Source organism: Streptococcus equinus, from assembly GCF_900104225.1.
Lineage (GTDB): Bacteria > Bacillota > Bacilli > Lactobacillales > Streptococcaceae > Streptococcus > Streptococcus equinus_D.
Map to the genome: position 1 here is coordinate 1 of NZ_FNJK01000007.1, position 55,970 is coordinate 55,970.

The 55,970-nt window shown below is 36.9% G+C and carries 51 protein-coding genes, 3 tRNA genes and 2 rRNA genes; 50 read left to right on the top strand and 6 right to left on the bottom strand.

All coding sequences use genetic code 11. The features are described from left to right. Window positions 1-19: 19 nt before the first annotated feature. The 17 genes from rrf (at window position 20) to BLP98_RS08135 (ending at window position 13,609) form a co-directional block, all read left to right on the top strand. A 5S ribosomal RNA gene (rrf, locus tag BLP98_RS08055) occupies window positions 20-135 on the top strand. A gap of 5 nt (window positions 136-140) precedes the next feature. Further along, window positions 141-214 (top strand) — tRNA-Asn (locus BLP98_RS08060). A 149-nt stretch (window positions 215-363) separates the two neighbouring features. Beyond that, on the top strand, window positions 364-840 hold the full coding sequence (locus BLP98_RS08065) for a competence protein ComX (RefSeq protein WP_074482606.1): 477 nt from the start codon (window positions 364-366) through the stop codon (window positions 838-840). Between the two features lie 225 nt (window positions 841-1,065). Continuing rightward, window positions 1,066-1,332 carry an ACT domain-containing protein gene (locus BLP98_RS08070; protein WP_021141631.1) on the top strand — a complete coding sequence of 89 codons (267 nt, stop codon included), beginning with the start codon at window positions 1,066-1,068 and terminating at the stop codon, window positions 1,330-1,332. A gap of 11 nt (window positions 1,333-1,343) precedes the next feature. Then, window positions 1,344-2,681, top strand: a complete 1,338-nt coding sequence (locus BLP98_RS08075; RefSeq protein ID WP_074482787.1) for a PFL family protein — start codon at window positions 1,344-1,346, stop codon at window positions 2,679-2,681. 219 nt (window positions 2,682-2,900) lie between these two features. After that, window positions 2,901-3,605, top strand: coding sequence for a histidine phosphatase family protein (locus BLP98_RS08080; protein WP_074482789.1), 705 nt, complete (start codon window positions 2,901-2,903; stop codon window positions 3,603-3,605). Continuing rightward, window positions 3,589-4,359, top strand: a complete 771-nt coding sequence (locus tag BLP98_RS08085) for a M15 family metallopeptidase (protein WP_074482791.1) — start codon at window positions 3,589-3,591, stop codon at window positions 4,357-4,359. The genes BLP98_RS08080 and BLP98_RS08085 overlap by 17 nt, the downstream gene beginning before the upstream one ends. Next, on the top strand, window positions 4,356-4,946 hold the full coding sequence (locus BLP98_RS08090) for a glycoside hydrolase family 73 protein (RefSeq protein ID WP_074482793.1): 591 nt from the start codon (window positions 4,356-4,358) through the stop codon (window positions 4,944-4,946). Before BLP98_RS08085 ends, BLP98_RS08090 begins: the two co-directional genes overlap by 4 nt. 134 nt (window positions 4,947-5,080) lie before the next feature. Beyond that, window positions 5,081-6,115 carry a heat-inducible transcriptional repressor HrcA gene (hrcA, locus tag BLP98_RS08095; protein WP_074482795.1) on the top strand — a complete coding sequence of 345 codons (1,035 nt, stop codon included), beginning with the start codon at window positions 5,081-5,083 and terminating at the stop codon, window positions 6,113-6,115. Between the two features lie 40 nt (window positions 6,116-6,155). Further along, a complete protein-coding gene (gene grpE, locus BLP98_RS08100; protein ID WP_074482797.1) occupies window positions 6,156-6,695 on the top strand; it encodes a nucleotide exchange factor GrpE in 540 nt (179 codons plus the stop codon). Window positions 6,696-6,784: 89 nt separating this feature from the next. Next, the gene (dnaK, locus tag BLP98_RS08105; RefSeq protein WP_074482799.1) at window positions 6,785-8,614 is read left to right on the top strand and encodes a molecular chaperone DnaK; all 1,830 of its coding nucleotides are present in this window, start codon (window positions 6,785-6,787) and stop codon (window positions 8,612-8,614) included. 365 nt (window positions 8,615-8,979) lie between these two features. Next, the gene (gene dnaJ, locus BLP98_RS08110) at window positions 8,980-10,122 is read left to right on the top strand and encodes a molecular chaperone DnaJ (protein ID WP_074482801.1); all 1,143 of its coding nucleotides are present in this window, start codon (window positions 8,980-8,982) and stop codon (window positions 10,120-10,122) included. A gap of 59 nt (window positions 10,123-10,181) precedes the next feature. Next, window positions 10,182-10,952, top strand: coding sequence for an alpha/beta fold hydrolase (locus BLP98_RS08115; protein ID WP_074482803.1), 771 nt, complete (start codon window positions 10,182-10,184; stop codon window positions 10,950-10,952). 114 nt (window positions 10,953-11,066) lie between these two features. After that, a complete protein-coding gene (gene truA / locus BLP98_RS08120; protein ID WP_074482805.1) occupies window positions 11,067-11,816 on the top strand; it encodes a tRNA pseudouridine(38-40) synthase TruA in 750 nt (249 codons plus the stop codon). Continuing rightward, window positions 11,806-12,573, top strand: a complete 768-nt coding sequence (locus BLP98_RS08125; protein WP_074482807.1) for a bifunctional hydroxymethylpyrimidine kinase/phosphomethylpyrimidine kinase — start codon at window positions 11,806-11,808, stop codon at window positions 12,571-12,573. The genes truA and BLP98_RS08125 overlap by 11 nt, the downstream gene beginning before the upstream one ends. Then, the gene (locus BLP98_RS08130; protein ID WP_074482808.1) at window positions 12,560-13,027 is read left to right on the top strand and encodes an ECF transporter S component; all 468 of its coding nucleotides are present in this window, start codon (window positions 12,560-12,562) and stop codon (window positions 13,025-13,027) included. Before BLP98_RS08125 ends, BLP98_RS08130 begins: the two co-directional genes overlap by 14 nt. A gap of 18 nt (window positions 13,028-13,045) precedes the next feature. After that, window positions 13,046-13,609, top strand: a complete 564-nt coding sequence (locus tag BLP98_RS08135) for a TIGR01440 family protein (protein WP_074482809.1) — start codon at window positions 13,046-13,048, stop codon at window positions 13,607-13,609. A 49-nt stretch (window positions 13,610-13,658) separates the two neighbouring features. Here BLP98_RS08135 and BLP98_RS08140 read toward each other — a convergent pair whose 3' ends face one another. Continuing rightward, the gene (locus BLP98_RS08140) at window positions 13,659-14,501 is read right to left on the bottom strand and encodes a mechanosensitive ion channel family protein (protein ID WP_074482810.1); all 843 of its coding nucleotides are present in this window, start codon (window positions 14,499-14,501) and stop codon (window positions 13,659-13,661) included. Window positions 14,502-14,674: 173 nt separating this feature from the next. On the opposite strand from BLP98_RS08140, the gene tig reads away from it, so the two are divergent. The 12 genes from tig to BLP98_RS08200 all read left to right on the top strand — a co-directional run bounded on the left by tig (window position 14,675) and on the right by BLP98_RS08200 (window position 26,578). Then, entirely contained in the window at window positions 14,675-15,958 is a 1,284-nt protein-coding gene (gene tig, locus BLP98_RS08145; protein ID WP_074482811.1) for a trigger factor, read from the top strand. A 194-nt stretch (window positions 15,959-16,152) separates the two neighbouring features. Then, window positions 16,153-16,725 carry a DNA-directed RNA polymerase subunit delta gene (rpoE, locus tag BLP98_RS08150; RefSeq protein WP_074482812.1) on the top strand — a complete coding sequence of 191 codons (573 nt, stop codon included), beginning with the start codon at window positions 16,153-16,155 and terminating at the stop codon, window positions 16,723-16,725. 279 nt (window positions 16,726-17,004) lie between these two features. Beyond that, the gene (locus tag BLP98_RS08155) at window positions 17,005-18,615 is read left to right on the top strand and encodes a CTP synthase (protein WP_074482813.1); all 1,611 of its coding nucleotides are present in this window, start codon (window positions 17,005-17,007) and stop codon (window positions 18,613-18,615) included. A gap of 117 nt (window positions 18,616-18,732) precedes the next feature. Then, complete coding sequence (locus BLP98_RS08160) at window positions 18,733-19,662, top strand: alpha/beta hydrolase (protein WP_074482851.1); 930 nt, start codon at window positions 18,733-18,735, stop codon at window positions 19,660-19,662. Between the two features lie 59 nt (window positions 19,663-19,721). Continuing rightward, window positions 19,722-19,807 (top strand) — tRNA-Leu (locus BLP98_RS08165). 224 nt (window positions 19,808-20,031) lie between these two features. Then, complete coding sequence (locus BLP98_RS08170; RefSeq protein WP_074482814.1) at window positions 20,032-20,913, top strand: class II fructose-bisphosphate aldolase; 882 nt, start codon at window positions 20,032-20,034, stop codon at window positions 20,911-20,913. 141 nt (window positions 20,914-21,054) lie between these two features. Then, complete coding sequence (locus tag BLP98_RS08175; RefSeq protein ID WP_081341181.1) at window positions 21,055-22,263, top strand: FRG domain-containing protein; 1,209 nt, start codon at window positions 21,055-21,057, stop codon at window positions 22,261-22,263. Window positions 22,264-22,451: 188 nt separating this feature from the next. Further along, window positions 22,452-22,524, top strand: a tRNA-Thr gene (locus BLP98_RS08180). Window positions 22,525-22,725: 201 nt separating this feature from the next. Continuing rightward, on the top strand, window positions 22,726-22,914 hold the full coding sequence (gene rpmB / locus BLP98_RS08185; protein WP_021141651.1) for a 50S ribosomal protein L28: 189 nt from the start codon (window positions 22,726-22,728) through the stop codon (window positions 22,912-22,914). Window positions 22,915-23,029: 115 nt separating this feature from the next. Then, window positions 23,030-23,395, top strand: coding sequence for an Asp23/Gls24 family envelope stress response protein (locus BLP98_RS08190; protein WP_003063261.1), 366 nt, complete (start codon window positions 23,030-23,032; stop codon window positions 23,393-23,395). Beyond that, window positions 23,395-25,059, top strand: a complete 1,665-nt coding sequence (locus BLP98_RS08195; protein WP_074482816.1) for a DAK2 domain-containing protein — start codon at window positions 23,395-23,397, stop codon at window positions 25,057-25,059. Before BLP98_RS08190 ends, BLP98_RS08195 begins: the two co-directional genes overlap by 1 nt. A gap of 298 nt (window positions 25,060-25,357) precedes the next feature. Beyond that, window positions 25,358-26,578, top strand: a complete 1,221-nt coding sequence (locus BLP98_RS08200) for an MFS transporter (RefSeq protein WP_074482818.1) — start codon at window positions 25,358-25,360, stop codon at window positions 26,576-26,578. A gap of 4 nt (window positions 26,579-26,582) precedes the next feature. On the opposite strand, the gene BLP98_RS08205 is transcribed toward BLP98_RS08200, so the two are convergent. Then, on the bottom strand, window positions 26,583-27,455 hold the full coding sequence (locus BLP98_RS08205; protein ID WP_074482820.1) for an Rgg/GadR/MutR family transcriptional regulator: 873 nt from the start codon (window positions 27,453-27,455) through the stop codon (window positions 26,583-26,585). A gap of 196 nt (window positions 27,456-27,651) precedes the next feature. Here BLP98_RS08205 and ilvD point away from each other — a divergent pair, with 196 nt between their 5' ends. The 6 genes from ilvD to BLP98_RS08235 all read left to right on the top strand — a co-directional run bounded on the left by ilvD (window position 27,652) and on the right by BLP98_RS08235 (window position 35,278). After that, window positions 27,652-29,373 (top strand): dihydroxy-acid dehydratase, encoded by a 1,722-nt coding sequence (gene ilvD, locus BLP98_RS08210; protein ID WP_074482822.1) that lies wholly within the window; start codon window positions 27,652-27,654, stop codon window positions 29,371-29,373. 130 nt (window positions 29,374-29,503) lie between these two features. Then, window positions 29,504-31,207 carry an acetolactate synthase large subunit gene (locus BLP98_RS08215; RefSeq protein ID WP_074482824.1) on the top strand — a complete coding sequence of 568 codons (1,704 nt, stop codon included), beginning with the start codon at window positions 29,504-29,506 and terminating at the stop codon, window positions 31,205-31,207. After that, window positions 31,200-31,685: an acetolactate synthase small subunit gene (gene ilvN, locus BLP98_RS08220; RefSeq protein WP_074482825.1), complete on the top strand. Its 486-nt coding sequence runs from the start codon at window positions 31,200-31,202 to the stop codon at window positions 31,683-31,685. Before BLP98_RS08215 ends, ilvN begins: the two co-directional genes overlap by 8 nt. A 69-nt stretch (window positions 31,686-31,754) precedes the next feature. Further along, entirely contained in the window at window positions 31,755-32,777 is a 1,023-nt protein-coding gene (gene ilvC / locus BLP98_RS08225) for a ketol-acid reductoisomerase (RefSeq protein ID WP_074482827.1), read from the top strand. A gap of 107 nt (window positions 32,778-32,884) precedes the next feature. Then, a complete protein-coding gene (gene ilvA, locus BLP98_RS08230) occupies window positions 32,885-34,135 on the top strand; it encodes a threonine ammonia-lyase IlvA (RefSeq protein WP_074482829.1) in 1,251 nt (416 codons plus the stop codon). A gap of 258 nt (window positions 34,136-34,393) precedes the next feature. After that, window positions 34,394-35,278, top strand: coding sequence for an SPFH domain-containing protein (locus BLP98_RS08235; protein WP_142349364.1), 885 nt, complete (start codon window positions 34,394-34,396; stop codon window positions 35,276-35,278). A gap of 79 nt (window positions 35,279-35,357) precedes the next feature. Here BLP98_RS08235 and BLP98_RS09370 read toward each other — a convergent pair whose 3' ends face one another. The 3 genes from BLP98_RS09370 to BLP98_RS08245 all read right to left on the bottom strand — a co-directional run bounded on the left by BLP98_RS09370 (window position 35,358) and on the right by BLP98_RS08245 (window position 37,964). Beyond that, window positions 35,358-35,477, bottom strand: coding sequence for a putative metal homeostasis protein (locus tag BLP98_RS09370; protein WP_142349365.1), 120 nt, complete (start codon window positions 35,475-35,477; stop codon window positions 35,358-35,360). A 175-nt stretch (window positions 35,478-35,652) separates the two neighbouring features. Further along, a complete protein-coding gene (locus tag BLP98_RS08240; protein ID WP_074482831.1) occupies window positions 35,653-36,393 on the bottom strand; it encodes an amino acid ABC transporter ATP-binding protein in 741 nt (246 codons plus the stop codon). Beyond that, a complete protein-coding gene (locus BLP98_RS08245; protein ID WP_074482832.1) occupies window positions 36,393-37,964 on the bottom strand; it encodes an ABC transporter permease subunit in 1,572 nt (523 codons plus the stop codon). The genes BLP98_RS08240 and BLP98_RS08245 overlap by 1 nt, the downstream gene beginning before the upstream one ends. A gap of 136 nt (window positions 37,965-38,100) precedes the next feature. Here BLP98_RS08245 and BLP98_RS08250 point away from each other — a divergent pair, with 136 nt between their 5' ends. The 9 genes from BLP98_RS08250 to sufB all read left to right on the top strand — a co-directional run bounded on the left by BLP98_RS08250 (window position 38,101) and on the right by sufB (window position 48,223). Then, on the top strand, window positions 38,101-39,993 hold the full coding sequence (locus tag BLP98_RS08250) for a DUF2207 domain-containing protein (RefSeq protein ID WP_074482834.1): 1,893 nt from the start codon (window positions 38,101-38,103) through the stop codon (window positions 39,991-39,993). Window positions 39,994-40,044: 51 nt separating this feature from the next. Then, a complete protein-coding gene (locus tag BLP98_RS08255; RefSeq protein WP_074482835.1) occupies window positions 40,045-40,884 on the top strand; it encodes an undecaprenyl-diphosphate phosphatase in 840 nt (279 codons plus the stop codon). A gap of 102 nt (window positions 40,885-40,986) precedes the next feature. Further along, complete coding sequence (mecA, locus tag BLP98_RS08260; RefSeq protein ID WP_074482837.1) at window positions 40,987-41,748, top strand: adaptor protein MecA; 762 nt, start codon at window positions 40,987-40,989, stop codon at window positions 41,746-41,748. Window position 41,749: 1 nt separating this feature from the next. Further along, window positions 41,750-42,913, top strand: a complete 1,164-nt coding sequence (locus tag BLP98_RS08265; RefSeq protein ID WP_074482838.1) for a glycosyltransferase family 4 protein — start codon at window positions 41,750-41,752, stop codon at window positions 42,911-42,913. Between the two features lie 112 nt (window positions 42,914-43,025). Then, window positions 43,026-43,796 (top strand): Fe-S cluster assembly ATPase SufC, encoded by a 771-nt coding sequence (gene sufC / locus BLP98_RS08270; protein WP_074482839.1) that lies wholly within the window; start codon window positions 43,026-43,028, stop codon window positions 43,794-43,796. A 74-nt stretch (window positions 43,797-43,870) separates the two neighbouring features. Next, a complete protein-coding gene (sufD, locus tag BLP98_RS08275) occupies window positions 43,871-45,133 on the top strand; it encodes a Fe-S cluster assembly protein SufD (RefSeq protein ID WP_074482840.1) in 1,263 nt (420 codons plus the stop codon). A gap of 1 nt (window position 45,134) precedes the next feature. Beyond that, on the top strand, window positions 45,135-46,367 hold the full coding sequence (locus BLP98_RS08280) for a cysteine desulfurase (protein ID WP_074482841.1): 1,233 nt from the start codon (window positions 45,135-45,137) through the stop codon (window positions 46,365-46,367). Next, the gene (gene sufU, locus BLP98_RS08285; RefSeq protein WP_074482842.1) at window positions 46,354-46,800 is read left to right on the top strand and encodes a Fe-S cluster assembly sulfur transfer protein SufU; all 447 of its coding nucleotides are present in this window, start codon (window positions 46,354-46,356) and stop codon (window positions 46,798-46,800) included. The genes BLP98_RS08280 and sufU overlap by 14 nt, the downstream gene beginning before the upstream one ends. Before the next feature lie 4 nt (window positions 46,801-46,804). Then, window positions 46,805-48,223 carry a Fe-S cluster assembly protein SufB gene (sufB, locus tag BLP98_RS08290; protein WP_074482843.1) on the top strand — a complete coding sequence of 473 codons (1,419 nt, stop codon included), beginning with the start codon at window positions 46,805-46,807 and terminating at the stop codon, window positions 48,221-48,223. Between the two features lie 69 nt (window positions 48,224-48,292). Here sufB and pbp3 read toward each other — a convergent pair whose 3' ends face one another. Next, window positions 48,293-49,525: a D-alanyl-D-alanine carboxypeptidase PBP3 gene (gene pbp3, locus BLP98_RS08295; protein ID WP_074482844.1), complete on the bottom strand. Its 1,233-nt coding sequence runs from the start codon at window positions 49,523-49,525 to the stop codon at window positions 48,293-48,295. 199 nt (window positions 49,526-49,724) lie between these two features. Here pbp3 and BLP98_RS08300 point away from each other — a divergent pair, with 199 nt between their 5' ends. From BLP98_RS08300 to BLP98_RS08325, 6 genes are all read left to right on the top strand, one after another. Continuing rightward, window positions 49,725-51,380: a peptide ABC transporter substrate-binding protein gene (locus tag BLP98_RS08300; RefSeq protein ID WP_074482845.1), complete on the top strand. Its 1,656-nt coding sequence runs from the start codon at window positions 49,725-49,727 to the stop codon at window positions 51,378-51,380. 111 nt (window positions 51,381-51,491) lie between these two features. Continuing rightward, complete coding sequence (locus BLP98_RS08305) at window positions 51,492-52,406, top strand: ABC transporter permease (protein WP_006530948.1); 915 nt, start codon at window positions 51,492-51,494, stop codon at window positions 52,404-52,406. An 11-nt stretch (window positions 52,407-52,417) separates the two neighbouring features. Then, window positions 52,418-53,449, top strand: coding sequence for an ABC transporter permease (locus BLP98_RS08310; protein ID WP_074482846.1), 1,032 nt, complete (start codon window positions 52,418-52,420; stop codon window positions 53,447-53,449). Between the two features lie 11 nt (window positions 53,450-53,460). After that, complete coding sequence (locus tag BLP98_RS08315; RefSeq protein WP_074482848.1) at window positions 53,461-54,507, top strand: ABC transporter ATP-binding protein; 1,047 nt, start codon at window positions 53,461-53,463, stop codon at window positions 54,505-54,507. Then, entirely contained in the window at window positions 54,507-55,439 is a 933-nt protein-coding gene (locus BLP98_RS08320; RefSeq protein ID WP_074482849.1) for an ABC transporter ATP-binding protein, read from the top strand. The genes BLP98_RS08315 and BLP98_RS08320 overlap by 1 nt, the downstream gene beginning before the upstream one ends. A gap of 429 nt (window positions 55,440-55,868) precedes the next feature. Further along, window positions 55,869-55,970, top strand: a 16S ribosomal RNA gene (locus BLP98_RS08325); the annotation flags it as partial.

A 55,970-nucleotide genomic window follows, 5' to 3' on the forward strand; every position in this document is an offset into this window, starting at 1 on the left:
ATTGGATAATCAATCATAGTTAAGTGACGATAGCCTAGGAGATACACCTGTTCCCATGCCGAACACAGAAGTTAAGCCCTAGCACGCCTGATGTAGTTGGGGGTTGCCCCCTGTTAGATATGGTAGTCGCTTAGCATTTATCCGCCATAGCTCAGTTGGTAGTAGCGCATGACTGTTAATCATGATGTCGTAGGTTCGAGTCCTACTGGCGGAGTTTTAAAGCGGTAGACGTAGAGAGCAACCTTCGGGTTGCTTTTTTTCTGTCTTAAAGTATGATTTGGACATTTTTGTCATGTTCCTTTTTGATTTCCACTTTTATAATAAAAGTACCTTTAAGGGAATAATAAAAGGAGAAATGAATCAATGGATTTTGAAGCATACTTTCAAACGGTTGTTCCAATCATCTTAAAACTAAGACGTCATTATTTTGTGAAACTGTGGGATTATGAGGACTGGGTTCAAGAGGGACGAATTGTCTTCTTTCAACTCTTAGAGGCCCATCCCGATCTTCTAATCAATGAAGGAAAACGATACACTTACTTTAAAACAAAATTTTCAAATCATGTTAAGGATACTATTAGACATCAGGAATCCTTTAAGCGTAAGTTTAATCGCATGCCCTATGAGGAAATTGGTGAGGTTAGTCATGCGGTGCCACAAGTGTCTTTCTTTGAAGTCGTAGATTATGTGGCTTATCAAGATAGTTTAACCCGTTTGCGCGCAAGCTTAGGAGAAGAAGCGAAAGAAAAATTAGCTAAGGTTATTCGAGGAGAACGCTTTGAAGGAAAGAAAGCTTTCTTAAAAGAAATTGCCCCTTATTTTGAGGATTTTAGAGCATAAAAAGGGATCAGAGATTTCTGATCCTTTTCTTTATTTATTCTGCTCGGAAAAATGCTTGATAGAGTGCGCGTACGGCTCCTTTTAGATAGATTTATCAACAAAAACAGAATATTTGTCTAAAAATATCAAAAATAATTCGCTTTTAGCGAATTATTTTGCTAATTAAATGGAATTTTTCAGAAAATTGTGGTAAAATTGAACAAATATTAGTTTTGGAGGCTTCTCATGAAAGCAATTATTACTGTTGTCGGAAAAGATAAAGCAGGTATTGTAGCAGGTGTTTCAGCTAAAATTGCTGAATTTGGTTTGAATATTGATGATATTTCTCAGACTGTTTTAGATGATTTCTTTACAATGATGGCTGTTGTTTCATCTGATGAAAAACAAGATTTTACAAAATTACGTTCTGAATTTGAAGCTTATGGAGAAACTTTGAACGTCAAAATTAACATTCAAAGTGCAGCGATTTTTGACGCCATGTACAATATTTAAGGAGGCTAATTGTGGATATTAGACAAGTTACTGAAACAATTGCAATGATTGAAGAGCAAAATTTTGATGTTCGTACGATTACTATGGGAATTTCTCTTCTTGATTGTATTGACCCTGATATTAACAAAGCTGCTGATAAAATTTATAAAAAAGTTGTCGAAAAAGCTGGTTCACTTGTAAAAGTTGGTGATGAAATCGCCGCCGAACTTGGTATTCCGATTGTAAATAAACGTGTTTCTGTAACACCAATCTCAATTATTGGTGCTGCAACTGATGCGACAGATTATCTTCCTCTTGCCCATGCTTTGGATAAAGCTGCACATGAAATTGGTATTGATTTCATTGGTGGATTTTCTGCTTTGGTTCAAAAAGGTTACCAAAAAGGTGATGAAATTTTAATTAATTCTATTCCTCGTGCACTTGCTGAGACAGAAAAAGTATGTTCATCAGTCAATATTGGTTCAACAAAATCAGGTATTAATATGACAGCAGTTGCTGATATGGGACGTATCATTAAAGAAACAGCTGAGCTTTCTGATTTGGGTGCTGCAAAATTGGTTGTTTTTGCTAATGCGGTTGAAGATAATCCATTCATGGCTGGAGCTTTCCACGGTGTTGGTGAAGCAGATGTTGTTATCAATGTTGGAGTTTCAGGACCTGGTGTTGTTAAACGTGCTCTTGAAAAAGTTCGTGGTGAGAGCTTTGATGTTGTTGCTGAAACTGTTAAGAAAACAGCCTTTAAGATTACTCGTATCGGTCAATTGGTTGGTCAAATGGCTAGTGAACGTTTAGGTGTTAAATTTGGTATTGTTGACCTTTCACTTGCTCCTACACCAGCTGTCGGTGATTCAGTAGCTCGAGTTCTTGAAGAAATGGGCCTTGAGGCTGTTGGTACTCATGGTACAACAGCAGCACTTGCTCTTTTGAATGACCAAGTTAAAAAAGGTGGTATCATGGCTTGTAACCAAGTCGGTGGTCTATCTGGTGCCTTCATTCCTGTTTCTGAAGATGAAGGAATGATTGCTGCTGTTCAAAACGGTTCACTTAATTTAGAAAAACTTGAAGCGATGACTGCCATTTGTTCTGTAGGTTTGGATATGATTGCTATTCCTGAGGACACACCACATGAAACGATTGCGGCTATGATTGCTGATGAAGCGGCAATTGGTGTGATTAACCAAAAAACAACAGCTGTGCGTATTATTCCAAAAGGTAAAGAAGGCGATATGATTGAATTTGGAGGCCTTCTTGGTGTGGCGCCTGTTATGCGTGTTAATCACAATTCTTCTGCTGATTTCATTCACCGTGGTGGACAAATTCCTGCGCCGGTTCATAGCTTTAAAAACTAACTTGTTAATTATTTTCAGTCATATAATATCTAGGGTAGAAGGATTTGCTACCCTAGTTTTTTGTCTCAAAAATTCCTCCTATTTTCCTAATCAAGATTGTGTTTTGAAGAAAGAGGCAATGCAAAAATATGATATAATAAAATGGCATTGAAGTCTTAAAATTAATGCTTATTTTGTTATAGCTGTCTCTGTTTGTTTCTAGTTTTTAGGAGGAAGCCAATGGTAAAAACAAGATTGTATATTGCTCGTCATGGTAAGACAATGTTTAACACAATCGGTCGTGCACAAGGGTGGAGTGATACTCCATTAACTGCGGAAGGTGAACGTGGAATTCAGGAACTTGGGGTTGGATTAAATGCTGCCGGTTTAACGTTCAAAGAAGCATTTTCGAGTGATAGTGGACGAACTTTGCAGACCATGGAAATTATTTTACGAGAGTGTCATCAAGAAGACATTCCTTATACGCGCGACAAACGAATTCGTGAGTGGTGTTTTGGAAGCCTTGATGGTGGTTACGATGGTGAATTGTTTAATGGTGTTCTCCCTCGTGTCTTTGATAAGGATATGACTAAGCTCACTTATGAAGAATTAGCAGAAGGTATTTATAAAGTTGATACTGCTGGTTGGGCTGAAACTTGGGAAGTATTGAGCAATCGGATTTTAGATGGTTTTACTGCTATTGCTAAAAAGATTGAAGCATCAGGTGGTGGTAATGCTATTGTAGTTAGTCATGGTATGACTATTGGTACTTTTTTGTGGCTAATAGATCCTACAATCCCACGAAGTTTAGGAATAGACAATGGTAGCATAACAGTTGTTAGTTTTGAGAATGGAAAATTTATTATCGAATCGATTGGAGATGTCAGTTATCGTCTCAGAGGTCGACAATTATTAGAAGAAAGAAAAGATGAGAAAAAAGCGTAGTTTACCAACCTTAATTTTAGGGTTATTAATTATTATCATTTTTATTGTTGGAATTTTTGTTTTTGTTCAAGGTCATCAAGTGACATTGGATGGTAATGCCAAGGAATCTTCTGTAAGTTCAACAACTTCTACGAAGTCTTCTTCGGTAGCTACTAAAACCAAAACATCAAACTTACCTGATGTTTCAAGTGATGACTGGGAGTTAGTTTTGGTTAATCGTAATCACATTACCCCAGAGATGAATCCAGATTTAACACAAATTGACAACATTACTGTTGATTCACGTATTGCTGACAATGTTCGTAGTTTCTTAGCTGCAGCGCAAGCAATTGATGCAAATGAGCACTTAATTTCTGGTTATCGCAGTGTTGCTTATCAAGAAGAGTTGTTTAATTCATATGTTTCACAAGAAATGTCCGCTAATCCAAGCTTGACACAATCTGCTGCGGAAGATTTGGTTAAAACTTATTCTCAACCTGCAGGTGCTAGCGAACATCAGACAGGTCTTGCTGTTGACATGAGCACAGTAAATTCTTTAAATGAAAGTAATGCTGATGTTGTTGAAAAAGTCAAAGCTATTGCACCTGATTATGGATTTGTCCTTCGTTTTCCAAAGGGAAAAAGTGAGTCAACTGGTGTTGATTACGAAGATTGGCATTTTCGTTATGTCGGCAAAGAGTCAGCAAAATACATGACAGAAAATAATCTTAGTCTTGAAGAATATGTTGCTTTGTTGAAGGAGAATAACCGATGAAATCTCGATTTTCCTTTGTCCAATTTTTAGTGTTTTTAGCTGTTTTGGTTTTGGTAATTTTTTCTCCACTTTATGCTCACCGAGCAACACCTAATGCAGATCAGAAGGAAAAAGTTTCCTATAATAAAGCAGAATTTTTTGCTAGTATTGCTCCGACAGTTCAAGAAGTGGCAGAAGCTTATGGTGTTCGTCCTTCTTTGGTGATGGCTCAAGCTGCTTTGGAATCTGACTATGGTCAAGATTTATTAGCTGTAAAATATCATAATTTGTTTGCTGTTGCTGCACAACCAGGTGATAAGCTAATCACGCTTAAGTATAAGCGTTACTTTGTCAATGAGTGGCAAACTGAAATTGGTAATTTTGCGGTTTATAAATCTTGGAATGATGCCATTTATAACTATTTTGCATTATTAAAATCTGGTAAAATTCGCAATAGCGAGGGCGCTTATGATATCATGGTTTCTAATAAAGGATATAAGAAACCTGCACAAGCATTACAGGATATGAACTTTAGTACAGACCCTAACTATGCTAGTAAATTGATTAATATTATTGAAGAAAACGACTTAACGACATATGATAAATAACAGATTAGCACTCTATCAAAAAGAGTGCTAATTTTTTATGCTTTTTCCTTGACACTCTTATTTAAAGGAGTATAATAAAATTATAAATTAGCAGTCGAGGTAAATGAGTGCTAAAAGTGGAAAGGGGCGAGGTTATGATTACACAACGTCAAAGTGATATTTTGAATTTAATCGTCGAATTATTTACACAGACGCATGAACCTATCGGCTCTAAAACTTTACAAGCAACCATTGATTCAAGTAGTGCTACGATTCGTAATGATATGGCTAAACTTGAGAAGCTGGGTTTGCTTGAGAAAGCTCATACGTCTAGTGGACGAATGCCGAGTGCTGCTGGATTTAAGTACTTTGTTGAGCATTCATTGAGTCTTGATAGTATTGATGAACGTGATATTTATCAAGTGGTTAAAGCTTTTGATTTTGAAGCTTTCAAACTTGATGATATTTTACAAAAAGCTAGTCAGGTTTTGGCTGATATGACTGGTTATACATCAGTAATTTTGGATGTTGAACCGGCTCGTCAAAAACTAACGGCTTTTGATATTGTTCAACTATCAAGTCATGACGCTTTAGCTGTTTTGACCTTAGATGAATCTAAACCAGCAACCATTCAATTTGCCATTCCAAAGAACTTTATGTTAAAGGATTTGGTAACCTTGAAAGAAATCGTTGATGAACGTTTGCTAGGTCGCACGGTTATGGATATTCATTATAAGTTACGAACAGAAATTCCACAGGTTTTGCAAAAATACTTTACAGTCACGGATAATGTTTTAGATTTGTTTGACTATATTTTTGCAGAATTGTTCAGGGAATTAGTTTTTGTAGCTGGTAAGGTTAATTCGCTTGATTATGCCGATTTAGAAACTTATCGTTTCTTGGATGATGATCAAAGAGTTGCAGTTGCTCTTCGTTCTTCAATGAAAGAAGATGAAATTGCTAACGTTCAGGTTGCGGATAGTCAAGAACCAGCTCTAGCTAATGTGACTGTTTTAACACATAAGTTTCTGATTCCTTATCGTGGATTTGGGCTTCTTAGCTTAATTGGTCCTATTGATATGGATTATCGCCGAAGCGTTAGCTTGGTCAACGTTATCGGGCGTGTTTTAGCGATGAAACTTGGTGATTACTACAGGTATTTGAATAGTAATCACTATGAGGTCAACTAAGTTTAGTAATTAAATTGATAAAAAGATAGGGAGGGACACAGTGTCAGAAGAAATCAAAAATGAAGAACTTCAAGATGAAGTTGAAGCCACTGATGTTGTGACTGAAGAGAAAACAGAAGAGCAGCCTCAAGAAGATGCTCAAAACGAAGAATTGCAAAAAGCACTTGAGCGTGCTGAAGATTTTGAAAACAAATATCTTCGTGCTCATGCTGAAATGCAAAATATTCAACGCCGCGCTAATGAAGAACGTCAACAATTGCAAAAATACCGTTCACAAGATTTAGCTAAAGCAATCTTGCCAAGTTTGGATAATTTGGAACGAGCACTTGCTGTTGAAGGTTTGACTGACGATGTTAAAAAAGGTCTTGAGATGACGCGTGACAGCTTGGTTCGTGCACTTAACGAAGAAGGTGTCGAAGAAGTGGTTGTTGAAAACTTTGATCACAACTTACACATGGCAGTTCAAACACTCCCAGCGGATGATGAACATCCGGTGGACAGTATTGCTCAAGTTCTTCAAAAAGGTTATAAACTTCACGAACGCCTATTGCGTCCGGCTATGGTTGTTGTTTACAACTAATTATTAGTAACAACGACTTGACCGCAATGTCGTTAAACTATAACTGAAAGCATAAAACGATAAATTCATAATAAAAAGAGGGATAGAACATGTCTAAAATTATTGGTATTGACTTAGGTACAACAAACTCAGCTGTTGCAGTTCTTGAAGGAACTGAATCAAAAATTATCGCAAACCCAGAAGGTAACCGTACAACTCCATCAGTTGTTTCATTCAAAAATGGTGAAATCATTGTTGGTGATGCTGCAAAACGTCAAGCAGTAACTAACCCAGATACAGTAATCTCTATCAAATCTAAAATGGGTACTTCTGAAAAAGTATCTGCAAATGGTAAAGAATACACTCCACAAGAAATCTCAGCAATGATTCTTCAATACCTTAAAGGTTACGCTGAAGATTACCTTGGTGAAAAAGTAACAAAAGCTGTTATCACAGTTCCTGCATACTTCAACGATGCTCAACGTCAAGCAACTAAAGACGCTGGTAAAATCGCTGGTCTTGAAGTAGAACGTATCGTTAACGAACCAACTGCAGCTGCACTTGCATATGGTCTTGATAAAACTGATAAAGATGAAAAAATCTTGGTATTTGACCTTGGTGGTGGTACATTCGACGTATCTATTCTTGAACTTGGTGATGGTGTCTTTGACGTACTTGCTACAGCAGGTGATAACAAACTTGGTGGTGACGACTTCGACCAAAAAATTATTGATTGGTTAGTTGCTGACTTCAAGAACGAAAACGGAATTGACCTTAGCCAAGATAAAATGGCTCTTCAACGTTTGAAAGATGCTGCTGAAAAAGCTAAAAAAGATCTTTCAGGTGTTACTCAAACACAAATCTCACTTCCATTCATTACTGCTGGTGCTGCTGGACCTCTTCACTTGGAAACAAGCCTTTCACGTGCTAAATTTGATGATTTGACTCGTGACCTTGTAGAACGTACTAAAACTCCAGTTCGTCAAGCACTTTCAGATGCAGGCCTTTCAATCTCTGAAATCGATGAAGTTATCCTTGTTGGTGGTTCAACACGTATCCCTGCCGTTGTTGAAGCAGTTAAAGCTGAAACTGGTAAAGAACCAAATAAATCAGTTAACCCTGATGAAGTAGTTGCTATGGGTGCTGCTATCCAAGGTGGTGTTATCACTGGTGATGTTAAAGACGTCGTTCTTCTTGATGTAACTCCATTGTCACTTGGTATCGAAACTATGGGTGGTGTCTTCACAAAACTTATTGACCGTAACACTACAATCCCAACTTCAAAATCACAAGTCTTCTCAACTGCTGCTGATAACCAACCAGCTGTAGATATCCACGTTCTTCAAGGTGAACGTCCAATGGCTGCTGATAACAAAACTCTTGGTCGTTTCCAATTGACTGATATCCCAGCTGCACCTCGTGGTATCCCTCAAATCGAAGTAACATTTGATATTGATAAAAACGGTATCGTGTCTGTTAAAGCTAAAGACCTTGGTACCCAAAAAGAACAACACATCGTTATCCAATCTAACTCAGGTTTGACTGATGAAGAAATTGAAAAAATGATGAAAGATGCAGAAGCTAACGCAGAAGCTGATGCTAAACGTAAAGAAGAAGTTGATCTTCGTAACGAAGTTGACCAAGCTATCTTTGCAACAGAAAAAACAATCAAAGAAACTGAAGGTAAAGGCTTCGATACAGAACGCGATGCTGCACAATCAGCTCTTGATGAATTGAAAGCTGCTCAAGAAGCTAACAATCTTGAAGATATGAAAGCTAAACTTGAAGCTCTTAACGAAAAAGCTCAAGCTCTTGCAGTTAAAATGTACGAACAAGCTGCTGCAGCACAACAAGCAGCACAAGGTGCTGAAGGTGCACAATCAACTGATTCATCAAACAATGGCGATGACGTTGTAGACGGCGAATTCACTGAAAAATAATTCATTTAAGAGATGTTACGAGTGAGTTTCCAAACTTACTCTAACAATCTTTAGTGACTTACTGGCTGGATGAGGCTGGTATGCCTCATTTCTCGGTAGGTTATAAAAATTCAGAGGTTGCAAAACATCAACCTCTGTTTTTGGATAAATAGAGAAGCTATTGAATTATTTTGAATAACCTTTTTAATGATGAAGAAAGGAAAAGTGTTCAGAAATGAACACGGGCTGAAAAGGCGTAAAAGTTATTTTATATATTTGAATACGCCTACGACTCTATGAAAAAAGATAAACTTTACCTAGATGCAAGCATCGTCGGACAGTTTCCTATTTTTCTTTGAGTCGCTTAACAGCTTAATATCATAATTATGAACAATACAGAATTTTACGATCGTTTGGGTGTATCTAAGGATGCTTCGCAAGCTGAAATTAAAAAAGCTTATCGAAAAATGTCTAAAAAATATCACCCAGATATTAATAGAGAACCTGGCGCAGAAGAAAAATATAAAGAAGTTCAAGAAGCTTACGAGACTCTAGGTGATGAACAAAAACGTGCTGCTTATGACCAATATGGTCCTGCTGGAGCTAATGGTGGCTTCGGTGGTGGAGCAGGCGGTGGCTTTGGTGGCTTTGATGGCGGTGGTTTCGGTGGCTTTGAAGACATCTTCTCAAGTTTCTTTGGCGGAGGCGGCGGTATGCGAAACCCAAATGCGCCTCGCCAAGGTGATGACCTTCAATACCGTGTTAATTTGACATTTGAAGAAGCTGTTTTTGGTGTTGAAAAAGAAGTAACTTACAACCGTGAATCAACATGTTCAACATGTCACGGTTCAGGTGCAAAACCAGGAACTAGCCCTGTGACATGTAGTCGCTGTCATGGTTCAGGTGTTATTAACGTTGATACACAAACACCGCTTGGTATGATGCGTCGTCAAGTAACCTGTGATGTCTGTCATGGTACTGGTAAAGAGATTAAAGAACCATGTCCAACATGTCATGGTACTGGTCATGAAAAGAAAACACACAAAGTGTCTGTTAAAATCCCAGCAGGTGTTGAAACTGGTCAACAAATTCGCTTGCAAGGACAAGGTGAAGCTGGCTTTAACGGCGGTCCTTATGGTGACCTCTTTGTTATCATCAATGTCTTACCAAGTAAGCAATTTGAACGAAATGGTTCAACTATTTACTACAACATGAACATCAGTTTTGTTCAAGCGGCACTTGGTGATACAGTAGAAGTACCAACCGTGCATGGTGATGTTGAAATGACTATTCCAGCTGGTACACAAACTGGTAAAACATTCCGACTTCGCGGTAAAGGTGCACCAAAATTACGTGGTGGTGGTCAAGGTGACCAACACGTTACTGTTAATATCGTAACACCAACTAAGCTTAACGATGATCAAGTTGAAGCTCTTAGGAAATTTGCTGCAGCTGGTGGAGACAAAGTTGGTAATCCGAAGAAAAAAGGCTTCTTTAATAAAGTAAAAGATGCTTTTGATGGTGAATAATTGAAATTAGAATAGAGGTTGGAAATGTTCCAATCTCTTTTTTGATAAAAGGGGAGGTTATGAAAGAATACTTTATTGAGGATCAGAATGCTTATATGCGTTATCAAGATTTTCCAGGTGAAGGTGACCCGATTTTATTTATACATGGTTTAGGCTGTGCTGGTTCTTTTGATTATGGGGAAGTTGTTTCTCAGGAATATTTAAAAAATCATCGTTGTTTGCTTATTGATTTATTGGGAGCAGGTTACAGCGATAAGCAAGAAAGCTTTGACTATCGTGTCAGTTCTCATGCTGCTTATTTGAAAACTTTTATTGAGTCATTGGATTTAATGAATCTTACGATTTTTGGACATAGCTTAGGTGGGCCAATTGCTATTGAGTTAGCTAATCTTTGTTTAGATAGAGTCGAGAAGTTAATTCTAAGTGAACCTAATCTAGATGCGAGCGTTTCTGGAAGTTCAAGTTTTGAAATTGCGACATATTCTGAGAAAGATTTTATTGATTTTGGATTTTCTAAGGTGTTAGAAGATAGTCAAATATCTGGAAATAATATGTGGGCAGCAACCTTAGCACAGTGGGCACCTTATGCTGTTCATCGACTATCAGTTAATGCTGTGCAAGGTGGAGAGCAATCTTGGCGTCAGTTATTGTATGGGATGAAATTACCAAAGACAGTTATTTTTGGAAGAAATTCTTTACCAGATGCTGATTATGCTAGCTTATCTGAGGCTAATATTCCCTTGGAAATTGTTGAAGAAGCAGGGCATTCAATGGCTTGGGAAAATCCTTCAGGACTTGCTAGAAGCATTGCTGCTTGTTTACAGGCTTAAAAAATTGAGACTGGACTCTGTTTTCCAACCTCTTTTTTTATGTTAAAATCTGTACGGGGACAGTCTGTTCTAAATTTTCTGGAAAGTCTCCTAGGAAGATGATAAAATACACACATGGTAAGATATAAAGCAACAATTTCTTATGACGGTAGACTTTTTGCTGGTTTTCAGCGTCAGCCGAGTGAACGTTCAGTTCAAGAAGAACTTGAAAAAACGTTACAAAGATTAAATAGCGGCAATCCTGTTAAAGTACATGGTGCCGGCCGTACGGATTCTGGTGTTCATGCTTATGGGCAAGTGGTTCATTTTGATTTACCACAATTGCGAGATGTGGAAAAATTACGTTTTGGTTTAGACACACAATCTCCAGAAGATATTGATGTTGTAAAAATTGAACAAGTCAGTGATGAGTTTCATTCTCGCTATAACAAGCACAGTAAAACTTATGAATTTTTAGTCGATGCTGGTCGTCCCAAAAATCCCATGATGCGTCACTATGCGACGCACTATCCATATCCTTTGGATTTGTCTTTGATGCAGGAAGCGATAAAGGATTTAGTTGGGACTCATGACTTTACGGGGTTTACAGCTTCAGGGACTTCTGTAGAAAATAAAGTTCGTACGATTACGCGCGCAACGGTTACGATTGATGAAAAAACTGGCTTCTTTGTCTTTACTTTCAGTGGAAATGGCTTCCTTTATAAGCAGGTTCGTAATATGGTTGGAACTTTGCTGAAAATTGGGAATGGCCGTATGCCAGTTAGTCAGATTAGAACTGTTCTAGAGTCTAAAAATCGTGATTTAGCTGGTCCTACGGCAGCAGGAAATGGTCTTTATTTGAAGGAGATTATTTATGACGAATAAGTACGTTTTAGCGATTTCTGGGAATGATATTTTTAGTGGTGGTGGACTTTATGCTGATTTGGCAACTTACACTACTAATCATTTACATGGTTTTTTAGCTGTCACTTGTTTAACAGCTTTAACTGATAAAGGGTTTGAGGTCTTTGCGACAGATGAGGCAATCTTTTCTCATCAATTAAATAGTCTCAAAGATGTTCCTTTTTCAGGGATTAAACTAGGTTTGCTACCAAACGTTAAAGTTGCTGATTTAGCGCTTGATTTTGTTAAAAAGCACGCAGAAATTCCAGTGGTTTTAGACCCTGTTTTGGTTTGTAAAGAAAAACATGATGTTGAGGTTTCAGCTTTGCGTGATGAACTTTTGAAGTTTTTTCCTTATATCACAATTGTTACACCAAATTTGGTGGAAGCTGAGCTATTGACCCGAATGTCAATCAAATCGTTAGATGATATGAAAGCTGCTGCTAAACACTTACATGAGTTAGGCGCCAAGAATGTTGTCATCAAAGGTGGCAATCGTTTGAGTGAGGAAAGGGCGATTGATGTCTTTTATGATGGTAAAGAAATTTCTGTTTTTGAAACGCCTGTTCTTGATACGAATAATATTGGTGCTGGTTGTACTTTCGCATCAAGTATTGCAAGTCAAATTGTTCTAGGAAAATCTCCGAAAGAAGCTGTGGCATTGTCTAAGGACTTTGTTTTCCAAGCAATTCGTCATTCAGATCAATATGGGGTGAAACAAAATTATGAAGAAGACTAAGACACAAACATTAACTCTCTTGGCTGTTTTGACTGCTTTAAGTGTGGTTCTAGCTTATATTCATATTCCAACACCGACAGGTTATTTAACACTTCTTGACGTTGGGATTTATTTCACGGCTTACTACTTAGGGGCAAAGTCTGGTGCTGTTGTTGGCGGTTTATCAGGATTTTTGATTGATCTATTGCTAGGTTATCCTCAATATATGCTTCATAGCTTGATTGCTCATGGCACTCAAGGTTATTTTGCGGGGTGGACTGGCAAAAAACGTTTTTTGGGACTTGTCTTAGCTAGTATCACTATGGTGGGTTGGTATTTCTTGGCAGCTCTACTTTTAGGTTATGGTTGGGGTGCAGCTTGGGCTAGCATTCCAGGGAATCTTTTACAAAACTTCTTTGGTATGTTAGTCGGTTATTTGGTTTATTACTTGGCTTATCGACGTTTTGAAAAGTAATTAAATTGGAGGCTTGAAATGAACTTAGAAGCATTAGCAAAACAAACACGAGCAATTGTTGTTGATATTATTGAACGATCTGCGATTAAAAAAGGACAAATTTTTGTGCTTGGTTTATCTTCTAGCGAGGTAGCAGGTGGTTTAATTGGTAAAAATAGCAGCGCTGAAATTGGTGAAGTGATTGTTAAAACAATTCTTGAAGAATTGAATGCGCGAGGAATTTACCTAGCTGTTCAGGGGTGTGAACATTTAAATCGTGCTTTAACGGTTGAACGTGAGCTGGCTGAAAATAAAGATTTAGAGATTGTTAATGTTATCCCTAATTTACATGCTGGTGGTAGTGGCCAAGTAGCTGCTTTTAAATTTATGCAAGACCCAGTTGAAGTTGAAGAAATTGTGGCACATGCTGGTTTAGATATTGGAGATACTTTTATTGGTATGCATGTGAAGCGCGTGCAAGTTCCTCTAATTCCTGTCCAACGTGAATTAGGCGGTGCTCATGTTACGGCGCTTGCTAGTCGACCAAAATTAATCGGTGGAGCACGTGCAACTTATACGGCAGATCCTATTCGAAAATTTTAAAAAAGAAAAGGTTGAAGTCAATTGACTTCAACCTTATTTGATACTTAGATTATTTTGTAAGAGTTGGGTTAGCGTACATTGTTGGCAAATGAATGTCATTTGCCAAGAGAGCTTCTTGATAAAGACGGTAAAAGTTTGAGTAGATGTAACTTTGTTTGCCATTTTGAACGAAAATATCAATGCGGAACACCAACTGGCCGGTACTGTTAGTACGTGGCCCAAGAATTGTTGGACTACCAACGACTTCAGGGTAATTTTCCAATTGTTCTTGATTAATTGTTTTAATAATATCTGACATTTTTTCTAAGTCGGTATGAGCGTAGATTGGAATATCAATTTGTACACGCATGTTGCCACGTGATTTATTTGAAACGACTGTAATATTACGGTTTGGAATGAAGTGTAAAGTCCCATCAAAACCACGAACCTGTGTGGTACGGATACCGACGCTTGAGATATTTCCTTCGACAGAACCGATGACCACTGAATCTCCAACTTCAAATTGATTTTCCAAAAGAATGAAAAATCCATTGACAAGGTCAGTTAAAAATCCTTGTGCACCAAGTCCAAGAGCTACCCCAGCAAGTCCAGCCCCGGCAAGTAGACTAGAAACGGGAACGCCAATAATACTTAGTACCCAATAGAGTAAGAAAAAGTAAATCGTGTAGCTCATGATATTATGCAAGAGCTTGATAATTGTTTTTTGACGAGCTTCTGTTTGACGAGAAAGGATAATTGATTTTTCGATTGCGTGTTTAAAAATAAAGTTCGCAACACGTTTAGCAATCAAGAAGAAAACAAAGAGTAGAAGTAATGAAACAAGTTTAGAAAATATTTCTACAGCAATCTCTTCCACCTGAAGTTGTTCGATATATTTTGAGATAATGTTCATATCCTTAGTTTATTAAAAAAATGAATCTCAGGCAAGCTTTTGATGTGATTCGATTGGAAATCAGGAAAGAAGCAGCGACTAAAATGCCGTTGATTTTTGCACAAAAAACTTTAAAAAGCCCGTGAAATATGGTAAACTAAACTGTATATAAAATTTTAAGGAGAAATGACTTCATGTCTGTATCATTTGAAAACAAAGCTACTAACCGTGGCGTGATTACATTCACAATCGGTCAAGATAAAATCAAACCAGCTCTTGATCAAGCATTCAACAAAGTTAAGAAAAATTTGAATGCACCTGGATTCCGTAAAGGTCACATGCCACGTGCCGTATTTAACCAACAATTTGGTGAAGAAGCACTTTATGAAGATGCATTGAACGCACTTCTTCCAGAAGCATACCAAGCAGCAGTTGCAGAACTTAGCCTTGATGTTGTTGCTCAACCAAAAATTGACATCCAATCAATGGAAAAAGGTCAAGAATGGACATTGACTGCAGAAGTTGTTACAAAACCAGAAGTTAAACTTGGTGACTACAAAAACCTTGAAGTTTCAGTAGAAGCTTCTAAAGAAGTAACTGATGCTGAAGTTGACGAAAAAGTTGAACGCGAACGCAACAACCTTGCAGAACTTATCGTTAAAGAAGGTGCTGCAGAACTTGGTGATACTGTTGTTATCGACTTCGTTGGTTCAGTTGACGGTGTTGAATTCGACGGTGGTAAAGGTGAAAACTTCTCACTTGAACTTGGTTCAGGTCAATTTATCCCTGGTTTCGAAGACCAATTAGTTGGTTCTAAAGCAGGTGAAACTGTAGAAGTTAACGTAACATTCCCAGAAAACTACCAAGCTGAAGATCTTGCTGGTAAAGCTGCTAAATTCGTAACAACTGTTCACGAAGTTAAAGCTAAAGAAGTTCCAGCTCTTGACGACGAATTGGCTAAAGATATCGATGAAGAAGTTGAAACTCTTGACGAATTGAAAGCTAAATACCGTAAAGAACTTGAATCAGCTAAAGAAATCGCATTTGACGATGCTGTTGAAGGTGCTGCTCTTGAATTGGCTGTTGCTAACGCTGAAATCGTTGAATTGCCAGAAGAAATGGTTCACGATGAAGTTCACCGCGCTATGAACGAATTCATGGGTAACATGCAACGTCAAGGTATCTCTCCAGAAATGTACTTCCAATTGACTGGTACAACTGAAGAAGATCTTCACAAACAATACGAAGCTGACGCTGACAAACGTGTTAAAACTAACCTTGTTATCGAAGCTATCGCTAAAGCTGAAGGATTCGAAGCTTCTGATGAAGAAATCGAAAAAGAAATCAACGACCTTGCTTCAGAATACAACATGGAAGTTGAACAAGTACGTAACCTTCTTTCAGCAGATATGCTTAAACACGACATCGCTATGAAGAAAGCTGTTGAAGTCGTAACAAGCACTGCTAAAGTAAAATAATTTATCCTTAGATAAATAGTTATAAAGTCAGGTAATCAGTAGATTACTTGGCTTTTTATGCCCTTTATCATAAATTCTTATAAATCTTTTGACGAATTGGCAAAATTAGCGTAAAATAGAGAGTAACGAAAATTAAGATAATAGGGTTTTTGTGGCTGTTTGCTCACATCCTAAGATTAATAAGGAGAATTACCTTGGAATTAGAAGTATTTGCTGGACAAGAAAAAAGCGAACTCTCAATGATCGAAGTAGCTCGTGCTATTTTAGAAGAACGCGGACGTGATCATGAGATGTATTTCAGCGATCTTGTAAATGAGATTCAAAACTACCTCGAAAAATCAGACGCAGACATTCGTGAAGCTTTACCATATTTTTACTCTGCATTGAACGTTGACGGAAGCTTTATTCCACTTGGCGATAACAAATGGGGACTTCGTTCATGGTATGCTATCGATGAAATCGACGAAGAAATCATCACACTTGAAGATGACGAAAATGGTGCACCAAAACGCAAACGTAAACGCGTTAATGCCTTTATGGATGGTGATGAAGACGCTATTGATTATTCAGATGATGATCCAGAAGACGATGATTACTCTGCTAAATCTTCAGATATGGAATACGATGATGAAAATCCAGATGACGAAAAATCTGAAGTTGAATCATACGATTCAGAAATCAATGAAATTATCCCAGATGATGACTTGGATGAAGACGTTGATATCAACGAAGAAGATGATGAAGATGACGATTTAGACGAAGAATAATCATTTTAAGCGCCGAAATTTAAATTAAAAAAACTTATTCATATCATTTGACAAAAGTCTCAGGATAGTTTATAGTATTATTCGGGCACCTCTTTTTTAGAGGTCGGAGAAAAGCTCCCTAACTTTTTAGGGAGCTATTTTTGTTTTCCTAAAAGTAAATGGCCATTTGCTTTTTTTCATTTATCGAATAATTTTGCTAATTATTTGATATTCTTTCGCTTTCAATTTTCAAGCACTTATCGTTTGCTATCATTTTTTATTTTAAAGGAGTTTTATTTAATGACTAAGTATATTTTTGTTACTGGTGGTGTTGTTTCTTCTATCGGTAAGGGAATCGTTGCTGCAAGTCTTGGTCGTCTTTTGAAAAATCGTGGTCTTAAAGTGACTATCCAAAAATTTGACCCATATATTAACATTGACCCAGGTACAATGAGTCCTTATCAACACGGTGAAGTTTATGTAACAGACGATGGTGCTGAAACTGACCTTGACCTTGGTCACTACGAACGTTTCATCGATATTAACTTAAATAAATATTCTAACGTTACAACTGGTAAAATCTACAGTGAAGTTCTTCGTAAAGAACGTAAAGGTGAATACCTTGGAGCAACTGTCCAAGTTATTCCACACATCACTGATGCGTTGAAAGAAAAAATCAAACGTGCTGCAACAACAACTGACTCTGATGTTATCATCACAGAAGTTGGTGGTACTGTTGGGGATATCGAAAGTCTTCCATTCCTTGAAGCGCTTCGCCAAATGAAAGCAGATGTTGGTGCTGATAACGTTATGTATATCCACACAACACTTCTTCCATATCTTAAAGCTGCTGGTGAAATGAAAACTAAACCAACACAACACTCAGTTAAAGAATTGCGTGGACTTGGTATTCAACCAAATATGTTGGTTATCCGTACTGAAAAACCAGCTGGTCAAAGCATTAAAAATAAATTGGCACAATTCTGTGACGTTGCTCCAGAAGCTGTTATTGAGTCACTTGACGTGGATCACATTTACCAAATTCCACTTAACATGCAAGCTCAAAACATGGACCAAATCGTTTGTGATCACTTGAAACTTGATGTACCAAAAGCTGATATGTCAGAATGGTCAGCAATGGTTGACAAGATCATGAACCTTAAAAAATCAACTAAAATTGCTCTTGTTGGTAAATATGTTGAATTGCCAGATGCATACCTTTCAGTTGTTGAAGCACTTAAACACTCAGGTTACGTTAACGATGCAGCAATTGACCTTAAATGGGTTAACGCTAACGACTTGACTGCTGATAACGTTGAAGAAATGCTTGGTGATGCTGATGGTATCATCGTTCCTGGTGGATTTGGTCAACGTGGTACAGAAGGTAAAATCGAAGCTATCCGTTATGCGCGTGAAAAAGACGTTCCAATGCTTGGTATCTGTCTTGGTATGCAATTAACATGTGTGGAATTTGCTCGTCACGTCTTGAACATGGAAGGGGCAAATTCAGCTGAACTTGATCCAGATACTAAATATCCAATTATCGATATCATGCGTGATCAAATTGATATCGAAGACATGGGTGGAACACTTCGTCTTGGACTTTACCCATGTAAATTGAAACCAGGTTCACGTGCTGCACAAGCTTACAACAACCAAGAAGTTGTCCAACGTCGTCACCGTCACCGTTACGAATTTAATACTAAATTCCGTGAACAATTTGAAGCTGCTGGATTTGTCTTCTCAGGTGTATCACCAGATAACCGTTTGATGGAAGTTGTTGAATTGCCAGAGAAAAAATTCTTCGTGGCTGCTCAATATCACCCAGAACTTCAAAGCCGTCCAAACCGTCCAGAAGAACTTTACACAGCCTTCGTGACTGCGGCAATTGAAAACAAAAACAGCAAATAATAGTAGAAATCATTAACACCTTTCTAAGCCATCTAAGGTTTAGAGGGTGTTTTTATTTAATGTTATTGTTATATAGGAAGTCTTCACATTTTAAGAAAAAATAGTATAATAGTGAGCATGAGAAAAATGAGAATTAGAAAACGCAGTATTTTGTTATGGTTAATTGCTCTGGTATTTGTTGCAAGTGTCGGAGCAAGCTTTTATTTTTTCCATGTTGCTCAAATTCGAGAAGATAAATCATTTATTAATAATGAACCACGTCCTAAGGACAATTCTTTATACGGTTATGAGCAAAGTTTTAATCAATTAGCAAAAGAAACGCGTTGGATGACTAATCAAGGTCTTAAACAAGATGCTTGGTATGTTCCTGCAGCAGTTGAAACAAATAAGACTGTTATTGTTGTTCATGGCTTTACCAATTCTAAAAAAGATATGAAACCTTATGCTTGGATGTTTCACGAACTTGGATATAATGTCCTTATGCCAGATAATATGTCTCATGGCGATAGCGAAGGTCAAGTCATCGGATATGGCTGGAATGATCGCTTAAATGTTATTAAATGGGCAAAATTATTGACTGAAGAGAATTCAGATAGTCAAATCACTTTGTTTGGTGTTTCAATGGGGGCAGCAGCTGTTATGATGGCTTCTGGTGAGGAAACTTTACCAAAACAGGTGGTTAATATTATTGAAGACTGTGGTTATAGTAGCGTTTGGGATGAATTGAAGTATCAAGCAAAAGAAATGTATAATTTACCTGCTTTTCCAATTCTTTATGAAGTTTCTGCAGTATCAAAAATCCGAGCAGGTTTCTCTTATGGACAAGCAAGCTGTGTTTATCAATTAAAAAATAACACACGTCCAATTCTCTTTATTCATGGTGAAGATGATAGCTTTGTGCCAACTAACATGGTTTACAAAAACTATCGTGCTACAAAAGGTGAGAAAGACCTTTATATAGCTAAAGGTGCGGAACATGCCAAAGCCTTTGAAAGTGATCCAAAAACATACATTGAAAAAATTTCAGCTTTTTTGCAAAAAAATTGAAAAATAGTGTTGACATGAATGTGAATAGTTGATATAATTTTATATGTTGTTAAGGAACAGCGGAAATGGCGGAATTGGCAGACGCGCAGGACTAAGGATCCTGTGATCGCTTTAGATCGTGAGGGTTCAAGTCCCTCTTTCCGCAGAGTAGACAAGTCAGAGAGTGCTTGTCTTTTTTTGTACCTAAAAGTCCTAGTTGAAAATAAAATGAAAGCTGTGATAATGTATTGAAAATATTTTCTTTTTTATGCTACTTTTTTCACAGAAAATTGCTCAAATTGTAAGTAACGCTAGCAATCTTTTTTAATTTGTGATAGAATGTACATATAAAAAGGGTATATCCCAAAAAATAAATAGGAGGCCTATATAATGGCAATCGTTTCAGCGGAAAAATTTATCAAAGCTGCCCGTGAAAACGGATATGCGGTTGGTGGATTTAACACAAACAACCTTGAATGGACTCAAGCAATCTTGCGTGCAGCAGAAGCTAAAAAAGCTCCAATTCTTATCCAAACTTCTATGGGTGCTGCAAAATACATGGGTGGTTACAAACTTTGTAAAACACTTATCGAAAACCTTGTAGAATCAATGGGTATCACTGTACCAGTTGCTATTCACCTTGACCACGGTCACTTTGAAGATGCATTGGAATGTATCGAAGTTGGTTACACTTCAGTTATGTTCGACGGTTCACACCTTCCACTTGAAGAAAACCTTGAAAAAGCTAAAGAAGTTGTAGCTAAAGCTCACGCTAAAGGTGTTTCAGTTGAAGCTGAAGTTGGTACTATCGGTGGTGAAGAAGACGGTATCGTTGGTGGCGGTGAATTGGCACCAATCGATGACGCTAAAGCTATGGTTGCTACAGGAATTGACTTCCTTGCAGCAGGTATCGGTAACATCCACGGTCCATACCCAGCTAACTGGCAAGGTCTTCACCTTGATCACCTTGAAAAATTGACTGCTGCTGTTCCAGGATTCCCAATCGTATTGCACGGTGGTTCAGGTATCCCTGACGATCAAATCAAAGCAGCTATCAAACTTGGTGTAGCTAAAGTTAACGTTAACACTGAATGCCAAATCGCATTCGCTAAAGCTACTCGTAAATTTGTTGCTGAATACGAAGCAAACGAAGAAGAATACGATAAGAAAAAACTCTTCGACCCACGTAAATTCTTGAAACCAGGTTTCGAAGCTATTACTGAAGCTGTTGAAGAACGTATCGACGTATTTGGTTCAGCTAACAAAGCTTAATCAGACTTCGTTTCGTTAAAAAAACTTCCCAAACGGGAAGTTTTTTTTAGCTACTCAGTAGCTAAAAATAGAGTAAAGAATATCATTTACTATAAGGCATTGTTATATTGTAGACCACTTTTTTTGTGATATAATAAAAATATGGAAAAATATGAGATTTCAAGTCTGATTGACTTTATGACAATACTAAAAAAGATATCCTCAAGCAGTGAAAGTTTTTTCTTTAGAGGAGAAAGCGAAAAATATAAAACACCATTACTGGCTAGTGGTTATAGAAAAAATAAATTTCCAGAGTTATTAAAAGAAGCGAAAAAAGAATATTTTAGAGAAGTTGGTTATTCTTTAGATTCCGATAGTAGAGAAAACTTTATAGCTTATTGTCAGCATCATGGTTTACCTACTGAACTAATAGATGTTACTGAAAACCCTTTAGTAGCATTGTATTTTGCATGTGAATCTAATAGGGATTCTGATGGAATTGTGTATGTTATTAAGAATGACACACATATTTCAGATCCTCTTACTTCTAAACTATTTGATAAAGAAGTTGATATAATTTCGATAAAAGAAGAGTTTGATATAGCAAGTCTATCCTTTCAGCAAAGTGGTGGCAGTTATATTAAATTCCAAAATACGCAATTCTATAATTCGATGTATGAAGATTTTTTTAGCCTTTTAATACTTGAAGATATTAATGATAATTATTCACATTTAAATTCGAAATTAAAATTATGTAAGTATATTTTAAAAGCTCATCGTAAAGGAGTTTTAGAAACAATAATTCATCATCGATCGAATATATTGAAAAATAAGGACAATATATATGAATTAATGGAGTTATTGGATAAATATAGTGAAAAAACAGAAATAGACGAGCTGGAAAAATTTTACTCTGAATTTAAAAGCTTAAAATTTACTAAGGAAGTTAAAATATATCCTGATAAAAATGAAAAAGATCCGCGCTATGATTTAATGTCTGAATTGAGGGATAATACACCTCTAATATTACTTTTTATAATGGCCTATGAAATAAGAGATGAGAAGTTTCCACCTTTTCCGAAAATTATTTATAAACCTTCAATAACCTTTGATAGATTAAAAAATCAGCAAGCTTTGTTTATTTATCAAATGAGTACTGACAAATATTCTATTTTAAATCCATCAGATGGCGACTCGGGTTTAAATGTTGCAAAAGAGGTAATTCAACAAATTGATTTTGATTATGAAATAATCATAAAAAGCAAAAATCAAATATTAAATGAATTAGACAGTATTGGAATAAATAGAAAATTCATATATCCAGATTCAGATAATATTGCTAAATATATCAAAGAGAAATATCGAATATAATTTTAGGTTTGATGAGTAGGGAAATTTATTGAATGGTTCGGGGAAACTGATAAGATTTAATGAAAAACCATATGGTAGTATAAAAACTAACAAAGCTTAATCAGACTTCGTTTCGTTAAAAAACTTTTTTGAGTAAACTTACCTCTTTTGTTGACAATTATCTAGTGAGTGCTATAATGAACCTGTTAGCCGATTTAGCTCAGTCGGTAGAGCAACGCACTCGTAACGCGTAGGTCGTAGGTTCAATTCCTGCAATCGGCAGAAGAGGTAAAAGCCCCGATGGGGCTTTTTAGTTTTAAAAAATCATTTTTACCTTATGCTGTTTTAGAAATAAGGGCCTTTTTTCTAAAAAATTTTTAATGATTATTGGCTAAAAAGCTTGCTAAAATAGGGTCAATATGTTATCATTTTATGGTATGTGGTGTAAAACACCTATAATCTAAGTAGGAGGACGCAGATAAAATGGCTAAAGTTTGTTATTTCACAGGTCGTAAGACTGTATCAGGAAACAACCGTTCACACTCAATGAACAAAACTAAACGTGCAGTTAAACCAAATCTTCAAAAAGTTACTATTCTTGTAGATGGAAAACCTAAAAAAGTTTGGGCATCAGCTCGTGCGCTTAAATCTGGTAAAGTTGAACGCGTATAAAATAAAAGCCGAAAGGCTTTTTTCTTTGTTTTGTAGCCGGTAATTTTCCATAATTTTTTACAATACGGCTAATATATGGTAAAATAAACTGATAAAAACTTTTGAGGTAGTAAATATGACTGTGAAAATTAATACAAAAGATGGCCAAATTGAGTTATCTGACGACGTAATTGCAACTGTTGTTGGTGGTTCAGCAACAGAAATTTTTGGTGTTGTTGGTATGGCAAGTAAAAGTGCTCTTAAGGATAATTTTCAAGCGCTTCTGCGTAAAGAAAACTACGCAAAAGGTGTTGTTGTCAAATCAACAGAAAGTGGTATTTCAGTCGATGTTTACACTGTAATGTCATATGGTGTTAAAATTTCTGAGGTATCAAAAAACATTCAAGAACGTGTCAAGTTCAACCTCGAAAATCAACTTGGCCTTTCAGCAGACATGGTGAATGTTTACGTACAAAATATTAAAGTTGTAGGAGAAGATTAGTGTCAAATATTACAACAAGTTTATTCCAAGAAATGGTTCAAGCTGCTAGCACCCGTCTTGGAAATCAAGCAGAATATGTAAACTCCCTTAATGTTTTCCCTGTGCCAGATGGTGATACAGGAACAAACATGGGAATGACAATTGAAAATGGTGCCAAAGAAGTTGCAGATAAACCTGCATCTACTGTTGGAGAAGTTGGACAAATCCTTTCAAAAGGTCTTTTGATGGGAGCACGTGGTAACTCTGGTGTTATTACATCTCAATTATTCCGTGGATTCAGTCAAGCAATTAAAGATAAGGAAGAATTGACTGGTAAAGATCTTGCTCATGCTTTCCAATCAGGTGTTGAAGTAGCTTATAAAGCTGTTATGAAACCTGTTGAAGGTACTATTTTGACTGTTTCTCGTGGTGCTGCTACAGCTGCACTTAAAAAAGCTGAAGAAACTGATGACGCTGTTGAAGTTATGCGCGCAGCACTTGATGGAGCTAAAGGCGCATTGGCTAAAACACCAGAAATGCTTCCTGTTTTGAAAGAAGTTGGTGTTGTCGATTCAGGTGGTCAAGGTTTGGTCTTCATCTATGAAGGTTTCCTTGCTGCTTTGACTGGTGAATATATCGCTTCTGAAGATTTCAAAGCAACTCCAGCTGTTATGACAGAAATGATTAACGCTGAACACCACAAATCTGTAGCTGAACACGTTGCAACTGAAGATATCAAGTACGGTTACTGTACTGAAATCATGGTTGCTCTTAAACAAGGTCCTACTTACGTTAAAGAATTCAACTATGAAGAGTTCCAAGGATTTTTGAGTGGTTTAGGTGATTCTCTTATCTTAGTAAACGATGATGAAATTGCTAAAGTTCACGTCCACACAGAAGATCCAGGTCTTGTCCTTCAAGAAGGTCTCAAGTACGGTTCTCTTAAAAAAGTTAAAGTTGAAAACATGCGTAACCAACACGATGCTGTTCTTGAGAAAACTCAAGCTGAACCTGTTAGCCAAGAAGAAAAAGACTTCGCTATCGTGGCAGTATGTGCTGGTGATGGCTTAGCTGACATCTTCAAATCACAAGGTGTTGATTATGTTATTTCAGGTGGTCAAACAATGAACCCATCTACAGAAGATATCGTTAAAGCTATTGATGCAGTTAATGCTAAAAATGTTATCATCTTGCCAAATAACAAAAATATCTTCATGGCTGCACAATCAGCAGCAGAAGTGTCTGAAGTCCCAGCTGCAGTTGTTGAAACACGTACTGTACCTCAAGGATTTACAAGCTTGCTAGCCTTCAATCCAACTCAATCATTGGAAGAAAACGTTGAAGCTATGACTGCAAGCCTTTCAGATGTTGTTAGTGGTAGCGTAACACTTGCTGTTCGTGATACTTCTATCGATGGTCTTGAAATCCACAAAGATGACAACCTTGGTATGGTTGATGGTAAAATCGTGGTTTCAAACCCTGATATGACAGCTACTTTGAAAGAAACATTCGCTAAAATGATCGATGAAGATAGCGAAATTATCACTATCTATGTTGGTGAAGACGGAAGTCAAGAATTGGCTGAAGAAATGGCTGATTACCTTGAATCAACTTACGAAGATGTTGAAGTTGAAATTCACGACGGTAAACAACCAGTTTATCCATACTTGATGAGTGTTGAATAATATAGTATTTAATAAATGATAAAAGAAAGCATTTTGGTGCTTTCTTTTTTGTGTTTTGAAATATTCATATTTGAAAAAAACTGTAGATATAGTTTTGTTGTGTTATGATTATTGAAAGATGTTGAGGTGGTAAAATTGAAATTAAAGCAGATAAAAAGTAGTTCTAAAAGGCAGTTAAGTGAGTTGAATAATTTCTTTGATGATTCATAGTCAAGAGTTTATTCTGAACTGCTAAAAATTGGGTTAGATGAACAGACGAATTTTTTAATTCGATTGGTAGAATAAATATAGGAAATTTATGCGATATTTTTTTAAAAATAATAAGCTTTTTTCACGTTTAGTGGGCATAAACTTGCTTTCAAAAGTTGGGGATAGATTATTTTATACAGCTATGTTAACTGTAGCAGCTTCCTTGCAAGATGCTAGTTTAGCTGTTATGGTTGTGTCAGCTTCAGAAACTCTTCCAATTTTGATTAGTCTATTTTTAGGTCCTATTGCTGATAAGCAAGAACAGAAATTGCGTCAGTTAGTATCAAGTTCACTTTTTAGAGTATTGATGTACCTTGGTATTGCTTTTATTTTTAGATACCCACCGACCGTAATGTTAATTTTTTTAGCAGCGTTTTTTAATCTGTTATCAGATGTTAGCGGAAATTATTCAACGGCGTTATTCTCACCTTTTACCAAGACTTTGGTAAAACCAGAAAATATGCAGGAGGCACAAGGACTTGTTAGTTTAGGAACGCAACTTGTAACGATTTTATCTACTTTTATTGGTGCTTCTTTGTTATTAGTTTTTAGTGAATCTTCTTTGGCTGCGACAAATGCTATAGTTTTTTTAATAGTTGCTATATTTTATTGGATGATTCATCCACAACTTAAGATGTACGAGAGCAATATGACGATCTCCAAGGAAAAAAATGCTTTTCGGGTTGTTAAGGAGAATTTTAAATCATTTTTGACTGACCATGTATTTTTTATTAATTTGGTTCAGTTAGCAATGTTAAATGGTTTTTTTGGTGGTTTAACACCATTATTTGCCTTATTTATCAAAGAAAATTGTGAGCTTGCAACTCTAAGTAAGCCTTTAAAGATTTCAATTTTGTCGGGAATCATCACATTTTTTATGATTATAGGAAATGGTTTAACAAATAAGATATTCAAAAAGCAATCTATTTTTATTATTAATATCTTGGCTGATTTAGCGATTTTATTAGTTGGACTTGGGTTTGTAATGAATAGTATTTGGATAATTTGGGGTGGAAATGCTTTCCTTGCTTTTTTATTAGGTATAGTTTCGCCTCGCTTTTCAGCGGACGTTGTGAATCGATATCCTGTTGAAAGAATTGGAGGGATAGTGACTAGCGTTAACTCTCTTTTAGTATTAACTCCTCCAGTTACAAGTTTAATATTTCCAACTCTATCAACTATTAATATTCACCTAGCTTATATTGGATTATTGGCATATGCTGTTTTACTTATTTTATTTAGTATGCTTATTTATAAAAAGAAGTCTTAACATTTCAAGACTTCTTTTTATAAAGTAATAATTGAAGATTTTCTTCAAGAAAATCTGCTATTTCTATGTAACCAAAATTTTTAAGGGAAAAAATATAGTTTTCTATGTTTTTGATATTATTTTCTCCTTCTTGGTAATTAAGCACCATTCTTAGAAACATAAGAATAGTTTTTACAAACATATCTTGAGAGTCTAATAATTTTTCAAGCTGGATAATGAAGTAATTAGCGTCACAGAATAATTGTCTTTCTAGTAGTGTAAAAATAATATTTAAATGTACGAGCTGTGCTCGATGTCTGTTGTTTGGAATGGATAAATAAATAGATTCTCTCTTAGTGAATGCTTTAGCAAGGAAGATAAGATCTTCATCTGATAAGATTTGTAAAGTGTTACCAAAGATAAAGAGTTCATACTCTGTCCATTCTTCGATACTATAAAGATAAGTTGTGATTAATTCTGCGTCTTTTTTTGATATGAAGTAATTTTGGTTTAAATTGTGAATAGCACAGTGGATAACTAATTTATTGAGCTGATTGTAGGTATCATTTGATTCAGTAAATTTATCATATGTGTATAAGATATTTTCAAGTCCTTTGATATCTTTTTTAGAATGATATTTTGCAACTTTTTGAGCAAGTTTAAAGAATGAAGAAGATTCATATTGGTGATAAGCTTGTTCAAATTCAGCTAAACTCATGTGTATCGCAGAAATAGCAATTAATAATTTATCAGCTGACAGCATGGTTTGACCATTCTCAAATTTTGATAACTGTGATTGTGAGAGATGTTCATTAGCAATATCTTTCATTTTTAAGCCTCTAGCTAATCTAAGATCACGAAATAGTTCTCCCAATTCAAAGTTATTTAACTGACTCAATATTATCTCCTTACACTTATGACTTCATATTTATTTATATTTTAGCAGAAAAAAATCTTTTCCCCAAGGAATGTTGATATATCAATATCTAATAGAAAGAAAATTGTTAACTAACAAAATTTTCTGAAAATTGTCTTGACTTTATTTTTTAAAGTGTTAACATGGTGTGTAAGATTTAATTGATAGGAGAAAACTGATGAGAAGTGACATGATTAAGGTAGGTGTGGATAAAGCACCAGCCCGTGGTCTTCTTTATGCAACCGGGCAAGTAAAATCTGCTAAAGATATGCAAAAACCATTTATTGCAATTTGTAATTCATACATTGATATTGTTCCAGGACATGTTCATTTGCGTGAGTTGGCAGATGTCGCCAAGGAAGCTATCCGTGAAATGGGTGGTATTCCTTTTGAATTTAATACCATTGGTGTTGACGACGGAATTGCTATGGGGCATATTGGAATGCGTTATAGTCTTCCATCACGTGAAATCATTGCGGATGCTGCTGAAACAGTTATCAATGCGCATTGGTTTGACGGTGTTTTCTACATTCCTAACTGTGATAAAATTACGCCAGGTATGATTTTGGCAGCGCTTCGTACCAACGTTCCAGCTGTCTTTTGTTCAGGTGGTCCGATGAAAGGTGGCGTTGATATGACAGGTCACCAAGCAACGCTATCAAGTCTTTTTGAAGCTGTCGGAACTTATCAAGCCGGCGATATGTCTAAGAAAGAATTGAATTATTTGGAACAAAATGCCTGCCCAACATGTGGTTCATGTGCAGGTATGTTTACAGCCAATTCTATGAACTCTCTTATGGAAGTACTTGGTCTAGCTCTTCCAGGAAATGGTACTGTACTTGCTGTTTCTGATCAACGTCGTGAGTTGGTACGTCAAGCAGCAAAACATTTGATGGACAACGTTAAAAATAATTTGCGTCCACGTGATATTATCACTAAAGAAGCAATCGATGATGCCTTTGCTCTTGATATGGCAATGGGTGGTTCAACAAATACTGTTCTTCACACACTTGCTATTGCGCGTGAAGCTGGTATTGATTACAATTTGACAGATATTAACGAAATCGCTAAGAAGACACCATATCTTTCTAAAATTGCGCCATCAAGTGTTTACACAATGCATGATGTTCAAGAAGCTGGTGGTATTTCAGCAATCATCAACCAATTGATTAAAAAAGGTACAATCAAGGGTGATCGTATCACTGTAACTGGTAAAACATTGAAAGAAAATGTTGCAGGCGCTGAAATCAAGAATGAAGAAATCATTCATCCAATTGAAAGTCCTATTTCACCAGTAGGTGGTTTGTCTGTCCTTTACGGAAATATCGCTCAAGATGGTGCTGTTATTAAGGTTGGTGGGGTTGACCCGTCTGTTAAGACTTTCCGCGGTAAAGCTATCTGTTGCGATTCACAAGATGAAGCACTTGAATTGATTGATAATGGTACTGTTAAGAAAGGTCATGTTGTTGTTATTCGTTACGAAGGCCCTCAAGGTGGTCCAGGTATGCCAGAAATGCTTGCCCCAACTTCTAAAATCGTTGGACGTGGGCTTGGTAAAGATGTTGCCTTGATTACTGATGGTCGTTTCTCAGGGGCTACTCGTGGTATTGCCATTGGTCACGTTTCACCAGAAGCAGCAGAAGGTGGTAACATCGCCCTTATTGAAGACGGTGATGAAATCTATATTGATTTAACAAATCGTACAATTGATTTACTTGTGGATGATGCCACATTAGAAGAACGTCGTAAACATTTGAAACCATTTAAGTCAAAAATTTCAAGCGGTTGGTTACGTCGTTACACAGCTTTTGCGTCATCAGCTAACTTTGGTGGTTCAATGATGACTCAAGAAGAGTTTGAAGAACGTAAAGCGGAACGCGAAAGCCAAGAAAAAGAATAAAGTAAATTATTTTTGAAAGTGTTCAAATAATTGTTCACTTTCCCTTGCTTTATTTTTTTTAAATGTTATTATAGTAACAAGCTGTTAGAATTTTTAGATAATTCGGAATTTACATGAAAAGGAGGACTTTGTGAAACAGATTAGATTAAAAGAATCCAAGAATGGATCGGAATTGTTATTGGAAACCTTGGCTAGTCTGGGAATTGATACGATTTTCGGCTACCCGGGTGGAGCCGTTCTGCCACTTTATGACGCTATTTATAATTTTGATGGTATTCGCCATATTTTGGCACGTCATGAGCAAGGTGCCCTCCATGAAGCAGAAGGTTACGCAAAATCAACTGGTAAACTTGGTGTTGCCATTGTTACCAGCGGTCCTGGTGCAACTAATGCTATTACAGGTATTGCCGATGGTATGAGCGATAGCGTTCCGATGCTTATTTTCACTGGTCAGGTTGGTATGTCTGGTATTGGTAAAGATGCTTTCCAAGAAGCAGATATTATTGGTATTACAATGCCAATTACAAAATACAATTATCAGATTCGTGATGTTGCTGATGTTCCTCGAATTGTAACTGAGGCTGTTCACATTGCAACAACTGGACGACCTGGACCGGTCGTGATTGATCTTCCGAAAAATATTTCGGCTGCCAAGACAACATTCTATCATGATCCAACGGTTAATCTTCCAAGTTATCAACCGACGTTAGAACCAAATGTCTTGCAGGTCAAGAAAATTTTGACTCAGTTGAAAAAAGCAAAACGTCCGCTAATCGTTGCCGGTGGTGGGGTCAATTATTCTGGAGCATCTGAAGAGTTGATTGCTTTTGCAGAACGTTATAATATCCCAGTTGTTTCAACATTGTTGAGCTTGGGAGTTATGCCAATTAATCATCCACTTTCTTTAGGAATGGGTGGTATGCATGGTTCGTATGCTTCTAATATGGCGTTGACGCAATGTGACTTCATGATCAACTTTGGATCGCGTTTTGCAGATCGCTTGACAGGTAATCCTAAGACATTTGCTAAAAAAGCAGTGGTTGCTCATGTGGATATTGATCCTGCGGAAATCGGAAAAGTCGTCAAGACACAAATTCCAATCGTTGGTGACGCCAAGCGTACATTACAGATTCTTCTAGATGAAGATGAAGTTAAAACACGTCACGATGATTGGACAGAATCAGTTCTAGCTAATAAAGCAAAAGCTCCATTGAGTTATGATTTTGATGAATCAGTGATTAAACCACAACATGCTATTGCAACGATTGGTAAAGTCACTGATGGTGATGCCATTGTCGTAACAGACGTTGGGCAACACCAAATGTGGGCAGCTCAATTTTATCCATATAAAAATGAGCGTCAACTGATTACATCTGGTGGTCTTGGAACAATGGGATTCGGTATCCCAGCAGCAATCGGTGCCAAGTTAGCTAACCCTGATAAAGAAGTTATTCTCTTTGTCGGTGATGGTGGTTTCCAAATGACCAACCAAGAATTGGCTTTGTTAAATGGTTATGGTGTTCCGATTAAAGTGGTACTTATCAATAACCATTCACTTGGTATGGTTCGCCAATGGCAAGAATCATTTTACGATGAGCATCGCAGTGAGTCAACATTTGATGATGAACCAAACTTCCAAATGATGGCAGAAGCTTATGGAATTGCTCACTACAAGTTCACTAATCCAAATACGTTGGAAGAGGATTTGAAAGTGATTACTGAGAATAAACCAATGTTAATTGAAGTAGCTATTTCAAATCGTGAACATGTTTATCCAATGGTTCCATCAGGTAAATCAAATAGTGAAATGTTGGGGGTGAAGTTTAATGCGTAGAATGTTGACAGCTAAGCTTCAAAATTCAACAGGTGTTCTTAACCGATTCACTGGAGTCCTGTCACGCCGACAGGTTAACATCGAGTCTATATCGGTTGGACATACCATGGAACCAAATGTTTCTCGCATCACTATTATTATTGATGTTGAGAATTTGGAAGAAGTCGAGCAAATCATTAAACAATTAAATCGTTTGATTGATGTGCTTCGAGTTCGTGATATTACGGACATTCCACATTTGGAACGTGAAGTGATTCTAGTTAAGGTTACAGCACCAACTAGCAAACGTGCTGAGATATTAGCCGTTATTCAACCTTTCCGCGCTAGTGTTGTTGACGTTGCGCCTAAATCAATTACGATTCAGGTGACTGGTGATGGAGATAAGATTGAAGCTTTGCTTCGTGTCGTTAAACCTTATGGTATTCAAAATCTTGCTCGCACAGGTGCGACAGGATTCTCAAGAGATTTATCTTGTTAAAACATTTAATTTAGTTAACATTTGCCTTACTCGGGCAGTTAAAATAAAAATAGAAAAGAGATATTTATTATGGCAGTAACAATGGAATACGAAAAAGACGTAAAAGTAGCAGCTCTTGATGGTAAAAAAATTGCCGTTATCGGTTATGGATCACAAGGTCATGCTCATGCTCAAAACTTGCGTGACTCAGGTCACGATGTTATCATTGGGGTTCGCCATGGTAAATCATTCGATAAAGCAAAAGAAGATGGATTTGACACTTATGAAGTAGCAGAAGCAACTAAACTTGCTGATGTTATCATGGTATTGGCACCAGATGAAATCCAAGCTAAACTTTATGCTGAAGAAATTGCTCCAAACCTTGAACCAGGTAACGCTCTTGGTTTTGCACATGGTTTCAACATTCGTTTCGAATACATTAAAGCTCCTGAAACAGTAGACGTATTCATGTGTGCTCCTAAAGGACCAGGTCACCTTGTACGTCGTACTTACACTGAAGGATTTGGTGTACCAGCACTTTACGCTGTTTACCAAGATGCTACTGGTAATGCAAAAGATATCGCAATGGACTGGTCTAAAGGTATCGGTGCTGCACGTGTTGGACTTCTTGAAACAACATTTAAAGAAGAAACTGAAGAAGATCTATTCGGTGAACAAGCAGTTCTTTGTGGTGGTTTGACTGCCCTTATCGAAGCTGGTTTTGAAGTTCTTACTGAAGCTGGATATGCTCCAGAATTGGCTTACTTTGAAGTTCTTCACGAAATGAAACTTATCGTTGACCTAATCTACGAAGGTGGATTCAAGAAAATGCGTCAATCAATCTCAAATACAGCTGAATTTGGTGACTACGTATCAGGTCCACGTGTTATCACTAAAGACGTTAAAGAAAATATGAAAGCTGTCCTTGCTGATATCCAATCAGGTAAATTTGCAGAAGACTTCGTTAGCGACTATAAAGCAGGTCGTCCAAAACTTGAAGCTTACCGTAAAGAAGCAGCTGAACTTGAAATTGAAAAAGTTGGTGCAGAACTTCGTAAAGCAATGCCTTTCGTTAACCAAAACGATGACGATGCATTCAAAATTTATAACTAATTTTTGAAGAAAGTCTATTTATAAAAGGCCGATGTTAGTCATCGGTTTTTTATCTATTAATAAGCAAATTGTCATATAAAATATTTAGATATTAGAAGAGGTAGTTTATGATCTTAGCTAAGGATGTTGTTGACGCCTATGACGTCTTGAAAGATGTTGTTGAGCGTACACCCCTAGATTTTGACCGTTATTTGTCGGAAAAATATGGTGCAACTGTTTATCTTAAACGTGAAAATATGCAGAAAGTGCGTTCTTTTAAAATTCGTGGCGCTTATTATGCTATTCACCAATTATCAGATGAAGATAAGAAACGTGGTGTTGTTTGTGCTTCTGCCGGAAATCATGCTCAAGGTGTTGCCTTCACCTGTCACGAAATGAAGATTCCAGCAACAATTTTCATGCCTGTAACAACTCCCCAACAAAAAATTGGGCAAGTTAAGTTCTTTGGCGGTCCTTATGTGACAATTAAATTGGTTGGAGATACTTTTGATGCTTCAGCACAAGCAGCTCAAGAATTTACAAAATCTGAAGGAATGACCTTTATTGATCCTTTTGATGATGATAATGTTCAAGCAGGTCAAGGAACTGTAGCCTACGAGATTTATGAACAAGCTCAAGAAGAAGGGGTTACTTTTGATCAAATCTTTGTTCCAGTCGGTGGTGGTGGTTTGATTTCTGGTGTAGCCACTTATATCAAAGATGTTGCTCCTGAGATTGAAGTCGTTGGTGTGGAAGCGTCAGGAGCTCGCAGTATGCGTGCTGCATTTGATAAAGGCCATCCCGTGAAACTAGAAGAGATTGATAAATTTGCTGATGGTATTGCTGTTCAAAAAGTTGGTGAGAAAACTTTTGAAGTTGCCCGTAAATATGTTGATAAATTAGTTGGTGTTGATGAAGGTCTGATTTCTGAAACACTTATTGATATGTATTCAAAACAAGGTATCATTGCCGAACCAGCAGGAGCATCTTCTATTGCAGCTCTTGAAGTCATGAAGGATGACATCAAAGGTAAAACAGTTGTATGTATTATTTCTGGTGGGAATAACGATATCAACCGTATGCAAGAAATGGAAGAACGTGCTCTTATTTATGATGGGGTGAAACACTATTTTGTGGTTAATTTCCCACAACGTCCAGGAGCACTTCGTGAATTTGTAAATAACATTCTTGGTCCAAATGATGATATTACTCGTTTTGAATATATCAAACGTGCTAATAAAGGAACTGGTCCAGTTCTCATTGGGATTACTTTAGGGGATAAGAATGATTATAATGATTTTATTGATCGTCTGTCAGGTTTTGATCCTTCATACATCAATTTGCACGGAAATGAAAGCCTCTATAATTTGTTAGTTTGATGAAAAAATAAACTTCTGTTCTCTCTTAAAATTATTATTATATTGACAAGTAAACCTAGTTGAACTTTCCGGTTTAACTAGGTTTTTATGTGGATTTTCCTTGACTTTTTGAGAAAATAAAATATAATTGTATTAACCAAAAGGTACAAAAGTGGAGGTTTGGTATTTAGGCCTTGTTTTATTATTTTTTGTGCCTTTACAGCAATTAGTTGTGACTAGATGTCTAGAAAAAAGAAATAGTTTCAAAGGAGAATAATTATGTTTTTAATTGTTATTGCAATTCTTATCTTGCTTGTTTTAGGTGTGATTGCAAGTACACTTTACGTTGTTCGTCAACAAACTGTGGTTATTATTGAACGTTTTGGGAAATATCAAACGACTTCTGGCAGTGGTATTCATGTTCGCCTGCCATTCGGCATTGATAAGATTGCTGCTCGTATTCAATTGCGTCTTTTACAATCTGAAATTGTGGTAGAAACTAAAACAAAAGATAACGTTTTTGTCACTTTGAATGTAGCTACCCAATATCGTGTTAACGAACAAAATGTTACGGATGCTTACTACAAACTTATGCGTCCTGAAGCTCAAATAAAATCATACATCGAAGATGCTCTTCGTTCATCAGTTCCAAAATTGACTTTGGATGAATTGTTTGAGAAAAAAGATGAAATTGCCCTTGAAGTGCAACATCAAGTAGCTGAAGAAATGTCTACTTATGGTTATATCATTGTGAAAACATTGATTACTAAAGTTGAGCCTGATGCTGAAGTTAAACAATCGATGAATGAAATTAATGCGGCACAACGTAAACGTGTTGCCGCTCAAGAATTGGCTAATGCAGATAAAATTAAAATTGTAACTGCTGCGGAAGCCGAAGCAGAAAAAAATCGTCTTCATGGTGTTGGTATTGCTCAACAACGTAAAGCCATTGTTGATGGCCTCGCTGAATCTATTCAAGAATTAAAAGATGCAAATGTTGGTATGACAGAAGAACAAATTATGTCTATCCTGTTGACTAACCAATATCTTGATACTTTGAATACTTTTGCAGCTAAAGGTAATCAAACACTCTTCTTGCCAAATCACCCAGAAGGTATTGAAGATATTCGCACACAAATTTTGTCATCATTGAAAACTAAATAATAAAAAAGTCCCTATTGCAGACGGAAGGAATTGCAATAGGGACTTTTTTGTCTGGTAATGTTAGGTATTGAAATAGGAGTTAAATGTTTCTTTTATACCGTTTATATTCATGGATTATTTTCAGAGCACGTTTCCGTGTTTTGATATTGGGACTTTTAAGTCTGCGATAAGCAGATGCTAAATCTGTTCTTTCAGCCATATCAACCTCCTTAAAATTAGATTATTAACGTTAACAATGAGTAGTATAGCACAAAATACTTAACCGGTAAAGTATTTTGCGTATTCTAAGCTAATGTATTGATATTTTGATATTTTGATATTTTGGCTCAAAAAAAACAACCTTCTAAGATAGATATAGAAGATTGTTTTTAACATTATTTCAAGAAGCGTTGTAAGAAAACTTTTGTACGCTCTTGTTGAGGATTTTCAAAGATTTGTTCAGGTGTACCTTCTTCAGCGATAACACCTTTATCCATGAAGATGACGCGGTCTGAGACTTCTTTGGCAAATTCCATTTCGTGAGTAACGATAATCATTGTCAAACCTGATTTAGCAAGATCTTGCATTGTTTTAAGAACTTCACCAACCATTTCTGGGTCAAGTGCTGAAGTTGGTTCGTCAAAGAGCATTGCTTCAGGGTTAACTGACAAGGCACGGGCAATAGCCACACGTTGTTTTTGACCACCAGAAAGTTGTTTTGGTTTTGCTTTCCAGTATTGTTCTGTCATTCCAACTTTTGTGAGGTTTTCTTTTGCAATGGCTTCTGCTTCACTGCGAGAACGTTTTAGAACGGTTGTTTGAGCAACTATAGCATTTTCCAAAACATTTAAGTTTTCAAAAAGATTGAATGATTGGAAAACCATTCCAAGTTTTTCACGGTATTCTGTCAAGTTGTAGTTTTTTTCGAGAACGTTTTGACCGTGAAAGAGGATTTCACCAGCAGTTGGTTCTTCTAAAAGGTTAATAGAACGAAGAAATGTTGATTTTCCTGAACCTGATGAACCAATAATTGAAATAACCTCACCTTTTTTAACTGAAAGTGAAATATCTTTAAGGACTTCATTTTGTCCGTAAGATTTTTTCAAATGTTTAATATCAATAATAGCTTGTGACATTATTTCACCTCTTTCGTTTGGTTTTGGTTAGCACCAGTTGTGTAAGTGTCAGCATCGAAGCGTCGTTCAATAAAGCGTAGGATGCGTGTCACTGTGAAGGTGAGAACAAAGTAGATAATCGCGATAATAGTAAATGTTTGGAAGTATTGATATGTTTGTGTTGCGACGGTATTACCTGAGAAGTAAAGTTCGACAACTGAGATAACATTCAATACTGAAGTATCTTTGATGTTGATGACAAATTCGTTACCTGTTGCTGGCAAGATGTTGCGAACAACTTGAGGAAGAACGATTTTGCGCATTGTTTGACCATGAGTAAATCCAAGTGCTGTAGCTGCTTCAAATTGACCTTTATCAACAGCGAAGATACCACCACGAACGATTTCACTCATGTAAGCACCAGTGTTGATTGAAACGATAAAGATAGCAGCTAGTGTACGGTCGATTGAGATACCAAATGCTTGAGCAGTACCATAATAGATAACCATTGCTTGTACGATCATCGGAGTACCACGGAAGATTTCAATATAAACGCTAAGCAACCAGCCAAAAGCTTTTTGAAGTCCAGCAAGAACTTTGTTTGTAGCTTTTGGAGCTGTGCGGTAAACACCAATCAATAGACCGATGAAAAGACCAACAACTGTACCAATAATAGAGATGAGAAGTGTAACCCCTGCACCACGTAGGAATTGGTTCCAGTTTTTCTTGAAGATTCCCCACATGTCAGTAAAGAAATTACTCTTTTGATCTTTTTCAGTTTTATCAGCTGGTTGTTTCTCAATCATGTCATCCATGAGTTGGAGGCGATCATTTTCAGAGATGCCAGCTAAAACAGCATTAACTTTTGCCAATGTTTCTGTATCATCTTTACGAAGACCGACAGCAATAGCAGTGTCTGCTTTAGATGTTGCAAATCCTTTGCCTTCTTCAAAGGCAATCATCTTGAAGTCACTGTTAGCATTTTCAGCAGAGATAGCATCAGGACGTTCAGAAACGTAACCATCAATGATACCAGATTCAAGTGCTTGACGCATTTGATTGAAGTCACCCATAGCAGTTTCTTTTGAAACATCTTTGATTTGGTCAATCAAGTTGTAAAGGTAGACACCTTGCTGAGAAGTTAATTTTGCACCTGCAAAATCTTTTAATGAGGTCGCTTGTGCAAAATCACCTTTTTTAGAAACAACGATAACTGGGTAGCTTGTATAGTAACTATCTGAGAATGCAATTTCTTTCTTACGTTCAGCCGTAGGACTCATTCCGGCAGCAATCATGTCAATCTTTCCGGAAGTAAGTGCTGGAATCAATCCTGTCCAAGTAGTTTTGACAACGAGGAGTTCCTTGCCTAAGCTATCTGCTATTTTCTTAGCTATTTGGACATCGTATCCGTTAGCGTACTGGCTAGTTCCTTCGATAGGAACAGCTCCATTAGAATCATCATCTTGTGTCCAGTTAAATGGGGCATAGGCTGCTTCCATACCGACACGAAGATATTCGTCAGCGTTTGCACTAGTCATTCCTCCAAAGAGAAGAAGAAGGCCTGCAAAACAACTTAAAAGTAACTTTTTCATTTAAGACTCCTGTCTATTCTTGTACCTTACTATTTTACAGGAAAAGGGGGCTGATTTCAACACGATACGCCTAAAAATAGAATATTTATACAACAGATTATGATAAAATAAGAGGTGAAGAAAGGAGTAGGAGATCATGAAAAAACTAAGATTGTTTTTTATTGGAATTATCACTTTTTTAGGATTATCTGTTCCAGTTTTTGCTGACAGTGATGTTGACTACAGTATCAGCAATTATGATGGTGTCTTAACACTTCATGAGGACAACACTGCTGATTTTTATCAGACAATCACTTATCATTTTGATTCATCTTACAATGGGCAAATTGTGACTTTGGGTGAAGCAGGTCACATGCCAGATGGTTTTTCGGTGAATAATCAGCCAGAAGTTTCTGCTGAAGTTAATGGAGCCGATAAAACTGTTCGGTCTGTGGTAAGCAATCTTGGTGATGGTTATCAGGTAAAAATTTATAATTCTGGTTATAGTGGAGATGTAGTGACTGTTAAGTTACACTGGAAATTATCGCATTTACTTTTCCCTTATCAAGACGTCGCTGAACTCAATTGGGTACCAATTAGTGATTGGGATGAAACCTTGAAGCATGTCACTTTTACTGTTGTCACTGATAAGACGACGGCTAATCGTAATCTCTGGGCTCATAGAGGTTATCTAAAATCAGCGGCTGTGAAAAAATTACCCGATGGTTATCAAATTACCGCTGAAAATGTCGATGGCAAGTTAGAGCTACATGCTTATTGGGATAAAGCCATTTTGACAAATGCTACAAGGCTAGCAAATAACCGTAAGGCAGATATCATTAAGCAAGAAGCTAAAATTGATCGAAGAAGTCGATTGCTTAAATTGGTAGTGTTTAAGCTTGTTCCTGCTGTTATTGTTGTCTTTATTGGAGTAGCTTGGTTTTTCTTCTTTACTGGGAAAAGTATGGCTAAAAAATATGAAAAGTTTAGTCGTAGCACGCGTTCTTATGAAGCTCCGGATGATTGGTCACCTTTGTTAATTATGCAATACATTTATGATGTTGATTTGCAAGATACTGATACACAAGGAAGTCCAATTTCACAAAAATTTAAATTTGAGACTGCCATGCAGGCAACCTTGCTTGATTTGATTGACCGTCATATTATTACAGCAAACAATGAGGAATTGACTTGTCATCTTGACATGCCAATGACTGATTATGAATCAGAAGTTATTGATATGGCATTTGGCGATAAAGAGACTATTAAAATTGAAGACTTATTTGCTGATTATCGCTTTGATGACGATCTTGTTGACAGTTATAAGAAGAAATATAAAGGTCATACTTTAGAAACAAAATTAAATAATCTTGGTGAAGCTTTCAATAAACGCTATCTTGGTAAACTAGAACAAATTACGGATTTAGTTGATCAAGAAATTTCTCGAAAAGCATTGCCAGAAATTCGTAAGAATTTAAGTGATAGTATTTCTAAGAAATTTGAATATGCTAAGGGTCTCCTATTCCTTACAATAATACCAATTTTGGTTTGTTTAATTTATCTGTTCTTTTATGCGAATTTGGCTTTATTTACTTATGTTTTCTTGCTAGTGATTGTTGGTCTAAGCTTGTTTATTATTATGGCAAAAGCACATTATTATAATGTTCATGGTATGATAACTGCTGCAGGTCAAGAGCGAATTCAAGCTTGGGTTAGCTTTACTAATATGATGCGAGATATTAACAAGTTTGACAAAGTTGACTGGCAAGGAGTCATTGTTTGGAATCGAATTTTAGTTTATGCAACTTTATTTGGTTATGCTAAACAAGTTCAAAAATACCTTAAGATTCATGATATTAAACTTGCTAGTGAAACTAATTATATGATGAGTCCTGAACTTGGTTATTTAATTGGCATGCAAACGCACCAATTGGGAGTGGCTAGTTTGAATGCTGATTCAGCTGCGCATTTCTCTGTATCATCTGGTAGTTCAGGCTCTAGTGGTGGATTCTCCGGTGGTGGCGGAGGCGGAGGCGGCGGAGCATTTTAAAATGCTTTCAAATCTGCTATAATTGAGGGGATATTAAATTAAGGAGAGCTTATGTTATTTTTCGAACTACTTAAGGCTATCTTTTTAGGGGTAGTTGAGGGAATTACAGAGTGGTTACCTGTTTCAAGTACAGGACACCTGATTTTGGTTCAAGAGTTTATTAAATTGAATCAAGATAAAGCGTTTTTGGACATGTTCAACATTGTCATTCAATTGGGAGCAATCTTAGCTGTTATTGTGATTTACTTTAAACGTTTGAATCCGTTTCAGCCTGGAAAAACAGCGCGTGAAGTTCAGTTGACATGGCAACTATGGCTAAAAGTTGTCATTGCATGTATTCCATCAATTTTGATTGCAGTGCCTTTTGATGATTGGTTCGAAGCACATTTTAATTACATGATTCCAATCGCAATTGCCTTAATTGTCTACGGGATTGCATTTATCTGGATTGAAAAACGTAATGCTAATGTTGAACCGCAAGTGACTGATCTTGCTCGTATGCCATATTTGACAGCCTTTTGGATTGGGTGTTTCCAAGTCCTTAGTATTGTTCCAGGTACAAGTCGTTCAGGAGCGACAATCCTTGGAGCAATCATTGTGGGAACAAGTCGTTCGGTTGCAGCTGATTTCACTTTCTTCCTTGCTATTCCAACAATGTTTGGTTACAGTGGTTTGAAAGCTGTTAAATTCTTCTTGGATGGAAATGTTCTTAATTTTAGTCAATTCTTGATTTTGATGGTAGCAAGCGTAACAGCTTTCCTTGTCAGTCTTTATGTTATCCGCTTCTTGACTGACTATGTTAAAAAACACGATTTTACTATTTTTGGGAAATATCGTATTGTTTTAGGTACTATTCTTATTTTATATAGTATTGCTAAAGTTATCTTTTAAAATGCCAGCAGCCCTTGTCAGGGCTGCTTTTTGTGACGTAAAAATTGAAAAAACATGACTTTTCCTGTATAATAAAATGACTACTCGTGCGAGGTATATAGTATGGAAATGAAACAGATTAGCGAGACAACGCTAAAAATAACGATTAGTATGGAAGATTTAGAAGAACGTGGAATGGAGTTGAAAGATTTTTTGATTCCTCAAGAAAAGACAGAAGAGTTCTTCTACTCAGTAATGGATGAATTAGATTTACCGGATAATTTCAAAGATAGCGGAATGCTTAGCTTCCGTGTGACACCACGTAAAGACCGTATTGATGTCTTTGTCACAAAATCTGAAATTAATAAAGATATTAACTTTGAAGATTTGGCTGCATTTGATGATGTCTCAAATATGTCGCCTGAAGAATTCTTCAAAACTTTGGAACAAACCATGTTGTCTAAGGGAGATACAGAAGCTCACGAAAAATTAGGTAAAATTGAAGAAATGATGGAAGGCGCTGTTGAAGAAGTTTTGACAGAGCATGCTCAACAAGCTGAAACAGAAGCTGAAGAAGAAATCAATCCATCAGATTATGTTCACTATGTATTGGATTTTCCAAGTTTAGAAGCAGCAGTTGCTTTTGCAAAAGCAATTGATTTTCCAGTAGAAGCATCAGAGCTTTATAAGATGGATGGGGCTTATTACATGACAGTCCTTATTGATTTGCAAAATCACCCATCTTATTATGCAAATTTGATGTATGCTCGTATGTTAGAATATGCTGGCGCTGGTACAAAGACACGTGCTTATTTACAAGAGCATGCGGTTGAATTATTGACGGATGATGCCGTTGCAAAATTAAAAATGATTGAGTTGGTATAGTATGGCACCCTTTACGATTGAATATGTTTTAGTTTTAATTGGCGCGTTTCTCTTATCACTTTTTTTGACGCCAATTGTTCGTTTTATTGCTTTTCGTGTTGGTGCTGTTGACAATCCAAATGCTCGTCGCGTTAATGAAGTCCCTATGCCAAGTAGTGGTGGTTTGGCGATTTTCTTAGCCTTCTTGATGTCATCTTTGATTTTTATGCCAATGGTTTTGAAACAGCCAGTCTGGACGATTTCTTATTTTGATTATATTTTGCCAGTTGTTATTGGTGGATTTATCATTACAGCGACTGGTTTTATCGATGATATTTATGAATTAAAACCAAAAACAAAAATGGCAGGAATCATTCTTGGAGCTGTTATTGTTTGGGCCTTCACGGATTTCCGCTTTGATAGTTTTAAAATTCCTTTTGGTGGGCCGTTATTACAGTTTAATTCGGTAGTAACTTTCTTCTTAACTGTCTTTTGGATTATTTCGATTACAAATGCTATGAATTTGATTGATGGTTTAGATGGTTTGGTGAGTGGTGTTTCAATCATTAGCTTGATTACAATGGCTTTGGTATCATATTTCTTTTTACCACAAACTGATTTTTACTTAACACTCACAATTTTGCTGTTGATTGCCTGTATTGCTGGTTTTTTCCCATATAATTACAACCCAGCTATCATTTATTTAGGAGATACAGGAGCTTTATTCATTGGGTTTATGATTGGCGTATTATCTCTTCAAGGGTTGAAAAATTCAACAGCTGTTGCGGTGGTTACACCTGTTATTATTTTAGGGGTTCCGATTTTAGATACAACAGTAGCGATTATTCGCCGTAAATTATCTGGACGTCCTGCAACAGAAGCAGACAAGATGCACTTGCACCATCGCCTTTTAGCGATGGGCTTCACACATCGAGGTGCTGTCCTAGTTGTTTATGGTATTGCGATCCTTTTCTCACTCATTGCTCTTTTGCTTAATGTTTCAAGTCGATTGGGTGGTGTGTTGCTAATGATTGGATTGGCATTTGCTTTAGAGGTCTTCATCGAAGGACTGGAAATCTGGGGAGTTGGCCGAACACCTCTCTTTGATACTTTGAAATTTATCGGAAATAGCGATTATCGCCAAGCAACTATGTTGAAATGGAAAAATCGTAAAAATAATAAGTAATGAAAAGCCAATTATGGCTTTTTTTTGATATAATGATTAGTAACCCTATAGAACTGCGGTAATTTTCAGAAAAAAGTTACTGCCGCATTTGATAAATTGGAGGAACGTACACATGTCTGTACTTGAAATAAAAGATCTTCATGTTTCAATTGAAGATAAAGAAATTCTTAAGGGTGTTAATTTGACTCTTAAGACTGGAGAGATTGCTGCGATTATGGGTCCTAACGGAACTGGTAAATCAACGCTTTCAGCTGCTATCATGGGTAATCCAAATTATGAGGTTACTCAGGGTGAAATTTTGTTAGACGGTGAGAACATTCTTGACCTTGAAGTTGATGAACGCGCTCGCCTTGGTTTGTTCTTGGCTATGCAATACCCATCTGAAATTCCAGGAATTACAAATGCTGAATTTATTCGCGCGGCTATGAATGCCGGAAAAGAAGATGACGAAAAAATTTCTGTTATGGATTTCATCACAAAGCTTGATGAAAAAATGGAATTTCTTGGCATGAAAGAAGAAATGGCAGAGCGTTACCTTAACGAAGGTTTCTCAGGTGGTGAGAAAAAACGTAATGAAATTCTTCAATTATTAATGCTTGAACCTAAGTTCGCTCTTCTTGATGAAATTGACTCAGGTCTTGATATTGATGCGCTTAAAGTTGTTTCAAAAGGTGTTAACGCTATGCGCGGCGAACAGTTTGGAGCAATGGTTATCACTCACTATCAACGACTTCTTAACTACATCACACCAGATGTTGTACACATTATGATGGACGGTCGTGTTGTCCTTTCTGGTGGTGCAGAACTTGCTGCTCGTCTTGAAAAAGAAGGTTATGCGAAAATTGCCGAAGAACTTGGAATAAAATACGAAGAAGAAGTGTAATTGATGATGTCAAGTCTACTATTATAGTAGACGATACTCGTATGTAGGATATAAAAAGGAGTAAACATCAAATTATGACGAAAGAATCAGTTTTAAATTTTTCACAAGCAAAAGCAGAACCTTTGTGGTTGCAAGAGCGACGCTTAGCTGCTTTTGATCATATAGATAAATTGCCATTACCAGAGGTCAACCGTGTTAAATTTCACCGTTGGAATTTAGGTGATGGAAGTATTTCAGAGGATGTGGCATTAGCTAATGTCCCTGATTTTACAGCTCTTGGAGATAATCCGAAACTTGTTCAAGTTGGAACTCAGACAGTTCTTGAACAGTTACCTGTTGACTTGATGTCAAAAGGTGTTATTTTTACAGATTTTTATAGCGCTTTGGAAGAAATTCCTGAAGTGATTGAAAAATATTTTGGTAAAGCGCGTGGTGATTTAGAAGATAAATTAGCTGCTTATCATACGGCTTACTTTAATAGCGCAGCGGTGCTTTACGTACCAGATAATGTGGATATTGAAGAACCAATCGAAGGGCTCTTCTTCCAAGATAAGGCTAGTGAGGTACCGTTTAACAAACATGTCCTTATCATTGTTGGTAAAAATAGTCACATTAGTTACTTAGAACGCTTTGAATCAATTGGTGAGGGTGATGCTAAGGCAACAGCAAATATCTCTGTTGAAGTTATTGCATTAGATGGCAGTCAGGTGAAGTTCTCTGCTATTGACCGTTTGGGAAATAATGTGACAACTTACATTAGCCGTAGAGCTCGTCACGGTAAAGATGCTGTGGTAGATTGGGCTGTAGGTATTATGAATGAAGGCAATGTGATTGCTGACTTTGATTCAGACTTGTACGGAGATGGCAGTCAAGCCAATCTAAAAGTAGTGGCCGCTTCATCAGGTCGCCAAGTACAAGGTGTGGATACACGTGTTACAAACTATGGCTGTCATTCAGTTGGGCATATTTTGCAACATGGTGTCATTCTTGAACGTGGAACCCTTACTTTTAATGGTGTAGGCCATATTGTTAAGGGAGCTAAGGGAGCAGATGCTCAACAAGAAAGTCGTGTCCTTATGCTTTCAGATAAAGCACGTTCAGATGCTAATCCAATTTTATTGATTGATGAAAATGATGTTACAGCAGGACATGCTGCTTCAATTGGACAAGTTGACCCAGAAGATATGTATTATCTAATGAGTCGTGGTATTGATAAGGAAACAGCTGAACGCCTAGTTATTCGTGGTTTCTTAGGTACTGTTATTGCTGAAATTCCTGTTAAAGCAGTTCGTGATGAAATGATTGCTGTACTTGATAGCAAGTTGGAGCAACGTTAATATGACAACATTAAATCCTCATAAAATCGCTCAAGACTTTACTATACTTGACCAAGTTGTTAATGATGAACCGTTGGTTTATCTAGACAATGCGGCAACGACTCAGAAACCACAAGAAGTTCTTGATGCGCTTAATCAGTACTATCACACTATTAATGCCAATGTTCACCGAGGTGTTCATACACTAGCTGAACGTGCGACAGCTGCTTATGAAGCAAGTCGTGAAAAAGCACGTCAGTTTATCAATGCTAAATCAACTAAGGAAGTTTTGTTCACCCGTGGAACAACAACTGGTCTTAATTGGGTTGCGCAATTTGCACAAGAAGTCCTTCAAAAAGATGATGAAGTTCTCATCTCTGTTCTTGAACACCATGCAAATGTCATTCCATGGCAACAAGCATGTCGTAAAACGGGGGCAAAATTAGTCTATGTTTATTTGAAAGATGGTCAACTAGATATGGAAGACTTGAAAAGTAAACTTTCAAATAAAACTAAGTTTGTAAGTATTGCTCATGTTTCAAATGTATTAGGTTCAGTTCAACCAATTAAAGAAATTACTAAGTTAGCACATCAAGTTGGTGCTTATATGGTTGTTGATGGTGCTCAATCTGCGCCTCACATGGCGATTGATGTACAAGACTTGGATTGTGATTTCTTTGCTTTTTCTGGGCATAAAATGCTCGGACCAACAGGGATTGGTGTTCTCTATGGTAAGGAAGAATTACTTAATCAAATGTCTCCAGTTGAATTCGGTGGTGAAATGATTGACTTTGTTTATGAACAAGAAGCCACTTGGAAAGAATTACCGTGGAAGTTTGAAGCGGGTACACCAAACATTGCTGGCGCCATTGCTTTAGGAAAAGCATTTGATTATTTGAATAACCTTGGTATGAATGCTGTTCATGCTCATGAACAAGACCTAGTCGATTATGTTTTGCCAAAATTACAAGCAATTGAGGGCTTGACAGTCTACGGACCGCAAGATCCTAGCAAGCATACTGGTGTCATTTCTTTTAATCTTGATGGCCTACACCCACATGATGTGGCGACGGCTTTGGATTACGAAGGTGTCGCTGTTCGAGCAGGACACCATTGTGCACAACCTTTGATTACTTACTTAGGTATTCATTCGGCAGTACGTGCAAGTTTTTATATCTATAATACGAAAGAAGATTGTGATAAACTAATAGAAGCAATTCTCAAAACAAAGGAGTTTTTCAATGGCACTTTCTAGATTAGATAGTCTTTATATGGCAGTTGTTTCAGATCACTCAAAAAATCCGCATCATCATGGCAAATTGGAAGATGTTGATCAAGTTAATCTTAATAATCCGACTTGTGGTGATGTGATTTCATTATCAGTGAAATTTGATGGTGATCGCATTTCTGACATTGCTTTTGCTGGTGATGGTTGTACTATCTCAACAGCTTCATCAAGTATGATGACTGACGCTGTTATTGGTAAGACAAAAGAAGAAGCTCTTGAACTTGCCGAAATTTTTTCAAAAATGGTTCAAGGTGAAAAAGACGATGCTCAAAAAAGATTAGGCGAAGCTAGTTTCTTAGCAGGGGTTTCAAAATTCCCACAACGTATTAAATGTTCAACTCTTGCTTGGAATGCTCTTAAAAAGGCTATTGAAAACGATAGTGAAAATACAGAAAGGTAATTAGATGCCTGAAAAAAATGAAAAAGTAACACCAAAACCAATTGATATTGGTGAATATCAATATGGCTTTCACGATGATGTAACACCAGTCTTTTCAACAGGAAAAGGAATTAGTGAAGATGTTGTTCGTGAATTATCAGCTGAAAAGGGTGAGCCAGAATGGATGCTGGAGTTCCGCCTGAAATCATTGGAAATTTTTAACAAAATGCCAATGCAAGACTGGGGACCAGATTTATCAGATATTGATTTTGATGAGATTACTTATTATCAAAAAGCATCTGATAAACCTGCACGCTCATGGGATGATGTCCCAGATAAAATTAAAGAAACCTTTGAACGTATTGGGATTCCAGAAGCAGAGCGTGCCTACTTGGCTGGTGCGTCAGCTCAGTACGAATCTGAAGTGGTTTACCATAACATGAAAGATGAGTATGATAAGCTAGGTATTGTCTTTACTGATACGGATTCTGCTTTAAAAGAATACCCAGAACTCTTTAAAAAATATTTTTCTAAATTAGTCCCACCAACAGATAATAAATTGGCTGCTTTAAATTCGGCTTTTTGGTCAGGTGGAACCTTCATTTACGTGCCAAAAGGGGTCAAAGTTGATATTCCTTTGCAAACTTATTTCCGCATTAATAATGAAGCTATGGGACAATTTGAACGTACACTCATTATTGTTGATGAAGGGGCAAGCGTTCATTACGTCGAAGGATGTACAGCTCCAAATTATTCATCAGCTAGTCTTCATGCTGCAATCGTTGAAATCTTTGCACTCGAAGGTAGTTATATGCGTTATTCAACTATTCAAAACTGGTCAGATAATGTTTATAACTTAGTAACAAAACGTGCTACAGCTAAGAAAAATGCGACGGTTGAGTGGATTGATGGTAACCTTGGGGCTAAGACAACCATGAAATACCCATCTGTTTATCTTGATGGTGAAGGTGCGCGTGGAACAATGTTGTCAATTGCCTTTGCTAATAAAGGGCAACATCAAGATACGGGTGCTAAGATGATCCACAATGCTCCACACACATCATCATCAATTGTTTCAAAATCAATTGCTAAAGGTGGCGGAAAAGTTGATTATCGTGGACAAGTAACATTCAATAAAAATTCTAAAAAATCAGTTAGTCATATTGAGTGTGATACGATTCTGATGGATGATATTTCAAGTTCTGATACGATTCCATTTAACGAAATTCATAATTCACAAGTTGCCCTTGAACATGAAGCGAAAGTTTCAAAAATTTCAGAAGAACAACTCTATTATTTAATGAGTCGTGGACTTTCTGAACAAGAAGCAACAGAAATGATTGTCATGGGATTTGTTGAACCATTTACAAAAGAACTTCCAATGGAATACGCGGTTGAACTTAACCGTTTGATTAGTTATGAAATGGAAGGTTCTGTTGGATAAATAAAAAGAGATAAGTTTTAAAAACTTATCTCTTTTTTCTATATATAATAGGAAAGTTAATAGTAGTTTTTATAGTTTTTCGTTAACGTAAGTGACGAAGTGGTTCCACCAGACTTTAAGAAAAATGCTTTTTTTTACCTCTTTTTTAGCAAGTGCTGGCACGCTTGGTTTTGAATCGAGATATCCAGTTCCTATGATTTGTTTATCATCATAGACAAAAGATCCAACCTTGTCACCTTTGTTAATAGTAGCTTTGTATCCTTTAGCTTTTGTTGAGAAAGATGCAGTAGCATCAGTTCCAATACGGTGAACGACTTTTAATGCTTGAGAAGCAACGGCAGGTACCGTTTTTTCTTTACCATCAATTACTTTTGCTTTGCTATTTTTAGTTGATTCACCAGCTTCAACAAGAGTAGTCATTTCATAATGTGATTTAACGTAATCAAGAAGATCATTTGTGGCTTTGAAACGAGCAAATTCATCTTCTTGCCAATTATCAGCATTCATAACGACAGAGATAATGCGCATGCCATTTTCGGTTGAGGTTGCAACAAATGACGCACCAGCAAGCTCAGTTGTACCTGTTTTAAGACCATCAACGCCATCACGTTCATAAGGCATTCCTTTAAGCATGTAATTGTAAGTGTTCATTGTTGATCCGTCAAAATCAGCAGTAGTTTGCTCAGTAATTTTAAGGACATCTGGGTATTCAGTGATTAAGTGTTGGGCGATGATTGCCACATCACGAGCGCTTAACATGTTTTCATCAGTTGAGCTGGAACCTGGATAGATATTGTCGCCTAGGTAACTGTTGTTAAGACCAGAAGCGTTATATAACTTAGCGTCATTAATTCCCCATTCTTGGAGTTGAGCTTGCATCATATCAACGAACTTACTTTCGCTTCCACCAATTTGTTCTGCTAAAGCAATAGCAGCGCTATTGGCACTGGCTACCATAGCAGCATTTACGAGTTGTTCGACAGTGTACTCACGTGCTTCCATAGGAACGTTACTAGCATCTGAGTTAGCTGTTAAATCATAAGCGTAATCAGAAATAGGAACTATAGTATCCCAGCTTAGATTTCCTTTGTCGATTTCTTTGTAAGTCAAGTAAACTGTTAATATTTTTGTCATAGAAGCAATACCATCAGGTGTAGTTGCATCTTTTTCATATAAGACTTTACCAGTAGAAGCTTCGACAGCAATAGCATGTTCTGCAGGAACATCAAAGTTATCATCTGCAGCGACACTGCTTCCAACGAAGGCCAATAATACGGCCAAGACAGCAAAAACTTTCTTCATTGTTCCATCCTTTGTTAAAAAAATAGGTAATATGATTATACCATATTAATTGATGACTTTCAGCGTGTCAGAAAATCTGACAAAAAATTCAGAAAAAACTATTCTCTTCAGAAAAAACTATTTTCTTTAAGGAAACTTTATGATATAATTTTATTTGTCAAATAATATAATTTAGAGAGAACAACTAGGAGGGCGTCACATGTCACTAAAAGGTAAAACATGGAAACGCGTCGGTCTTGGGGCTGTAGCCTTAGTCTCAACAGCTGTATTAGCAGCTTGTGGAGGAAAAAGCTCATCAACTTCTTCAAAAACTGATGAGATTAATTGGTACACTCCAACTGAAATTAGCACTTTGGACATTTCGAAAGTTACAGATACTTATTCTTCAATTGCTATCGGTAACTCAGGAAGTAACTTGCTTCGTCGTAACGAAGATGGTGAATTAAAACCTGATTTGGCAGAAAAAGTAGAAGTATCTGAGGATGGTTTAACATACACTGCAACATTGCGTGATGGTCTTAAATGGTCTGATGGTAGTGATTTAACTGCAGATGATTTTGTTTACACTTGGCAACGTATTGTTGATCCTAAAACTGCTTCAGAGTACGCTTATCTTGCGTCAGATGCACATGTTTTAAATGCTGCGGAAGTTATTAATGGTACGAAGAGCGTTGATGAATTGGGAGTTAAAGCAGATGGTAATAAAGTAATCTTTACCTTATCTAGCCCATCTCCACAATTTATGAGCCTTCTTACATTTGCTAACTTTGTCCCACAAAACAAAGCTTTTGTGGAAAAAGCAGGTAGTGACTACGCTACAACTTCTGAAAAAGCACTTTACTCAGGTCCATATACAGTTAAAAATTGGAATGGTTCTAATGGTTCATTCACACTTGTGAAAAATAAATACTATTGGAATGCTAAAAACGTTAAATTGAAAAAAGTTAACGTTCAAGCTGTTAAAAAACCTGATACTGCAGTACAAATGTACAAAGATGGTGAGCTTGATACAGCAAACATCTCAGGTACAGAAGCAATTTATAAAGCAAATAAAAGTAACAAAGATGTTGTGGATGTTCCAGAAGCAACATCAGCATACCTTGTTTACAACGAGACAGGTTCTGTTAAAGCTTTAGCAAATACTAAGATTCGTCAAGCCCTTAACCTTGCTACAAATCGTGAAGGTGTTGTTAAAGCAGCCATCGATACTGGTTCAAAAGCTGCAACAGCTCTTGCTCCAACAGGACTTGAAACTTTAGAAGATGGTACTGATTTATCTAAATACGTATCACAAGATTATACTTATGATGCAAAACAAGCAGCAAAACTCTTCAAAGAAGGTCTTGCTGAAATCGGTGAAAAATCAGTTAAATTGACTATTACAGCTGATTCAGATACACCAGTTGCCAAAGCATCAGTAGACTACATCAAACAAACATGGGAAGATGTTCTTCCAGAACTTAAAGTAGAAGAAAAATTCGTAACATTCAAACAACGTTTGCAAGATTCTAAAACACAAAACTTTGATGTTGTTCTATCACTTTGGGGTGGTGACTATCCAGAAGGATCTACATTCTATGGATTATTTACAACAGATTCAGCATACAACTATGGTAAGTTCAGTGATGCCACATATGATGCGGCATACCAAAAAGCGTTGACTACAGATGCTTTGGATCCTGTAGCTGCTGCAGATGATTATAAAGCTGCTGAAAAAGCACTTTATGATAATGCACACTATAACCCACTTTACTTCCGTAACACAAAAGCACTTCAAAATCCATCAATCAAAGGACTTGTTCGTAATTCAACTGGTTTGCAAGTTGACTTTACATATGCCTATAAAGACAAATAATCTTTAATAAGTATGAATAATGGGCAAGAATTGGTTGCGACCAATTCTTGCTTTTGTTGACAGGTAAAACTTTTCCCCTGCCAACAAAAGCAAATAAGAGAAGGAAATATTATGGTAAAATACATTCTTAAACGTGTTGCTATTCTTCTTGTAACACTCTGGGTAGTTGTTACCCTGTCGTTTTTCCTCATGCAAGTTATGCCTGGGACACCTTATAATAACCCAAAATTAACTGATGAGATGATTGCTTTGATGAACAAACAATATGGTTTGGATAAACCAGTTTGGCAACAATATCTTACTTATCTATGGAACATTCTTCATGGTGATTTTGGTACAAGTTACCAATCAATCAACCAACCAGTAGGACGTTTGATTTCTCAACGTTTGGGCGTTTCAATCCAACTTGGTGTTCAAGCCTTAATTGTTGGTCTTCTTGCCGGTCTAGCAGTTGGTGCTGCGTCAGCACGTAACAAAAACAACTGGATTGATGGAGTCCTTAGTGTTATCTCTACACTAGGTATTTCAGTACCATCATTCATCATCGGTCTTTTCTTATTGGTTACTCTTGGTTTCAAATGGAGCTTGTTCCCACTTGCTGGATGGGGTTCATTTGAACAAACAATTATGCCGTCTATTGCCTTGGCAATTCCAGTGTTTGCTCAAGTAACACGTTTCTTCCGCGGACAAATGATTGAAACATTGAGTTCTGACTACATTCAGTTGGCAACAGCTAAAGGTTTGAATAAACGTCAAGTTACTCGTAAACACGCGTACCGTAACTCAATGATTCCAGTATTGACTTTGGTTGGTCCTATGGCAGCAAACTTGCTAACAGGTTCAGCATTGATTGAACAAATTTTCTCAATTCCAGGAATTGGTCAACAATTTGTAACGTCAATCCCAGCTAAAGATTACCCAGTAATCATGGGAACAACAATCGTTTATGCAATGATGCTAATGGTTGCTATCTTGGTAACAGATATCGCGACAAGTATTGTTGATCCACGTGTACGCTTGCAATAAGGAGACTATTCATGGCAGATAAAACAAGAGAATTTAAACTTGTTGGTGTTGGTTCAGCCAGCTCACAAGAAAAAATCGAAAAGCCAGCTCTTTCTTTTATGCAAGATGCATGGCGCCGTTTGAAGAAAAATAAATTAGCCGTTGTTTCAATGTGGTTCTTGGGAATTTTATTAGTATTCTCAATGATTTCAGTAGTTTTAGTACCACGTGATGACGCTAATGCTTTCAACACAAAAGAAGTTACTACTTACCGTAACCTTCCACCAAAAATCAGTGATAACCTTCCATTCTGGAATGGTAAAATTACGTATTCTGGTAATACAGAAGCTAACGATGCTTATGCAGACCAAGGTGTTCCAGAAGGAACTAAATTCATTCTTGGTACTGATAACCTAGGACGTAGCGTTGCAAAACGTATCATCGTAGGTGTTCGTATCTCACTTCTTATTGCTATTGTTGCAACATTGATTGACCTTTTGATTGGGGTAACTTACGGTTTGATTTCAGGATATGTTGGCGGCCGTGTTGACATGGTTATGCAACGTATCATTGAAGTTATTTCATCAATCCCTAACTTGGTTATCGTAACAATGCTTGGTCTTTTGCTTGGTAATGGTGTTACATCAATTATCATTTCAATTGCCATCGTTGGTTGGACATCAATGGCTCGTCAAGTACGTAACCTAACACTTTCTTACCGTGAACAAGAATTTGTTCTTGCTGCTCGTTCATTGGGTGAAAGTGCTCCTAAAATCGCATTTAAACATATCCTTCCAAATATTTCAGGGATTATTATTGTTCAAATCATGATGACAGTTCCAAGTGCCATCATGTACGAAGCTGTTCTTTCAGCTATTAACCTAGGGGTAAAACCACCAACAGCATCACTTGGTTCATTGATTACTGATGCTCAAGAATACTTGCAATATTACCCTTATCAAGTAACCCTACCAGCCCTTGCTTTGGTATTGATCTCACTTGCTTTCATCTTGTTAGGTGATGGTCTTCGTGATGCATTTGATCCAAAATCTGGTGATCGTTAGGAGGAAAAAATATGAGTGAAGAAACAATTTTACAAGTTAAAAACCTCCATGTAGATTTCCATACCTATGCTGGAGAAATTAAAGCCATTCGCGATGTCAATTTTGACTTGAAGAAAGGTGAAACACTTGCTATCGTAGGTGAATCTGGATCAGGTAAATCTGTAACTACAAAAACTTTAATGGGGCTATCAGCTTCAAATGCAACAATTACAGGTGAAATCGACTTTAAAGGTAAAAAACTTACTGAATTAAAAGAAGACGAATGGATCAAAGTTCGTGGAAATGAAATTGCAATGATTTTCCAAGATCCAATGACAAGTCTTGACCCAACTATGAAAATTGGTCAACAAATTGCTGAACCAATTATGATTCACGAAAAAGTTTCAAAACAAGAAGCTTTGGATCGTGCATTAGATTTGATGAAAAATGTTGGTATTCCAAATGCGGAAGAACACATCAACGATTATCCACACCAATGGTCAGGTGGTATGCGTCAACGTGCCGTAATCGCAATTGCACTTGCAGCCAATCCTGATGTTTTAATTGCTGATGAACCAACAACTGCCTTGGATGTTACTATTCAAGCACAAATCCTTAATTTGATGAAGAAAATCCAAAAAGAACGTGGTTCATCAATTATCTTTATTACCCACGACCTTGGTGTCGTTGCTGGTATGGCTGATCGCGTAGCGGTTATGTACGCTGGTAAAGTTATTGAATACGGATCTGTAGATGAAGTGTTCTACAACCCACAACACCCATACACTTGGGGTTTGCTAAATTCAATGCCAACTACTGATACTGAAGCTGGTAGCTTACAATCAATCCCAGGTACACCACCAGATCTCCTTAATCCGCCAAAAGGTGATGCTTTTGCACCACGTAACGAATTTGCTTTGGACATCGATTACGAAGAAGAACCACCAATGTTTAAAGTTAGTGACACACATTACGCTGCAACATGGTTGTTAGATGAACGTGCACCTAAAGTAACACCACCATTACCAATTCAAAAACGTTGGAAAAAATGGAAAGAACTTGAAGGGAGAAAAGCTTAATGACTGAAAATAGAAAAAAGCTTGTTGAACTTAAAAATGTTTCTTTGACTTTCAATGAAGGTAAGAAGAACGAAGTAAAAGCTATCAACAACGTCAGCTTTGATATCTATGAAGGTGAAGTGTTTGGTCTAGTTGGTGAATCAGGTTCTGGTAAAACAACTGTTGGACGTGCAATCTTAAAACTTTACGATATTAATGGTGGTGAAATCGACTTTGATGGTGAAACTGTTTCTAACCTTAAAGGTAAAGAATTGCATGAATTCCGCAAAAATGTTCAAATGATTTTCCAAGATCCACAAGCTAGTCTTAATGGACGTATGAAAATCCGCGATATCGTTGCTGAAGGACTTGATATCCATAAACTAGTAAATAGTAAAGAAGAACGTGATGAAAAAGTTCAAGAATTACTAGCTTTGGTTGGATTGAATAAAGATCACATGACTCGTTACCCACACGAATTCTCAGGTGGTCAACGTCAACGTATTGGTATTGCACGTGCACTTGCTGTACAACCAAAGTTCATCATTGCTGATGAACCAATTTCAGCGCTCGACGTATCTATTCAGGCTCAAGTTGTTAACTTGATGCAAAAACTTCAACGTGAAAAAGGCTTAACATATCTCTTTATCGCCCATGATTTGTCAATGGTTAAATACATTTCAGATCGTATTGGTGTTATGCACTGGGGTAAAATGCTCGAAATTGGAACATCTGAAGATGTTTATAACAATCCAATTCACCCATACACTAAGAGCTTGTTGTCAGCAATTCCAGAACCAGATCCAGAATCTGAACGTGAACGTGTGCACCAAGTATACGATCCAAGTGCAGAACTTGATGGTCAAGAACGTGAAATGCGTGAAATTACACCTGGTCACTTTGTTCTTTCTACAGAAGCAGAAGCTGAAGAGTATAAAAAAGCATTATCATAATTATAAAGGGGCTTTAAGCCCCTTTTTTGCGCTTAAAACGGCGTATAAGTCGTTTTAGTTGCATTTGATAGATATAAGTATTAAAATAAACCTGTAGCTGATTGTTGCCGCGATAGAGTACATAGTTGATTAAATGGCAATAATTGAAAAAATCAAAAAAATTTTCATAAAAGCGTTGACACGCTATACTAAATTTAGTATACTGATATAGCTGTTGTCCGAGAGGACAGCGGTAACAAGTTTGAAACGAGTTTGAAAATTTCTTGAAAAAAGGTGTTGACAACAAGTTTTAAATTTGATAGAATATAGAAGTTGTCTCTGATGAGACAAAGACCTTTGAAAACTGAACAATACGAACCAAACGTGCGGGTTACGGAAGTAACCTGTCAAAGAAACGATAAATCTGTCAGTGACAGAATGAGAACAAGATTAAATGAGAGTTTGATCCTGGCTCAGGACGAACGCTGGCGGCGTGCCTAATACATGCAAGTAGAACGCTGAAGACTTTAGCTTGCTAAAGTTGGAAGAGTT

Excerpts from the sequence above, each read along its gene's own strand:
- pbp3 (WP_074482844.1), bottom strand. The coding sequence starts at position 49,525 with ATGAAGAAAGTTTTTGCTGTCTTGGCCGTATTATTGGCCTTCGTTGGA.
- BLP98_RS08250 (WP_074482834.1), top strand. The coding sequence starts at position 38,101 with ATGAAAAAACTAAGATTGTTTTTTATTGGAATTATCACTTTTTTAGGA.
- BLP98_RS08305 (WP_006530948.1), top strand. The coding sequence starts at position 51,492 with ATGGTAAAATACATTCTTAAACGTGTTGCTATTCTTCTTGTAACACTC.
- sufC (WP_074482839.1), top strand. The coding sequence starts at position 43,026 with ATGTCTGTACTTGAAATAAAAGATCTTCATGTTTCAATTGAAGATAAA.
- BLP98_RS08170 (WP_074482814.1), top strand. The coding sequence starts at position 20,032 with ATGGCAATCGTTTCAGCGGAAAAATTTATCAAAGCTGCCCGTGAAAAC.
- ilvA (WP_074482829.1), top strand. The coding sequence starts at position 32,885 with ATGATCTTAGCTAAGGATGTTGTTGACGCCTATGACGTCTTGAAAGAT.
- tig (WP_074482811.1), top strand. The coding sequence starts at position 14,675 with ATGTCTGTATCATTTGAAAACAAAGCTACTAACCGTGGCGTGATTACA.
- BLP98_RS08175 (WP_081341181.1), top strand. The coding sequence starts at position 21,055 with ATGGAAAAATATGAGATTTCAAGTCTGATTGACTTTATGACAATACTA.
- BLP98_RS08070 (WP_021141631.1), top strand. The coding sequence starts at position 1,066 with ATGAAAGCAATTATTACTGTTGTCGGAAAAGATAAAGCAGGTATTGTA.
- dnaJ (WP_074482801.1), top strand. The coding sequence starts at position 8,980 with ATGAACAATACAGAATTTTACGATCGTTTGGGTGTATCTAAGGATGCT.
- BLP98_RS09370 (WP_142349365.1), bottom strand. The coding sequence starts at position 35,477 with ATGGCTGAAAGAACAGATTTAGCATCTGCTTATCGCAGACTTAAAAGT.
- BLP98_RS08315 (WP_074482848.1), top strand. The coding sequence starts at position 53,461 with ATGAGTGAAGAAACAATTTTACAAGTTAAAAACCTCCATGTAGATTTC.
- BLP98_RS08065 (WP_074482606.1), top strand. The coding sequence starts at position 364 with ATGGATTTTGAAGCATACTTTCAAACGGTTGTTCCAATCATCTTAAAA.
- BLP98_RS08255 (WP_074482835.1), top strand. The coding sequence starts at position 40,045 with ATGTTATTTTTCGAACTACTTAAGGCTATCTTTTTAGGGGTAGTTGAG.
- BLP98_RS08085 (WP_074482791.1), top strand. The coding sequence starts at position 3,589 with ATGAGAAAAAAGCGTAGTTTACCAACCTTAATTTTAGGGTTATTAATT.
- BLP98_RS08115 (WP_074482803.1), top strand. The coding sequence starts at position 10,182 with ATGAAAGAATACTTTATTGAGGATCAGAATGCTTATATGCGTTATCAA.
- ilvC (WP_074482827.1), top strand. The coding sequence starts at position 31,755 with ATGGCAGTAACAATGGAATACGAAAAAGACGTAAAAGTAGCAGCTCTT.
- BLP98_RS08300 (WP_074482845.1), top strand. The coding sequence starts at position 49,725 with ATGTCACTAAAAGGTAAAACATGGAAACGCGTCGGTCTTGGGGCTGTA.
- mecA (WP_074482837.1), top strand. The coding sequence starts at position 40,987 with ATGGAAATGAAACAGATTAGCGAGACAACGCTAAAAATAACGATTAGT.
- BLP98_RS08245 (WP_074482832.1), bottom strand. The coding sequence starts at position 37,964 with ATGAAAAAGTTACTTTTAAGTTGTTTTGCAGGCCTTCTTCTTCTCTTT.
- dnaK (WP_074482799.1), top strand. The coding sequence starts at position 6,785 with ATGTCTAAAATTATTGGTATTGACTTAGGTACAACAAACTCAGCTGTT.
- BLP98_RS08280 (WP_074482841.1), top strand. The coding sequence starts at position 45,135 with ATGACAACATTAAATCCTCATAAAATCGCTCAAGACTTTACTATACTT.
- ilvD (WP_074482822.1), top strand. The coding sequence starts at position 27,652 with ATGAGAAGTGACATGATTAAGGTAGGTGTGGATAAAGCACCAGCCCGT.
- ilvN (WP_074482825.1), top strand. The coding sequence starts at position 31,200 with ATGCGTAGAATGTTGACAGCTAAGCTTCAAAATTCAACAGGTGTTCTT.
- sufB (WP_074482843.1), top strand. The coding sequence starts at position 46,805 with ATGCCTGAAAAAAATGAAAAAGTAACACCAAAACCAATTGATATTGGT.
- rpmB (WP_021141651.1), top strand. The coding sequence starts at position 22,726 with ATGGCTAAAGTTTGTTATTTCACAGGTCGTAAGACTGTATCAGGAAAC.
- BLP98_RS08125 (WP_074482807.1), top strand. The coding sequence starts at position 11,806 with ATGACGAATAAGTACGTTTTAGCGATTTCTGGGAATGATATTTTTAGT.
- truA (WP_074482805.1), top strand. The coding sequence starts at position 11,067 with ATGGTAAGATATAAAGCAACAATTTCTTATGACGGTAGACTTTTTGCT.
- BLP98_RS08160 (WP_074482851.1), top strand. The coding sequence starts at position 18,733 with ATGAGAAAAATGAGAATTAGAAAACGCAGTATTTTGTTATGGTTAATT.
- hrcA (WP_074482795.1), top strand. The coding sequence starts at position 5,081 with ATGATTACACAACGTCAAAGTGATATTTTGAATTTAATCGTCGAATTA.
- BLP98_RS08155 (WP_074482813.1), top strand. The coding sequence starts at position 17,005 with ATGACTAAGTATATTTTTGTTACTGGTGGTGTTGTTTCTTCTATCGGT.
- BLP98_RS08135 (WP_074482809.1), top strand. The coding sequence starts at position 13,046 with ATGAACTTAGAAGCATTAGCAAAACAAACACGAGCAATTGTTGTTGAT.
- BLP98_RS08235 (WP_142349364.1), top strand. The coding sequence starts at position 34,394 with ATGTTTTTAATTGTTATTGCAATTCTTATCTTGCTTGTTTTAGGTGTG.
- BLP98_RS08090 (WP_074482793.1), top strand. The coding sequence starts at position 4,356 with ATGAAATCTCGATTTTCCTTTGTCCAATTTTTAGTGTTTTTAGCTGTT.
- BLP98_RS08130 (WP_074482808.1), top strand. The coding sequence starts at position 12,560 with ATGAAGAAGACTAAGACACAAACATTAACTCTCTTGGCTGTTTTGACT.
- sufD (WP_074482840.1), top strand. The coding sequence starts at position 43,871 with ATGACGAAAGAATCAGTTTTAAATTTTTCACAAGCAAAAGCAGAACCT.
- BLP98_RS08265 (WP_074482838.1), top strand. The coding sequence starts at position 41,750 with ATGGCACCCTTTACGATTGAATATGTTTTAGTTTTAATTGGCGCGTTT.
- BLP98_RS08310 (WP_074482846.1), top strand. The coding sequence starts at position 52,418 with ATGGCAGATAAAACAAGAGAATTTAAACTTGTTGGTGTTGGTTCAGCC.
- BLP98_RS08240 (WP_074482831.1), bottom strand. The coding sequence starts at position 36,393 with ATGTCACAAGCTATTATTGATATTAAACATTTGAAAAAATCTTACGGA.
- BLP98_RS08200 (WP_074482818.1), top strand. The coding sequence starts at position 25,358 with ATGCGATATTTTTTTAAAAATAATAAGCTTTTTTCACGTTTAGTGGGC.
- sufU (WP_074482842.1), top strand. The coding sequence starts at position 46,354 with ATGGCACTTTCTAGATTAGATAGTCTTTATATGGCAGTTGTTTCAGAT.
- BLP98_RS08140 (WP_074482810.1), bottom strand. The coding sequence starts at position 14,501 with ATGAACATTATCTCAAAATATATCGAACAACTTCAGGTGGAAGAGATT.
- BLP98_RS08080 (WP_074482789.1), top strand. The coding sequence starts at position 2,901 with ATGGTAAAAACAAGATTGTATATTGCTCGTCATGGTAAGACAATGTTT.
- BLP98_RS08190 (WP_003063261.1), top strand. The coding sequence starts at position 23,030 with ATGACTGTGAAAATTAATACAAAAGATGGCCAAATTGAGTTATCTGAC.
- BLP98_RS08320 (WP_074482849.1), top strand. The coding sequence starts at position 54,507 with ATGACTGAAAATAGAAAAAAGCTTGTTGAACTTAAAAATGTTTCTTTG.